This window comes from Nocardia kruczakiae NBRC 101016 (assembly GCF_001612965.1).
Classification (GTDB): domain Bacteria; phylum Actinomycetota; class Actinomycetes; order Mycobacteriales; family Mycobacteriaceae; genus Nocardia; species Nocardia kruczakiae.
In genome coordinates, this window is the sequence record NZ_BDBL01000007.1 from 1 (window position 1) to 57,671 (window position 57,671).

47 protein-coding genes (1 of these 47 running past the window's edge) are annotated in these 57,671 nt (G+C 68.7%); 35 read left to right on the forward strand and 12 right to left on the reverse strand.

The window, feature by feature from the left end:
- The first annotated feature begins 204 nt into the window (after positions 1 to 204).
- The 12 genes from murG (at position 205) to NK1_RS07165 (ending at position 14,504) form a co-directional block, all read left to right on the forward strand.
- The gene (murG, locus tag NK1_RS07110; protein ID WP_063007780.1) at positions 205 to 1,380 is read left to right on the forward strand and encodes an undecaprenyldiphospho-muramoylpentapeptide beta-N-acetylglucosaminyltransferase; all 1,176 of its coding nucleotides are present in this window, start codon (positions 205 to 207) and stop codon (positions 1,378 to 1,380) included.
- A 98-nt stretch (positions 1,381 to 1,478) separates the two neighbouring features.
- A complete protein-coding gene (gene murC, locus NK1_RS07115; protein WP_063007897.1) occupies positions 1,479 to 2,924 on the forward strand; it encodes a UDP-N-acetylmuramate--L-alanine ligase in 1,446 nt (481 codons plus the stop codon).
- A 46-nt stretch (positions 2,925 to 2,970) separates the two neighbouring features.
- On the forward strand, positions 2,971 to 3,756 hold the full coding sequence (locus tag NK1_RS07120) for a cell division protein FtsQ/DivIB (protein WP_084460679.1): 786 nt from the start codon (positions 2,971 to 2,973) through the stop codon (positions 3,754 to 3,756).
- Positions 3,757 to 4,180: 424 nt separating this feature from the next.
- Positions 4,181 to 5,401 carry a cell division protein FtsZ gene (gene ftsZ, locus NK1_RS07125; protein WP_062999062.1) on the forward strand — a complete coding sequence of 407 codons (1,221 nt, stop codon included), beginning with the start codon at positions 4,181 to 4,183 and terminating at the stop codon, positions 5,399 to 5,401.
- A 383-nt stretch (positions 5,402 to 5,784) separates the two neighbouring features.
- A complete protein-coding gene (pgeF, locus tag NK1_RS07130; RefSeq protein ID WP_036500366.1) occupies positions 5,785 to 6,510 on the forward strand; it encodes a peptidoglycan editing factor PgeF in 726 nt (241 codons plus the stop codon).
- Entirely contained in the window at positions 6,507 to 7,277 is a 771-nt protein-coding gene (locus tag NK1_RS07135) for a YggS family pyridoxal phosphate-dependent enzyme (RefSeq protein WP_084460660.1), read from the forward strand. Before pgeF ends, NK1_RS07135 begins: the two co-directional genes overlap by 4 nt.
- Positions 7,278 to 7,464: 187 nt before the next feature.
- Entirely contained in the window at positions 7,465 to 8,268 is an 804-nt protein-coding gene (locus tag NK1_RS07140; protein ID WP_036500371.1) for a cell division protein SepF, read from the forward strand.
- 122 nt (positions 8,269 to 8,390) lie between these two features.
- Positions 8,391 to 8,693 carry a YggT family protein gene (locus tag NK1_RS07145; RefSeq protein WP_025348651.1) on the forward strand — a complete coding sequence of 101 codons (303 nt, stop codon included), beginning with the start codon at positions 8,391 to 8,393 and terminating at the stop codon, positions 8,691 to 8,693.
- A gap of 75 nt (positions 8,694 to 8,768) precedes the next feature.
- Complete coding sequence (gene wag31 / locus NK1_RS07150; RefSeq protein WP_039777427.1) at positions 8,769 to 9,602, forward strand: DivIVA-like cell division protein Wag31; 834 nt, start codon at positions 8,769 to 8,771, stop codon at positions 9,600 to 9,602.
- A gap of 134 nt (positions 9,603 to 9,736) precedes the next feature.
- Positions 9,737 to 9,937 carry a hypothetical protein gene (locus NK1_RS07155; protein WP_036500385.1) on the forward strand — a complete coding sequence of 67 codons (201 nt, stop codon included), beginning with the start codon at positions 9,737 to 9,739 and terminating at the stop codon, positions 9,935 to 9,937.
- Between the two features lie 309 nt (positions 9,938 to 10,246).
- The gene (gene ileS / locus NK1_RS07160; RefSeq protein ID WP_063007781.1) at positions 10,247 to 13,474 is read left to right on the forward strand and encodes an isoleucine--tRNA ligase; all 3,228 of its coding nucleotides are present in this window, start codon (positions 10,247 to 10,249) and stop codon (positions 13,472 to 13,474) included.
- Between the two features lie 454 nt (positions 13,475 to 13,928).
- Complete coding sequence (locus NK1_RS07165) at positions 13,929 to 14,504, forward strand: C40 family peptidase (protein ID WP_084460680.1); 576 nt, start codon at positions 13,929 to 13,931, stop codon at positions 14,502 to 14,504.
- A gap of 113 nt (positions 14,505 to 14,617) precedes the next feature.
- Here the strand turns inward: NK1_RS07165 and NK1_RS07170 are convergent, their stop codons facing one another.
- A complete protein-coding gene (locus NK1_RS07170) occupies positions 14,618 to 15,778 on the reverse strand; it encodes an ABC transporter permease (RefSeq protein ID WP_063007901.1) in 1,161 nt (386 codons plus the stop codon).
- Between the two features lie 55 nt (positions 15,779 to 15,833).
- On the opposite strand from NK1_RS07170, the gene NK1_RS07175 reads away from it, so the two are divergent.
- Positions 15,834 to 16,280 carry a MarR family winged helix-turn-helix transcriptional regulator gene (locus NK1_RS07175; protein ID WP_051024506.1) on the forward strand — a complete coding sequence of 149 codons (447 nt, stop codon included), beginning with the start codon at positions 15,834 to 15,836 and terminating at the stop codon, positions 16,278 to 16,280.
- Between the two features lie 81 nt (positions 16,281 to 16,361).
- Here the strand turns inward: NK1_RS07175 and NK1_RS07180 are convergent, their stop codons facing one another.
- A complete protein-coding gene (locus NK1_RS07180; protein ID WP_063007782.1) occupies positions 16,362 to 17,240 on the reverse strand; it encodes a UTP--glucose-1-phosphate uridylyltransferase in 879 nt (292 codons plus the stop codon).
- Between the two features lie 203 nt (positions 17,241 to 17,443).
- On the opposite strand from NK1_RS07180, the gene NK1_RS07185 reads away from it, so the two are divergent.
- From NK1_RS07185 to NK1_RS07195, 3 genes are all read left to right on the forward strand, one after another.
- Positions 17,444 to 18,805, forward strand: coding sequence for a DNA polymerase IV (locus tag NK1_RS07185; protein ID WP_063007902.1), 1,362 nt, complete (start codon positions 17,444 to 17,446; stop codon positions 18,803 to 18,805).
- A gap of 112 nt (positions 18,806 to 18,917) precedes the next feature.
- Positions 18,918 to 19,415, forward strand: a complete 498-nt coding sequence (locus NK1_RS07190; RefSeq protein WP_104363133.1) for a WKL family lipoprotein — start codon at positions 18,918 to 18,920, stop codon at positions 19,413 to 19,415.
- Positions 19,416 to 19,612: 197 nt separating this feature from the next.
- Positions 19,613 to 22,882 carry an arabinosyltransferase domain-containing protein gene (locus NK1_RS07195; RefSeq protein WP_063007903.1) on the forward strand — a complete coding sequence of 1,090 codons (3,270 nt, stop codon included), beginning with the start codon at positions 19,613 to 19,615 and terminating at the stop codon, positions 22,880 to 22,882.
- Between the two features lie 26 nt (positions 22,883 to 22,908).
- On the opposite strand, the gene NK1_RS07200 is transcribed toward NK1_RS07195, so the two are convergent.
- Both NK1_RS07200 and NK1_RS07205 read right to left on the reverse strand, forming a co-directional pair.
- A complete protein-coding gene (locus tag NK1_RS07200) occupies positions 22,909 to 23,607 on the reverse strand; it encodes a sensor domain-containing protein (RefSeq protein WP_063007783.1) in 699 nt (232 codons plus the stop codon).
- Entirely contained in the window at positions 23,604 to 24,599 is a 996-nt protein-coding gene (locus tag NK1_RS07205) for a hypothetical protein (RefSeq protein WP_245660380.1), read from the reverse strand. Before NK1_RS07205 ends, NK1_RS07200 begins: the two co-directional genes overlap by 4 nt.
- 112 nt (positions 24,600 to 24,711) lie before the next feature.
- Here NK1_RS07205 and lspA point away from each other — a divergent pair, with 112 nt between their 5' ends.
- From lspA to NK1_RS07245, 8 genes are all read left to right on the forward strand, one after another.
- On the forward strand, positions 24,712 to 25,485 hold the full coding sequence (lspA, locus tag NK1_RS07210; RefSeq protein WP_084460661.1) for a signal peptidase II: 774 nt from the start codon (positions 24,712 to 24,714) through the stop codon (positions 25,483 to 25,485).
- Entirely contained in the window at positions 25,482 to 26,408 is a 927-nt protein-coding gene (locus tag NK1_RS07215) for an RluA family pseudouridine synthase (protein WP_063007784.1), read from the forward strand. Before lspA ends, NK1_RS07215 begins: the two co-directional genes overlap by 4 nt.
- A 12-nt stretch (positions 26,409 to 26,420) precedes the next feature.
- Positions 26,421 to 27,080: a hypothetical protein gene (locus NK1_RS07220; RefSeq protein WP_245660381.1), complete on the forward strand. Its 660-nt coding sequence runs from the start codon at positions 26,421 to 26,423 to the stop codon at positions 27,078 to 27,080.
- A 65-nt stretch (positions 27,081 to 27,145) separates the two neighbouring features.
- Positions 27,146 to 28,057 carry an ADP-ribosylglycohydrolase family protein gene (locus tag NK1_RS07225; RefSeq protein WP_063007906.1) on the forward strand — a complete coding sequence of 304 codons (912 nt, stop codon included), beginning with the start codon at positions 27,146 to 27,148 and terminating at the stop codon, positions 28,055 to 28,057.
- Positions 28,058 to 28,155: 98 nt separating this feature from the next.
- Complete coding sequence (locus tag NK1_RS07230) at positions 28,156 to 30,603, forward strand: cation-translocating P-type ATPase (protein WP_063007786.1); 2,448 nt, start codon at positions 28,156 to 28,158, stop codon at positions 30,601 to 30,603.
- A 93-nt stretch (positions 30,604 to 30,696) separates the two neighbouring features.
- Positions 30,697 to 31,536: a PhzF family phenazine biosynthesis protein gene (locus NK1_RS07235; RefSeq protein ID WP_063007787.1), complete on the forward strand. Its 840-nt coding sequence runs from the start codon at positions 30,697 to 30,699 to the stop codon at positions 31,534 to 31,536.
- A 142-nt stretch (positions 31,537 to 31,678) separates the two neighbouring features.
- Complete coding sequence (gene rarD, locus NK1_RS07240) at positions 31,679 to 32,650, forward strand: EamA family transporter RarD (RefSeq protein ID WP_245660382.1); 972 nt, start codon at positions 31,679 to 31,681, stop codon at positions 32,648 to 32,650.
- 79 nt (positions 32,651 to 32,729) lie between these two features.
- A complete protein-coding gene (locus tag NK1_RS07245; protein ID WP_063007788.1) occupies positions 32,730 to 33,143 on the forward strand; it encodes a VOC family protein in 414 nt (137 codons plus the stop codon).
- A gap of 55 nt (positions 33,144 to 33,198) precedes the next feature.
- Here NK1_RS07245 and NK1_RS07250 read toward each other — a convergent pair whose 3' ends face one another.
- Both NK1_RS07250 and NK1_RS07255 read right to left on the reverse strand, forming a co-directional pair.
- On the reverse strand, positions 33,199 to 33,816 hold the full coding sequence (locus NK1_RS07250) for a class I SAM-dependent methyltransferase (protein ID WP_063007789.1): 618 nt from the start codon (positions 33,814 to 33,816) through the stop codon (positions 33,199 to 33,201).
- A 39-nt stretch (positions 33,817 to 33,855) separates the two neighbouring features.
- Positions 33,856 to 35,232, reverse strand: a complete 1,377-nt coding sequence (locus NK1_RS07255) for an alpha/beta hydrolase family protein (protein WP_063007790.1) — start codon at positions 35,230 to 35,232, stop codon at positions 33,856 to 33,858.
- A gap of 285 nt (positions 35,233 to 35,517) precedes the next feature.
- On the opposite strand from NK1_RS07255, the gene NK1_RS07260 reads away from it, so the two are divergent.
- Positions 35,518 to 36,768: a serine hydrolase domain-containing protein gene (locus NK1_RS07260; protein ID WP_063007791.1), complete on the forward strand. Its 1,251-nt coding sequence runs from the start codon at positions 35,518 to 35,520 to the stop codon at positions 36,766 to 36,768.
- 61 nt (positions 36,769 to 36,829) lie between these two features.
- Here the strand turns inward: NK1_RS07260 and ilvA are convergent, their stop codons facing one another.
- On the reverse strand, positions 36,830 to 38,185 hold the full coding sequence (gene ilvA / locus NK1_RS07265) for a threonine ammonia-lyase IlvA (protein WP_063007792.1): 1,356 nt from the start codon (positions 38,183 to 38,185) through the stop codon (positions 36,830 to 36,832).
- A gap of 126 nt (positions 38,186 to 38,311) precedes the next feature.
- Entirely contained in the window at positions 38,312 to 38,755 is a 444-nt protein-coding gene (locus NK1_RS07270) for a nitroreductase family deazaflavin-dependent oxidoreductase (protein ID WP_063007908.1), read from the reverse strand.
- Positions 38,756 to 38,863: 108 nt separating this feature from the next.
- On the opposite strand from NK1_RS07270, the gene NK1_RS07275 reads away from it, so the two are divergent.
- Positions 38,864 to 39,100, forward strand: coding sequence for a hypothetical protein (locus tag NK1_RS07275; protein ID WP_063007793.1), 237 nt, complete (start codon positions 38,864 to 38,866; stop codon positions 39,098 to 39,100).
- A 105-nt stretch (positions 39,101 to 39,205) separates the two neighbouring features.
- Here NK1_RS07275 and dnaE read toward each other — a convergent pair whose 3' ends face one another.
- Positions 39,206 to 42,751, reverse strand: a complete 3,546-nt coding sequence (dnaE, locus tag NK1_RS07280; protein WP_063007794.1) for a DNA polymerase III subunit alpha — start codon at positions 42,749 to 42,751, stop codon at positions 39,206 to 39,208.
- A 451-nt stretch (positions 42,752 to 43,202) separates the two neighbouring features.
- On the opposite strand from dnaE, the gene NK1_RS07285 reads away from it, so the two are divergent.
- Positions 43,203 to 44,465 carry a T6SS phospholipase effector Tle1-like catalytic domain-containing protein gene (locus NK1_RS07285; RefSeq protein WP_084460664.1) on the forward strand — a complete coding sequence of 421 codons (1,263 nt, stop codon included), beginning with the start codon at positions 43,203 to 43,205 and terminating at the stop codon, positions 44,463 to 44,465.
- Positions 44,466 to 44,850: 385 nt separating this feature from the next.
- Complete coding sequence (locus tag NK1_RS07290) at positions 44,851 to 45,414, forward strand: transglycosylase SLT domain-containing protein (RefSeq protein ID WP_218023077.1); 564 nt, start codon at positions 44,851 to 44,853, stop codon at positions 45,412 to 45,414.
- An 18-nt stretch (positions 45,415 to 45,432) separates the two neighbouring features.
- Here the strand turns inward: NK1_RS07290 and treY are convergent, their stop codons facing one another.
- Positions 45,433 to 47,859, reverse strand: coding sequence for a malto-oligosyltrehalose synthase (gene treY, locus NK1_RS07295; protein WP_063007795.1), 2,427 nt, complete (start codon positions 47,857 to 47,859; stop codon positions 45,433 to 45,435).
- Positions 47,856 to 49,991: a glycogen debranching protein GlgX gene (glgX, locus tag NK1_RS07300; protein ID WP_084460665.1), complete on the reverse strand. Its 2,136-nt coding sequence runs from the start codon at positions 49,989 to 49,991 to the stop codon at positions 47,856 to 47,858. The genes treY and glgX overlap by 4 nt, the downstream gene beginning before the upstream one ends.
- Before the next feature lie 283 nt (positions 49,992 to 50,274).
- Here glgX and NK1_RS07310 point away from each other — a divergent pair, with 283 nt between their 5' ends.
- From NK1_RS07310 to NK1_RS07340, 7 genes are all read left to right on the forward strand, one after another.
- On the forward strand, positions 50,275 to 51,546 hold the full coding sequence (locus NK1_RS07310; RefSeq protein ID WP_063007798.1) for an adenosylmethionine--8-amino-7-oxononanoate transaminase: 1,272 nt from the start codon (positions 50,275 to 50,277) through the stop codon (positions 51,544 to 51,546).
- 148 nt (positions 51,547 to 51,694) lie between these two features.
- The gene (locus NK1_RS07315; RefSeq protein WP_218023078.1) at positions 51,695 to 52,540 is read left to right on the forward strand and encodes a class I SAM-dependent methyltransferase; all 846 of its coding nucleotides are present in this window, start codon (positions 51,695 to 51,697) and stop codon (positions 52,538 to 52,540) included.
- 63 nt (positions 52,541 to 52,603) lie between these two features.
- Positions 52,604 to 53,743: an FAD-dependent monooxygenase gene (locus tag NK1_RS07320; RefSeq protein WP_063007799.1), complete on the forward strand. Its 1,140-nt coding sequence runs from the start codon at positions 52,604 to 52,606 to the stop codon at positions 53,741 to 53,743.
- Between the two features lie 80 nt (positions 53,744 to 53,823).
- On the forward strand, positions 53,824 to 54,972 hold the full coding sequence (locus NK1_RS07325) for an 8-amino-7-oxononanoate synthase (RefSeq protein WP_063007800.1): 1,149 nt from the start codon (positions 53,824 to 53,826) through the stop codon (positions 54,970 to 54,972).
- 30 nt (positions 54,973 to 55,002) lie between these two features.
- Positions 55,003 to 55,683 carry a dethiobiotin synthase gene (gene bioD / locus NK1_RS07330; protein WP_063007801.1) on the forward strand — a complete coding sequence of 227 codons (681 nt, stop codon included), beginning with the start codon at positions 55,003 to 55,005 and terminating at the stop codon, positions 55,681 to 55,683.
- Positions 55,684 to 55,828: 145 nt separating this feature from the next.
- On the forward strand, positions 55,829 to 56,167 hold the full coding sequence (locus NK1_RS07335; protein WP_063007910.1) for an MmcQ/YjbR family DNA-binding protein: 339 nt from the start codon (positions 55,829 to 55,831) through the stop codon (positions 56,165 to 56,167).
- 73 nt (positions 56,168 to 56,240) lie between these two features.
- The gene (locus NK1_RS07340) at positions 56,241 to 57,386 is read left to right on the forward strand and encodes an alpha/beta fold hydrolase (protein WP_063007802.1); all 1,146 of its coding nucleotides are present in this window, start codon (positions 56,241 to 56,243) and stop codon (positions 57,384 to 57,386) included.
- A 13-nt stretch (positions 57,387 to 57,399) separates the two neighbouring features.
- On the opposite strand, the gene NK1_RS07345 is transcribed toward NK1_RS07340, so the two are convergent.
- A protein-coding gene (locus NK1_RS07345) for an ABC transporter substrate-binding protein (protein WP_063007803.1) crosses the window boundary here: on the reverse strand, positions 57,400 to 57,671 show its final stretch. Its footprint extends 751 nt past the window's final position; 272 of the gene's 1,023 nt are visible here — the last part of the coding sequence; its start codon lies beyond the right edge, outside the window; the stop codon is at positions 57,400 to 57,402.

Below are 57,671 nucleotides of genomic sequence, written 5' to 3' on the forward strand. Positions count from 1 at the left end.
CGGCGCGGGCGCGTCCCGCGGGGCCGCTGCGACGCGGGGTGGGAGTGCGGCGATCCCGCGGCGGTCGATAGATTCGGATTCGGCACGACGACGCAGCGCCGACGCCGGACGGCGGGAGGCACGCGGAGCGTCGTCGTGGCGCACCACCCGGGCCTGGGAGCCCAGCTATCCGATGACACATGCGAGAGAACGAGGTAATTCGAGGTGACAACCGGCGAGAGCGGCGGCACGACGGGTTCCGGGCAACGGACGCTCTCGGTGATCGTCGCCGGCGGGGGCACGGCCGGGCATATCGAACCCGCGATGGCGGTCGCGGACGCGCTGCGCCGGCTGGATCCCTCGATCCGGATCACCGCACTGGGCACCCAGCGCGGGCTGGAGACGACGCTGATTCCCGAACGCGGCTATCCGCTGGAGCTGATTCCGCCGGTCCCGCTGCCGCGTAAACCCACCGCCGATCTGCTGCGCCTGCCCGGCCGGGTCCGCGCCGCGGTGGCGCGGACACGCGCGGTGATCGACGCGGTCGAGGCCGATGTGATCATCGGTTTCGGCGGCTACGTCTCGGTGCCCGCCTACCTCGCGGCCGGCGGGGGAGTGCTGCGGCGCGCGCGCCGGGTGCCGCTGGTGGTGCACGAGGCCAATGTGAAGGCGGGGATCGCGAACAAGGTCGGCGCCCGGCGTGCGGCGCGAGTGCTCGCCGCCGTGCCGAATTCGGGTGTGCACGCTCGCGGGCGCGCCGATGCCGAGGTAGTCGGGATTCCGGTGCGCGCCTCGATCGCCACCCTGGACCGGGCCGGACTGCGGGAGCGGGCGCGGGAGCACTTCGGTCTGCCGCAGCAGGGTCCGGTTCTGCTGGTCTTCGGCGGCTCCCAGGGCGCGCGCCGGTTGAACGAGGCGGTGTCCGGCGCGGCCGCGCAACTGCTGGCGGCGGGTATCTCGGTGCTGCACGCGCACGGACCCAAGAACACGCTCGATCTGGACGGCATCGACACAGAATCCGGCCGCGACGGCGCGAAATACGTTGCGGTGCCGTATCTGTCGCGGATGGATCTGGCCTATGCCGCCGCCGATGCCACGGTGTGCCGCTCGGGCGCGATGACCGTGGCCGAGGTTTCGGCGGTCGGTCTGCCGGCGTTCTACGTGCCGCTGCCGCACGGCAACGGCGAACAGGAGTTCAACGCCCGCCCGATCGTCGCGCAGGGCGGTGGCAGAATCGTCGCCGATGCGGAGATGACGCCGAAGTATGTGATGGACGAGGTGATCGCGCTGCTCACCGACCCCGCCGCGCTGACGAACATGTCGGTCGCCGCCGCCGGTGCCGGACATCGCGACGCCGCGGACACGGTGGCGCGAATCGTGCTGGAGGTGACCGGACGGTGACCGGAGGAAACGAGACGGCCGAAGTGGGAGCCGCGGACCCGGTGAACCACACCGGGCAGGCCCCCGCCGAACTGCCGGAGTTGTTGCGACGGGTCCACATGGTCGGCATCGGTGGTGCCGGCATGTCGGGCATCGCGCGGATTCTGCTCGCTCGCGGCGGCGAGGTGTCGGGCTCGGACGCCAAGGAGAGCCGCGGCGTGCTGGCGTTGCGGGCGCGCGGGGCCCAGGTCCGCATCGGCCACGACGCGAGTGCGCTGGATCTGCTGGAGGGCGGCCCGAGCGCGGTCGTGACCACCTACGCCGCCATCCCGAAGACGAATCCCGAACTGGTCGAGGCGAATCGGCGCGGCGTGCCGGTGCTGATGCGGCCCACGGTCCTCGCCGAACTGATGCGCGGTCACCACACCCTGCTGGTGTCGGGCACCCACGGCAAGACCTCCACCACCTCGATGCTGGTCGTGGCGTTACAGCACTGCGGCTTCGATCCCTCGTTCGCCGTCGGCGGTGAGCTGAACGAGGCCGGGACGAACGCGCATCACGGCACCGGCGGTTATTTCGTGGCCGAGGCCGACGAGTCGGACGGCTCACTGCTGCAATACGATCCGGACGTCGCGGTGGTCACCAACATCGAGTCCGATCATCTGGATTTCTTCGGCTCCGATGAGGCCTACGTCCAGGTGTTCGACGACTTCGTGGCGCGGCTGGTCTCCGGCGGACTGCTCGTGGTCTGCCTGGACGATCCCGGCTCGCTGGCGCTGGCTCGCCGGGTCGCCGACCGAGTCGCGGCCGGGGAACTCGACATCCGGGTGGCCGGTTACGGCTCGACGGAGACGGCCGACGCGCCGGTGCCGATGCAGGCGCGGCTGGTGAGCTGGGAACCGCGCGACGTGGGCGGTGTCGCCACGGTGCAACTGGGCGACGAACCCGCCCCGCGCACGCTGCGCCTGTCGGTGCCCGGCCGCCATATGGCCCTCAACGCCCTCGCCGCGCTGCTCGCCGCCCGCGATGCCGGGGCCGATGTGGACGAAATCCTGCAGGGCCTGGAGGGATTCGGTGGCGTGCACCGCCGCTTCCAGTTCGTGGGCCGCGAGAACGGGGTGCGCGTCTTCGACGACTACGCCCACCACCCGACCGAGGTGCGTGCGGTACTGGGGGCGGCGGCCGAACTGGTCCGCCAGGAGGCGGCCGACGGCGCTCGCTTCCGGCAGGGCCGGGTGATCGTGGTGTTCCAGCCGCATTTGTACAGCCGCACGGCGACCTTCGCCGAGGAGTTCGGCGCGGCGCTGTCGCTGGCCGACGAGGTCGTGGTCCTCGACGTTTACGGCGCGCGCGAGAAGCCGCTGCCTGGGGTCAACGGCGCGCTGGTGGCGCAGGCGGTCACCAAACCCGTGCACTACCAACCTGATATGTCGCGGGTGGGCCGGCAGGCCGCGAGCCTGGCCCGCGCGGGCGATGTGGTGATCACCATGGGCGCCGGCGACGTGACGATGCTCGGCGGGCAGATTCTGGACGGACTGCGGGTGCGCCCGTCGACGGGTCGGTGAGCACGGCGCCCCCGTCCGGCGGTGCCGGCCGGAGAGGGAGGTGGAGATGACACGCCGCGGGACGATCGAGGACATCGATCCGGACGCCGAGGCCGAATCCGCTGCGGACGGCGACGACGGCGACGATCGCATCCACCGGGGCGGGGCCCGCGCGCGGCTGCCCTTCGACGGCGGGTGGCGGCGGATTCTGTTGTGGGGCGCGCCGATCGTGGTCGTGGCGATCGTGCTGCTGGTGGTCGCCTACTTCACCCCCGCGCTGTCGGTGCGCACCGTGCAGGTCGAGGGCGTGTCGACGGTGCCCGAACAGGATGTGCGCGCGGTGCTGCAGATCCCCGACGGCCGCTCGATGCTGCGCATCGATACCGACGCGATCGCGCGCCGGGTGGCGTCGCTGCCGAAGGTGCGGTCGGCACGGGTGCAGCGGGTGTTTCCGTCCACGGTGCGGGTCACGGTGGACGAGCGCTCCGCCGTCGTGTTCTTCGACAGTCCGCAGGGGCCGCATCTGCTCGACGCCGACAGCGTCGAATTCGCGATCGAACCGCCGCCGCCCGGCGTCGCGAAACTGGTCACCGACCATCCCGGTAGCGCCGACCCGGTGACCCGGGCCGCGGTCGCGGTCCTCGACGCCGCGCCGCCGGCGCTTCGCGCCCAGGTGGGAGAGGTTGTGGCGCGGACGGTTTCGGATATCGAACTGAAGCTGCGCGACGACCGTACGGTGGTCTGGGGCGGTCCGGACGACTCGGAACGCAAAGCCGCGGTGGTCCTTCCGGTGCTGACGCGCCCGGGAACGGTATTCGACGTTTCGAGTCCCGATCTGGTAACGGTAAGATAGTGACACTCGTTGTGCCGTTGTGGTTTTCGACCGGCGGCCGGGAGTCGATGGCCGTGCGTGATGGCCGTGGCACCTGGGCCCGTCCGGGTGCCGCGGTCGCGGGCGGGGCCGGTGAATCCGCGGTCCCGCGGAGATCGAGACTCGATCTCGATGTCTGTGGCGGCCGTTCGCGGTACCATGCCCGACGGGCTCGGACGAGACGGATCACACAAGATTCTGACCCTCGTGTCGGCGCGCCTGCGCACGGATCGCGACGGGTGCGAATAGCGTTCCGCACCAGTCGGATACTTGACATAACGCCAACCCTATGGTTCAGCTTTAGGGTTTGTTCGAGCGAAAACCCGGGCGGACCGGGGACCTCGAATCGGCGCTCTGCCGAGACTCCGAAAACGACAGGCTTTGGATCGAAGGAAGGCGAGAGCCCATGACGCCCCCGCACAACTACCTTGCAGTGATCAAGGTCGTCGGTATCGGCGGCGGCGGCGTGAACGCCGTCAACCGAATGATCGAACAGGGACTCAAGGGAGTCGAGTTCATCGCCGTCAACACCGACGCCCAGGCACTGCTGATGAGTGATGCGGACGTCAAGCTCGACGTCGGCCGCGAACTCACCCGCGGTCTGGGCGCCGGCGCGGATCCCGAGGTGGGCCGCAAGGCCGCCGAGGACCACAAGGACGAGATCGAAGAGGTGCTCAAGGGCGCCGACATGGTCTTCGTGACGGCCGGTGAGGGCGGCGGCACCGGTACTGGTGGTGCGCCCGTGGTCGCCTCGATCGCCCGTAAGCTGGGCGCCCTGACCATAGGTGTGGTGACGCGGCCGTTCTCGTTCGAGGGCAAGCGCCGCAGCAACCAGGCCGAAGCCGGTATCCAGGCGCTGCGCGAATCCTGCGACACCCTCATCGTCATCCCGAACGACCGGCTGCTGCAGCTCGGCGATGCGGCGGTGAGCCTGATGGACGCCTTCCGCTCCGCCGACGAGGTGCTGCTCAACGGTGTTCAGGGCATCACCGACCTGATCACCACCCCGGGTCTGATCAACGTCGACTTCGCCGACGTCAAGAGCGTCATGTCCGGCGCCGGTTCGGCGTTGATGGGCATCGGCTCCTCGCGCGGCGAGGGACGATCCGTGAAAGCCGCGGAGGCGGCGATCAATTCGCCGCTGCTGGAGGCGTCGATGGACGGTGCGCACGGTGTGCTGCTGTCGATCGCCGGTGGATCGGATCTCGGTCTGTTCGAGATCAACGAGGCCGCCTCGCTGGTGCAGGAGGCCGCGCACATCGAGGCCAACATCATCTTCGGCACGGTGATCGACGATTCGCTCGGCGACGAGGTCCGGGTCACGGTGATCGCCGCCGGCTTCGACGGTGGCACCCCGGCCCGGCGCATCGAACCGGCGGGCAGAACGAATATCGGTGCCGGCCGGGCCGGTGACATCGGCCAGTCCACCACTCGCCGTGATTTCGGCAGCACCCGTCAGTCCGAGCCCGAGCGCCCGGCCGATCCGACGCCGGCCCGCGGCCCGGCCCCGTCCTACGAACCGCGCCCGGCCACCGAGCCGACCATCGCGCACAACAGCCGCTCGCACATTCAGATGCCGGACGAGGACACCGACGACGTCGACGTCCCCGATTTCATGCGCCGGTAAGCACGCCGATCTCGCTGCCCCCTCCGACGTTTCGGAGGGGGCAGCGACGTGTGCGGTGGGGGCGATCGAAACCCTGTGTGCCACCGGAATTCCGGTGGACCTGTGCCGGGCGGCTCGTGTGATGTCGATCTCCGGGGCGTCGCCGCCGGTCTCCGGCGCAGCGGCGTGTGAGAACGAACACCGCGAGCGGAGGCGCCGGGCCCGGCAGTGGCGAACACGGCACCGTGGGTGGCGGCAATCTCGGGTGCATGAACACGCACGCCGTGGGTACTTCGCGGGGCATGCTCGCGCTGTGCCCCGTTCCGCCACCCCGCCACCTACGTTCCGGATCACTCGGCGGCACGCTCGACTCCGGACCGGCACAGCCTATTAATCTCGGAGATATGACACAGGCTTCGGTTCGGACGCGACGGGTGACGACCACGCGGGCCGGTGGGTTCTCGGCGGCGCCCTACGACTCGTTCAACCTGGGCGACCACGTCGGCGACGATCCGGAAGCGGTGCGGCGCAACAGGATACGTCTCGCCGAAGGCATCGGCCTGCCGCCCGGCCGCCTGGTCTGGATGGAACAGGTGCACAGCCGCAACGTCGAGATCGTCGACGGTCCGCGCGCCGAACCGGTGCCGGTGACCGACGCGCTCGTCACCACCGTGCCGAATCTCGCGCTGGTGGTGCTCACCGCCGATTGCGTCCCCCTGCTGATGTCCGACGACGAGGCCGGGGTCATCGCGGCGGTGCACGCCGGCCGCGTCGGCGCCCGCATCGGAATCGTGCCGAAGGTCCTCGAGGCGATGATCTCGGTCGGCGCCCAGCCGCATCGCATCGGCGCCTTCCTCGGTCCGGCCGCCGGTGGCGAGGATTACGAGGTGCCCGCCGCCATGCGCGACGACGTCGAGGCCCATCTGCCCGGCAGCGCCACCACGACCCGGCGCGGTACGCCCGGGCTGGATCTGCGAGCCGGAATCCGCCGTCAACTGGAAGCGGCCGGGGTCGGCGCGGTCGCGGTCGATCCGCGCTCCACCATCTCCGACGCCACCCTGTTCAGCCACCGCCGCGGCGCGCCCACCGGCCGCATCGCCGGAGTGATCTGGATGGAGGAGAACCGGTGAACCACCCCGAATCCGGACTCGGCACAACCGAATCCGCGCCGGGCCCGCCGCAGTCCCGCGAGGCCGGACTCGCCGCCGCGCTCACCCGCCTGGAAGACCGCATCGACGCCGCGTGCCGCGCCGCCGGGCGCGATCGTGCCACCGTCCGGTTGCTGCCGGTGACCAAATACTTCCCGGCCTCCGACGTGGAGATCCTGTATCGGCTCGGGCGCCGGGAATTCGGTGAATCGCGGGAACAGGAGGCCTCCGCCAAGGTGGCCTCATTAGGACATCTGGCGCAGATGCGCTGGCACATGATCGGCCGATTGCAGCGCAACAAGGCGAAATCGGTTGTGCGCTGGGCCGATACGGTGCACTCGGTGGATTCGGAGCGTCTGGTGAGGGCCCTTGACACCGCCACGGCGGCCGCACGCGAGGAGGGAGCGCGCGCGGATCCGCTGCGCGTGCTACTGCAGGTGAGCCTGGATCGCGATCCGGCGCGCGGTGGCGTCGTCCCGGACGATCTCCCGATGCTGGCCGATCAGGTCGCGAAATCCGAGAATCTGCAGCTCGCGGGCCTGATGGCGATTCCGCCGCTGGGCGCGGAGCCGGATGCGGCGTTCGCCGAACTGGCCGGTCTGCATCGCACGCTGCTGGCCGCGCATCCGGGTGCGAGCGAATTGTCGGCGGGCATGTCGGGCGACCTCGAGGTCGCCATTCGACACGGGTCTACCTGCGTGCGTGTCGGTACTGCTCTCATGGGCGACCGACCGATAACCTCGCAGTAGCAAAGAAACCTCATCAGTCACATTCGAAACATATGCTTGGGGCTGACGAGGACTGAGCAGGACTTCAACACCCCAGGTCAGTCGGGGCCGTAGGAAGGTCGACCAGGATGAGCGAGCGTAGCGAGCGAGACATCAGCGCAGCCACGAGCATGCTCGTGCTGGAGCCCAGCGTTAGTGAGGTGGGAGCATGAGTACGCTGCACAGGTTCAAGGCCTACTTCGGCATGGTCCCGCTCGAGGAATACGAGGACGACTACGTCGACGACCGTGGCCCTCGGGGTATCGACGACCGCGGCCCGCTGGGTGCGGACGACCGCGGCGTGCGCCGCTCGCGTTTCGACGACGATCCGTACGACGCCGGGCGCTCGCGTTTCGGCGACGACCGCTTCGCCGACGATCCGGGCTACCCGGAGCCGGCGTACAAGGCGCCCTATCAGCCCGGCTACACGGTGCCGCGCCGCTCGGAGTTCGCCGACGAGTCCTACTCCGACGACCGCTACGAGCCCCTGCGCCGCCCGACCCGGATCGAATCCGCACCGTCGGGCCGCTCGCGCGGACTCGGCGGCGGCACTCCGATGGTGCGTGGCACCACGCACGGTGCGCTGGCGGTCGATCCCGAGGCCGAACGCCGGATGGAAGAGCGGCGGATGGAGGAGCGCGCCCGGTTCGAGCCGGCTCCGCGCCGCACCCCCGTCTTCGAGGACGGAGGTCCGTTGTCCAAGATCACGACACTGCGTCCGCGCACCTATGCCGAGGCCGCGATCATCGGCGAGCGTTTCCGTGACGGTACGCCCGTGATCATGGACCTGGTCGAGATGAGCAACGCCGACGCGCGCCGCCTGGTCGATTTCGCCGCCGGACTGGCGTTCGCGCTGCGTGGTTCGTTCGACAAGGTGGCCACCAAGGTGTTCCTGCTCTCACCGTCGGATGTCGATGTATCGGCCGAGGAGCGCCGGCGCATCGCCGAAAACGGCTTCTACAACCAGAAATAACCCCGAACCGGGTGCCGCGCGCGGCGGCGGCCCCGGTCGGGTGAGCCGCGACGGGGGGAAACGACGCCGAATGCACGGCGCGGGGAGTTTGCAGGACACCGAATCTGAGGCAAAGTGGACAGGTGGCCTTGTTTCAGGTGCTGTATGTACTCCTGTTCCTCTTCTGGCTGTTGCTGATCAGCCGAGTGATCGTCGAGTTCATCCGCAGCTTTGCGCGCGACTGGCATCCGCGGGGGTTCGTCGCCGTCGTTCTGGAGGCGATCTTCACGATCACCGATCCGCCGGTGAAACTGTTGAGGCGCCTGATACCTCCCGTGAACTTGGGAGGAATTCGACTGGATCTGTCGATTATGGTCCTGCTTTTCATCGTGTTCATTCTGATGTCCATCGTCAGCAGGCTCGGGCAGCCGATAGCTCCGGTGTGACAGAATGGGCCGAGAAGAAGAGCTTGCTAGAAGATCTACGCTAGATCTCCGTACGAAGCGCGAAGGGATCCTTCCATGCCGCTGACTCCAGCCGATGTGCACAACGTCGCGTTCAGCAAACCGCCGATCGGGAAGCGCGGCTACAACGAGGATGAAGTCGACGCCTTCCTCGACTTGGTCGAACAGGAGCTCTCGCGCCTCATCGAGGAGAATGCGGACCTGCGCCAGCGGGTTGCTGAGCTGGATGCCGAATTGGCGGATGCCAAGAAGTCGCGTCCCGCGCCGCAGGCGGTGAAACCCGCTCCGCCGCAACCGGAACCGCCGAAGCCCGCGCCCGTGGCGCCGCCGGTGCCGGTGCCGGCCCCCGCGCCGGTGGCGCCCAAGGACAACTCCGCCGCGGATGCGAACCTGCAGGCCGCGAAGGTGCTGAGCCTGGCGCAGGAGATGGCCGACCGGCTCACCACCGACGCCAAGGCCGAGGCCGAACAGCTGCTGTCCAACGCCCGGGCGAATTCCGAGCGAATGGTCAGCGAAGCGCAGACCCGCTCGGACGCGATGGTCGGCGAGGCGCGGCAGAAGGCCGACTCGCTGCTCTCGGACGCCCAGACCCGTTCCGACAGCCAGCTTCGCCAGGCCAAGGAGAAGGCCGACGCCCTGCAGGCCGACGCCGAGCGCAAGCACACCGAGATCATGGCCACCATCACCCAGCAGCGCAGCGTGCTGGAGAGCCGCATCGAGCAGCTGAAGACCTTCGAGCGCGAGTACCGGGTGCGGCTGAAGTCCTACCTGGAATCGCAGCTCGAGGAGCTGGAGAACCGCGGTTCGGCCGTGCCGGTCGACGGTGGCGAGGCCTTCGAGGCGGTATCGAACAGCCATGGTCCGGCGTCGTTCGCCAAGGGTGGCAAGTAGCTCGTCCCGGGTGCCCGCCACCCCGCCGATACGATGGGGTCAGGCGTCGCATACCGCTGTGTGGTCGTAGTTCTGCCGAGCCGCCCGGCCCCTCCGGGGCGATGCGGCCCGCCCTGCCCGCCTAGGGGGTGACCATGCTCGTTCTGACGCTCGTCCTTGCCGCGATCGGCTTCGCCCTGCTGGTGACGGCGTTGACCACCGGATCGGTGATCTGGGCGTGGGGTTGCATCGTCGTCTGCGTGATCGGTGCAGTCCTGCTGCTGGTCAGCGCGCTGGCCATGCGTGAACCCGAGGAAGGCCCGCAATCACGTCCCGGCCGCCACGCCAAACGCTGAGCGGGCGGTGAGCAGGGCGGCAACAGGGCACGGAAATAACGTTGCCCGCACTGGCTACAATCAAACCTGTAGATCGGCAGTGATCCGGCCATCACCGGGGAGCCTTCGGAAGAACGGCGCCGCAGGCGCCCAGTAGAACCGAACGGGTGAGCCCGTCACAGCTCGCAACGAGAGGTCCGCACCGCCGGAACATCCGGCCCCGGACAAGCGGGGTGGTACCGCGGCAGCGGCGCACAGGCGCCGAGGTCGTCCCCGTGCCCACCGACTGCGCCGAATGCGCGCACTGGCACGAGGGAGACCACAGCCGCCATGGCGGACGAGACATCCACCCGCAACGCCTATCCCCGCGTCGACTTCACCGATGCGGATGCCGGCTCGCGGCAGGGCACGAGCGTGTCGTTCCCGGAGCTCGAGCGCCGGGTGCTGGACTACTGGGCCGCCGACGACACCTTCCGTGCCAGCATCGACAACCGTGCCGAGGGGTGCGACGAGTTCGTCTTCTACGACGGCCCGCCGTTCGCCAACGGTTTGCCACATTACGGACATCTGCTCACCGGATATGTGAAGGATTTGGTTCCGCGGTTCCAGACGATGCGCGGTAAGCGCGTGGAACGGCGCTTCGGTTGGGACACACACGGATTGCCCGCGGAAATCGAAGCGGAGAAGCAACTCGGTATCACGGACAAATCACAGATCGACGCGATGGGCCTCGCGGAATTCAATGCCGCGTGTAAATCCTCTGTGCTTCGTTACACCAATGAGTGGCGCGACTATGTGACACGCCAAGCACGGTGGGTCGACTTCGACAACGACTACAAGACCCTCGATCTCGACTTCATGGAGTCGGTGATGTGGGCGTTCAAGTCGCTGCACGACAAAGGGCTTGTCTACCAAGGCTTCCGGGTGCTGCCCTACAGCTGGTACGAGCAGACGCCGCTGTCGAATCAGGAGGCGCGCCTCGACGACGCCTATCGGATGCGCCAGGATCCGGCGGTCACCGTCGACATGCTGCTCGAGGTCGCCCCCGATCATCCGCTGCGCGAACTCGACGGCGCCAACGCGTTGATCTGGACCACCACGCCGTGGACGCTGCCGTCGAACCTGGCGATCGCGGTTCACCCGGACATCACCTATGCCCACGTGCGCGGCAAGGACGGCAAGCGGTACGTGCTGGCCGCCGAGCGGGTCTCGCACTATGCCCGCGAACTCGGCACCGCCGACGACGGACTCGAGGTGCTCTCGGAGCATGCGGGCGCGGCGCTCGCGGGGCTGCGCTATCGGCCGCCGTTCGACTTCTTCCTCGGCCACCCGAACGCGCATCGGGTGCTGAACGCCGACTACGTGACCACCGACTCCGGAACCGGCGTGGTGCATCTGGCGCCCGCGTTCGGTGAGGAGGACATGGATGTCGCCTCCGCCAACGGCATCGAGGTAGTGCAACCGCTCGACGCCGGCGGCAAGTTCACCTCGATGGTGCCGCCGTACGAGGGCCTGATGGTCTTCGACGCCAATCCGGTCATCATCAAGGACCTCAAGGCCGCCGGAAAGCTGTTGCGGCACGAGACGATCGAGCACTCCTACCCGCACAGCTGGCGTTCCGGTCAGCCGCTGATCTACATGGCGGTGCCCTCGTGGTTCGTGGCGGTCACGAAGTTCCGCGACCGCATGGTGGAGCTGAACCAGCAGATCACCTGGGTGCCCGAGCACATCCGCGACGGCCAGTTCGGCAAGTGGCTGGAGAACGCGCGCGACTGGAACATCAGCCGCAACCGGTACTGGGGTGCGCCGATCCCGGTGTGGATCTCCGACGATCCGGCCTACCCGCGCGTCGACGTGTACGGCTCGCTGGACGAGCTGGAACGCGACTTCGGCGTGCGCCCGGCGGATCTGCACCGCCCGGGCATCGACGAGCTGGTGCGCCCGAATCCCGACGACCCCACCGGGAAGTCGACGATGCGGCGTACCCCCGAGGTGCTCGACTGCTGGTTCGAGTCGGGGTCGATGCCGTACGCGCAGGTGCACTACCCGTTCGAGAACAAGGAATGGTTCGACGGCGGAGCCGTCACATCGAACACTGCGGGTACGTCCGTTGCTCGAGCGCACAGTCCCGGCGATTTCATCGTCGAGTACAACGGGCAGACGCGGGGGTGGTTCTACAACCTGCACGTCCTCTCGACCGCACTGTTCGACCGGCCGGCGTTCAAATCCGTGGTGGCGCACGGCATCGTGCTCGGCGACGACGGATTGAAGATGTCGAAGTCCAAGGGCAACTACCCCGACGTCAACGAGGTGTTCGACCGCGACGGCTCCGATGCCATGCGCTGGTTCCTCATGGCGTCGCCGGTGCTGCGCGGCGGCAACCTGATCGTCACCGAACGCGGGATCCGCGAAGGGGTGAGCCACGCGCTGCGGCCGCTGTGGAACGCGTGGACGTTCCTGCAGCTCTACGCCTCGAAACCCGGTGTGTGGCGGACGGATTCGGCCAATGTGCTGGATCGCTACATCCTCGCCAAACTGGCCGCGGCCCGCGATGTGATGACCGAGGCGCTCGAGGTCTACGACATCGCCACCGCCTGCGACGAACTGCGTTCGTTCGCCGACGCGCTCACCAATTGGTATGTGCGCCGGTCGCGTTCGCGGTTCTGGGAGGAGGACCGCGACGCGATCGACACCCTGCACACCGTGCTGGAGGTCACCTGCCGGCTGGCCGCCCCGCTGCTGCCGCTGATCACCGAGGTGATCTGGCGCGGGCTGACGGGGGAGCGGTCGGTGCATCTGACCGACTGGCCGGGCGAGACCGAACTGCCCCGTGATCCGGAGCTGGTGTCGGCGATGGACGAGGTGCGGTCGGTGTGCTCGACGGTGCTGAGCCTGCGCAAGGCGCAGAATCTGCGGGTGCGGCTGCCGCTGTCCGAGGTCACCATCGCCGCGCCCGATGCGGAGCGGCTGCGTCCGTTCGCCGATCTCGTCGCCGACGAGGTCAACGTCAAGAAGGTGGACCTGACCACCGAAGTGGCCGCGCACGGCCGGTTCGAATTGGTCGTCAACGCCCGCGCCGCCGGTCCGCGGCTGGGCAAGGACGTCCAGGGCGTGATCAAGGCGGTGAAGGCCGGCCAGTGGCGCGAGGACGACGGCGTGGTCACGGCGCTGGTGGCCGGCCACGACGACGGCATCGCACTGCTGCCCGAGGAGTACACCCAGCGTCTGGTGGCGGCCGAACCCGAGTCCACCGCAGCCCTGCCCGGCAATGCCGGCCTGGTGGTGCTGAATTCGGAGGTCACCGAGGAACTCGAGGCCGAGGGCTGGGCCCGCGACCTGATCCGCGATCTGCAGGAGACCCGCAAGTCGCTGGGCCTCGACGTCTCCGACCGCATCACCGTGGTGCTGGAGGTGCCGCAGGAGCGCGCGGAGTGGGCACGCACGCACCGCGACCTCATCGCCGGGGAAATCCTCGCCACCGAGCTCAGCTTCGCGCCCGCGGGCGCCGAGGCGGCCGATGTGGTCGGCGGTGTGCGCGCCGCGATCACCAAGGCCTGAGCACGCGAATCCCGAAACGAGCCCGGTCCGCTCGGTCGGACCGGGCTCGTTCGGCATTGTCCGATCCTTGTCCGGTCGGGCGCGCGTATACCCAGGTAGACGGGGGTTACACGCCGCCCTCGGGTGTGGCGGCAGGCGCGAGCGCGGCGTGTGGCACGGCGATTCCCGGCATGACCTGGGGTGTGTCCCGTGGGGCCGGAACGGATCACGGTTGCGGATTGGTACTTGTGGTGTGCGTGTGACTTGCGCTAAAACAGCTATGTCACAGCAACCGTCACTCTTTAGTTGAGCTTAGGTGTTTTTCCCGGATCGACCCCCGTTGAAACTGCACTACCAGGTAGTTGACCGGCTGAGATGCCCGTGGGGAAGCGGCCATCCCAAGTCCATGCTGTGTGCTGTGTAATCGCCGGTCGGTATGCCGTGGTGGATGCATGTCATACCGAAGGGCGAGCACATGGCACCGTCATCCGTGCGCGGATCCTCGCGCCGCAGATACACCCGCTATCTTCTGGCCGCGATCGCCGCGGCCGTCTCCGTATCGATATGGGCCGGTCCGGCCACCGCCGCACCGGCCGACACCGGCAGTTCCTCCGGATCCCTCGACTCGGGCAGCAGCTCCGGATCGGGTAGCGGATCGGCCTCCGGCAGCGCCAGCGGTTCGGCGGCGCTACCGCTGCCCAGCCCGCGGGCGTCGATCGCCCTCAGTGTTGCCGGCTCACAGGCGGGCAAGCCCTATGAATGGGGCGGGACCGGGCCCAACGCCTACGACTGCTCCGGACTCGTGCAGTGGGCGTTCCGGCAGGTCGGCATCATGCTGCCGCGCACCACCTGGGAACAGGCCACCGCGGGCAGCGCCGTGCCGTTCGGCGCCATGATGCCCGGCGATGTGGTCGTCGTGAATACCGACGGCTCGCACGAGGGCATCTACGCCGGCGGCGGCATGCTGCTCAACGCCTACGGACCGGGCGTGCCGATCGGATTGACACCGCTGAGCGAATTCGACATCTACGCGATCCGGCGCTTCTTCTGAGCCGACTGCCCGGGCTGGGAGTTCTCGTACCAGCCCGGGCGTCGACTACTGCGCGACGTCAGTGCGTCCCGCATCGCGATCTGCCGCGGCCCTGCTCGCACGGCGACCCGAGCTCAGACGCCCACCGCCTGTTCGATCTCCTCCTCGGCGTCGGCGTCCTCGTCGACATCTGCGCCGACTGCGGCGTTCTCGGGCGGGCGGGGTGTTTCGACCGGGATTCCGCTGGCTGCCTGAGCGGCGGGTGCGTGTGCCACGGAGTGCGCGGCGCCGGGTATGGCCGCGTGCGCCGGAACATGTGCCGTGGACTGCGCGGCGGCGCGGCGGCGTTCGTAGGCGCCGCCCACCAGCACCAGCACCACACCGGCCGCGAACCACAGGGCCAGGCCGGTGATCCGGCTGCCGAGGCCGCCGTTGCCGTCGAAGTAGAGCAGGCTGCGGGCGCCCTCGACGAAGCCCGCGCCGTTCCAGAACGAGTGCAGGGCGCCGAAGAAGCCGTTCTGCAGTTCGGGGCGGTAGATGCCGCCGGAGGTGGTGAAGTTCAGCATCACGAACAGCACCATCACAGCGAGTGTGGTCCAGCGCTTCAGGAATGGGTGCAGGCCGATACCGATGAACAGGATGCCCGCGGCGTACAACCAGCCCATCGCCCAGATCGAGGCGTAGTCGTGGTCGACGACGTGGAAGACCGGTCCGGCCAGCACGATGCCGATCACACTCACGACGAACGAGGTGGCCACCGCGGTCAGCGCCCGCACGGCCATGCGGGTTCCCGCGCCGGCGACGCTGATCGCGGCGACGCTGCCGTAGGCACCGATGCTGAGCGCGACGAGGACGAAGAACAGGCCCTGCCCGGTCGGGTCGCCCGAGGCGGTGGGCGCGATATCGGTCGTGTGCAGCGGCAGATTCTGCTGGGCGGTCACGGCACCGAACACCGTCTCGACGGCCATGGCGGTGGTATCCGAATTCGCCTCGGCGACAAGCAGTTCGGGCGATTGCGCGTCGGGGACGAAGGCGCCGGCCAGATCGCGGTGGCGCAACCGGTCCACGGCGTCGGCGCGGTCGGTGATCGTGACGACGTCGAGCGCGTCACCGGCCCGGTCCTTCAGCGTCTGTGCCATCACCTTGACCTCGGGGCTGTCGCCGACGATCGCGACCTGCACATGGTTGGGTTCGGGCTGGTGGAAGGCGCCCAGGTAGGCCAGGCCCATGCCCAGGCACATCAGCAATGGGGTCAGCAGATGTCCGGCCATGTGCCGAAGCTGGTGCAGGGACATGATCGTCACTCCAAAGGTTGGTAAATACAACTATCGTTTGTTGTACTATACAACCATGAAGGGGTCGCAGCCATACCCGTCCCGCAGTGTGGCGATTCAGACAATCCAGCGCGAGCTCACGGCGTTCGCCCGCCGGGCCCGCGGACGTGCCGCCGAACTACATCCGGAACTCCCGCTGGTGGCCTACAGCATTCTCGATCTGGTGATCGCGCGCGACGGCTGCCTCGCCGCCGAACTGGCCGAGTATTTCGTGCTCGACAAGTCCACGATGAGCAGACAGGTAGCGGCGCTGGAGAAGCAGGGCTACCTCGTCAAGGAGGTCGACCCGGCCAACCGCCGCAACCACGTCCTGCACGCCACGCCGGAGGGCCGGCGCGTCGCGGCCGACTCGGAGCGGGCGCGCAGTGCCGCGGTGAACGAACGCTTCCGCGACTGGGACGACCATGACGTCGCCCGGCTCGCCGCCTATCTGGAGCGCTACAACGCGGCCGACGGCGGCTGAACGCCGCACTTCACCGACGCCCGTCCCCGGAGGCGGCGGGTGCGGTTCCACGCCGCGAGAATCGTTGCGGCGCTCAGGGCCTCACTCGTTGCACAGATCGCGCAGCAGCGGCCCGTACTGGGGGTGGCTGAGCGCGGAGGCGAACTGCGCGACCAGGTAATCCGCCGGATTGCCCGTGTCGTACCAGCGGCCGCGGATCACCTGTCCGTAGACCGGGTTCGAGGCGGCGAACACGTTGATGGCGTCCGTCAGATACACCTCGCCGGTGCGGTGGGTGTACCACTGGTCGACCTGCTTGCGCAGCTCGTCGACGATGCCGGGGGTGACGACGTATCCGCCGATCGCGGCATAGGCCGAGGGTGCGTCCTCCGGCTTCGGCTTCTCCCGCAGCCCGCTGATGCGCATGAGGCCGGGCTCGTAGGAATCCTCGACCACCGGCACGCCGTAGCGCTGGGAGTCGGCGGGATCCATCGGCATCAACGCCAGCACCGGCGAGCCGGTCTTGTTGTAGGCGTCGATGAGCTGCTGCGCCCGCGGCACCTCGGCGACGAAGACGTCGTCGGGCCACAGCACCAGCATCGGCTCGTCGCCCAGCGCGCGGGCGGCGTTGAGCACCGGCGTGCCGTTGCCGTAGGGGCCGTGCTGGTCCAGATAGGTGATGTGGCCGAGCCGGCCGAGTTCGCCGACCTCTTCCACGGCGTCGGCATAGGCGGCTTTACCGTCGGCGCGCAGCTGCGCCACCAATGCCGGATTGGGACGGAAATGGTCCTGGATCAGGGACTTCCCGCCGCTCACCACGATCGTGATATCGGTGATGCCGGACGCTACCAGCTCCCGCACGGTGTGCTCGATCACCGGTTTGTCGCCGACCGGCAGCATCTCCTTGGGGATGGCCTTGGTCAGCGGCAGCAGGCGGGAGCCGATGCCGGCGGCTGGGATCACTGCCTTGCGGATGGTCATGAACCGATCATCACACACTTCCGCTGCCGGATATGTCGGTCCCCGCGCGTAGATTTCCGGGTATGCACTCTGTCCCCGACGCGGCTACCGGCGGTCTCGTGCCTGGTCAGCGGGCATCCACCGGGGTCGATGCGGGTGCCGGGGGCGGGTCGGCAGTGCATCTGCACGCACAGGAACCCGACAGCAATTTCGGAGCCGACACGATGGCGGCGCGGCGCTGGGTGCTGCACATCGATATGGACGCCTTCTTCGCCTCGGTCGAACAGCTGACCCGTCCGACCTTGCGCGGCCGGCCCGTACTCGTCGGCGGGATGGGCGGCCGGGGCGTGGTCGCCGGGGCCAGCTACGAGGCGCGGGTCTTCGGCGCCCGGTCGGCGATGCCCATGCATCAGGCGCGCCGGCTGGTCGGCGTCAGCGCGGTGGTGATCCCGCCGCGCGGGGTGGTCTACGGCGAAGTCAGCGGGCAGGTGTTCGAGACCCTGCGGTCGTGGATTCCGGTGCTCGAGACGCTGTCGTTCGACGAGGCGTTCGGTGAGCCCGCCGAACTCGCCGGCGCGAACGCGGCGCAGGTGCGCGAATTCTGCGAGCAACTGCGGCAATCGGTGCGGGAGCGCACCGGGCTGGTGGCCTCCGTCGGCGCCGGCACCGGCAAACAATTGGCCAAGATCGCATCGGGACTCGCGAAACCCGATGGGGTGCGGGTGATTTCACCGGCCGAACAGCAGGCGCTTCTGGCCGGGCTGCCGGTGCGCAAACTGTGGGGGATCGGGCCGGTGGCCGAACACCGGCTGCGTTCGGTCGGCATCGAAACCGTCGGCGCGTTCGCGGCCCTGCCCGAACCGGAGGCGGCGTCGCTGCTGGGTGGCAGTGTCGGCGCGGCGCTGCACCGGCTCGCCCGCGGTATCGACGAACGACCCGTCGCCGAGCGAGCCGAGGCCAAACAGATCAGCGCCGAAACCACCTACGAGACCGACATCGTCACGCTGGCGCAGCTGCGTCCGGCGATCGAGGCGATGGCGGAGGCCGCGCACCGGCGGCTGCTGCGCGACGGCCGCGCGGCCCGCACGGTGGTCCTGAAATTGAAGAAGAGCGATATGAGCATCGTGACGCGCTCGCTCACCCTGCCCTACGCCACCACCGATCCGGCCACGCTCACCGCGGCGGCCCAGCGCTCGGCCATCGATCCCGTCGAATTGGGCTCGATTCGGCTGGTGGGCGTGGGATTCGGCGGTTTGTCGGCGGTGCGGCAGGAATCGCTGTTCCCCGAACTGGATCGCGACACCGGTGCGGTGGGCGACGCGGTCTTCGAGGAACCGATCGCCGGGCCGGTGCCGGCGGATGAGCCGGTCGTACCGCCGCCGACCCGCTCCTACACCACCGAGTTCTGGTATCCCGGACGCGATGTCGGCCATCCCCGGTATGGCCACGGCTGGGTACAGGGCAGCGGGCACGGGCGGGTCACCGTCCGATTCGAGACCCGCTCGACAGGGCCGGGCCCGGCGTATACGTTCGCTGCCGACGATGACGATCTCACCCCGGCCGATCCGCTCCTTAGTCTTCGTTGAAATTTGGCGGGTAGCGTGAGGCCACTCGTGCACTGCCGCCGGTCGGGTGGGAGCTGTCACGTGAACGGAACCAGACCAACTCGAACGCAAAGGACGAGCATTGAAGCTTCAGATGACTGGACGCATCGCGGTCGCCACCCTGGCTGTCGTGGCTGCGCTCGGCATGTCTGCCTGCGGCAGCGGTGACAAGCACTCGAGCCACAAGTCCACCACGACCAAGGCCGCCGCCACCTCGGCCGCCAACGTGCCGCCGGTGCCCACGGTCGCCGATCTGAACTCGGAGTTGGCGCAGGCGCTGGACCCGGGCGTGCCGGCCGCGCAGAAGGCCCAGTGGCTCGAGGACGGTCAGGACGCCCTGGCCAAGGATCCCGAGATGATGCAGAAGCTGACCGACGCGTACCAGCAGAACAACGCCAAGATCAACGTCACCGATGTGGCGTATCTCGGCGGCGACACGCTGACCGCGAAGGTGGACTTCTCCGTCAACGGCGGTGCGCCGACCAAGGCCGACGTGCCGTTCGTCGCCCAGGACAACAGCTGGAAGCTGCAGAAGAGCTGGGCCTGCGCCGGCCTGAAGAACCTGGGCCAGCAGTCGCCCGCGTGTGAGTAGTTCTCGTCGTACCGGTCCGGGCCGGCGTTCCGCGCGGAACGCCGGCCCGAGTCGTTCCCAGAGCGATGACCAGGCGCGATGACGGGGCGCTGTGCCGGGACGGATGCATAACGAAACTAAACAAAGACTGAGAAAGGTCGGACGACTTCGTTCGTTCCGGAGACCCCGCGCTAGCATCTGCCTCCGTGACCGACACGATGGTGAGGGCGGACGACACGCCCGCGGCAGGACAGGGACACCGGATCGACCGGTCACCACTCGCTCGCTGGGCCCAGCCGATCGCGCTGATCGCCGGACTCCTGGGCGCCCTGTGCGCCATCGCGGTACCGCTGTTGCCGGTGCAGGTCGACCACACCACCCTGTCGTGGCCGCAACAGGGCTCGACCCGCGGCATCGACGCGCCGCTGGTCTCGTACGCCCCGCTGACCTTCGACGCCACCGTTCCGTGCGCGGCGCTCGCGCAGTTGCCGGCAGACGGCTCCACACTGACGGCGACGATGCCGTCCGGCGCCCCGGACCTGGAGCGATACGGTTTCGTCGCGCGGGTCCGGCCCGGAACCGACGGTAAACCCGGCCAGTTCGAAGCGGTGCTGCGCAATCAGTCCCTGGCCAGTGTGCCGGTGGACCGGCTCGGCGGCGACTGCGCCTTCACCGTGCATTCCGAAATCTCGCACACCACAGCCACTTTCACCGGCGCCGACGTGAAACCGGTGACGCTGCAGGGGGATTGGCGTCCGCAGCTGGTGGGTGTGTACAGCGATCTGACCCGGGCCGCCGGAACCAGTGTCACCGCCCAGGTCGACAGCCGATTCTCGGTGGTGCCCACCGTGCTCAAGCGGATCGCGACCGTGCTGGCGGTGGCGTTCACCCTCATCGCGCTGGCCGCGCTGTTCCGCCTGGACCGGCTCGACGGCCGCCGCATCCGGCGCTGGCTGCCGCAGCGGTGGTGGAGCTTCGGCCCGGTCGACGCCGTGGTCCTCGGCGGACTGGTGATCTGGCATTTCATCGGCTCGACCACCTCCGACGACGGCTATCAGTTCGGCATGGCGCGCGCGTCGCTCGTGTCGGGATATATGGCGAACTACTTCCGGTTCTTCGGCGTGCCCGAAAACCCGGTCGGCACACCGCCGTACGACATCATCGCGCATATGACCGAGATCAGTACCGCGAGTCCGTGGATGCGGATTCCGACGTTGCTGGCCGGTGTGGTGACCTGGCTGGCGCTGAGCCGGGAGGTGATTCCGCGTCTCGGTGTGGCGGTGCGTCACGACCGGGTGGCGGTGTGGACCGGCGCGCTGATCTTCCTGGCGGTCTGGCTGCCCTACAACAACGGTCTGCGACCGGAACCCGTGATCGCGGTCTGTGTGCTGCTCACCTGGTGTTTCGTCGAACGCGCCATCGCGACCCGGCGCCTGCTGCCCTATGCGATCGCGATCCTGGTGGCGGCGTTCAGTTTCACCGCGGCGCCCTCGGGCGTGATCTGCGTGGCGCCGCTGCTGGCCGGTATGCGATCGGTGGTCCGCTTCGGCAGTGCCCGGGCGCGCGAGTTGGCCGTCGACCCGCAGACGGGGGAACATCGCTCCCGCTGGGCCGTGCTGTACGGCTACGGTGCCCTGCTCGCGCCGCTGGCGGCGGCCGGGGCCCTCGTGCTGGCCTTCGCGTTCTCGGTGCAGCCGCTCTCGGCGATGTTCGAGATGCGCCGCGTGCACACCGCGGTCGGCCCGTCCGACCCCTGGTACAACGACTACCTGAACTATCAGTGGCTGTTCATGCCGACCGCCGACGGGTCGATCGGGCGCCGCTTCGGCATGGTGGCGATGTGGCTGGGCCTGCTGGTCTGCGTGTTCGTCCTGCTGCGCAAGGGCGGGCGCATCCCGTTCACCGCGGGCGGGCCGGCGCGCCGGCTGCTCGGCATCACCTTCGCGTCGATGCTGCTGATGGCCACCACACCCACCAAATTCACCCACCACAACGGCGTGTACGCCGGTCTGGCGGGTGCGGTGGCGGTGCTGACCGCGGTCGCGGTCGGCCCCCGGGTGATGCGCTCGCCGCGCAACCGGGCGTTGTTCGGCGCCGTGGTCGCCTTGGTGATGGCGCAGATCTTCACCAGCGTCAACGAATGGTGGTACGTGTCCAGCTACGGCATTCCGTGGTGGGACAAGCCGCCCTCGATCCACGGCTTCGGGCTGAGCAAGCTCTTCCTCGCCGTGGCCGTGGTACTGCTGGCACTGGCCGGCTGGTGGCATGTGCGCGCGCCGGAACCCGGTACGCCACACCGGATTTCGCGCCCGGCGTGGCGATGGGCGAAGATTCCGCCGCTGACCGTGGCCGCGGCGCTGCTGGTGGTGTTCGAGATGGCCTCGTTCGCCAAGGGCGCGGTCGCCCAGTATCCGGCGTTCTCGCTGGCTCGTTCGAATGTGGATGCGGTACTGGGCAAACCGTGCGGACTGGCCGACGACGTCCTCGTCGAAACCGATCCCAACGCCTCGATGCTGGCGCCGCTGACCGGCGACCCGCAGACGACGTTCACCGCCGGCGCCACCGGATTCGTGCCCAACGGGGTCGGTGATCTGACCCCCGAGGGGGAGCCGACCAACAGCAGCAGTATCTCCAGCGCCTTCGACAGCGGGAAGAACCAGGGCGAGGCCGGCACCCAAACCGCCGGTGCGCCACTGCCGTACGGTCTGGACTCGGCCACCACCCCGGAACTGGGCACCGCCGGCCAGCAGGATCCGGCCGAACTCACCACCGGCTGGTACCGGCTGCCCCCGGCCGCCGAGCGCACCGGGATCGTGGCGATCACCGCGGCCGGTCGCATCCGCTCGATCGACAAGGACGGTGTGGTCACCCCCGGCCAGCGCGTCGAGATCGAATACGGCGCCAGCGATTCACCGACCGAGGCGCATCCGCTGGGCTCGGTGATCCCGGTCGATATCGGGCCGACGCCGTCGTGGCGCAACCTGCGGGTCCCGTTCGGCCAGATCCCGCCGCAGGCCGATGTGATCCGCGTCGTCGCCCAGGACAGCAGCCGCGATCCCAACCAGTGGCTGGCGCTGACACCGCCACGCGTCCCGCGCACCACGACCCTGCAGGACATGGTGGGGTCGCACAGTCCGGTACTGCTGGACTGGGCGGTGGGACTGCAGTTCCCGTGCCAGCGGCCCTACGACCACCGCGACGGGATCGCGCAGGTTCCGAACTGGCGCATCCTGCCCGACCGCACCGCCGCACACGACACCACACTGTGGGAGAGCCACGAGGGCGGCGGCCCGCTGGGCTGGAGCCAGCAGTTGCTGAGCTCACAGACCCTGGCCACCTATCTGAAGGACGACTGGCGCCGGGACTGGGGTGAGCTGCAGCGGCTGACCCCGCGCGACACCTCCGCGACCGCCGCGGTTCCCACGGTGACCCGGGAGACCCACGGCGGCATGTGGAATCCGGGCCACATCAACACCGCCTGGGGCTGAGGCGACACCGCCCGAGGCTGAGGCCGCTAGGGTCCGGCGGCGCCTTCCAGTCGCCGGACCTGTTTGGCCGTGAGGTCCTGCAGCGAGGCCGGATCGACTTGCGCCGGTGAGGTTTCCGCGATCTGCACCACACTGCTGCCGACGACGGCGATCGTGGCCGCGGAATACAGCGACATACCGCCGCTGGTGGTGCGGATCTGGAACGAGGTCGACGCCGAACCGGCCTTGGGCTGATCGAGCCCGCCCAGCCGGTAGTCGACGGAGGTGCCGTCGGCATCGGTGCCGGAATAGCTGCGACAGTCGCGCAGCAGCTTCTGCGCCGCCGCGAACGCCTGCGCCGCACGGCCGTCGGCATAGCTGGCTGTATCGATATCGATACTGGCGAAATTCGGCGACAAGTAGTGCACCGCGCCGCGGGCAGACGGTCCGCTGTACAGATCACCCACGGGCGCGAGCACTTTCGCGCATTCGGCCGGATCGGTGCGGGAGCGGTCCGGCGGTGTCTGCCCGTTACCCGGTGCGGCGTCCTCGAGCTGGGTGAAACCCGGGGGAAGGTCGGCAGGGGTGAGCAACCGCGCCCGCAGCGCATCGGAATCGGTGACGGCCGGGGCGGTGATGGGCGGCACGGTCGCCGTCGCGGGCAGCGCCGGTAGCGAATCGTCGTGATGTCCGCACGCGCTCACCCCGAAGACGACGCCCGCGAGGACGACCGCGGCGCGATTCACTCGCCCCATTGCACCTGCGTCCGGACATCCTGGCGCAGCAGCACATCGGTGTGCGGATCGCGGTAGCACTGATTGCCGCCGATGGTGATCGCGCCCGACACCGGAAGCGGCAGGCCGAGATCCACGGTGATGGTGCCCGCGCCGTGCATCAGGTAGTCGATGATGTCGAGGTCACCGGAGTTGTTGGGCAACTGCCAGGTGGCCGATTTGGGCGTCTGCGTGATGTCGAGGGCGATGGTCAGCAGATTGCCGTCGCGCTTGGTGAGCGTCGCGGTCGTCATCTGGTCCAGCGGAACCACACCCGAGACGCGTTGATGGACCGTCCACACCGCGCCCTCGCCGACCGCGTCGGCGGGGAAGGCGATCGCCTCGTACACCGCCTGGTAGAAGGCCTGTTCGATCGCGGCGCGGGCGGGGTCGGGCGTCGACGGAGCGGGCGCCATCCGCAGCGCGGTGACGGCGCCGAGATCGGTGAACTCGATGCCGGCGTGGGATCCGTCGGCCGCCAGCAGTTGCTGATCCAGGGCCGGGTCCGGTGACGTGGCCGTGCCGAGGACGAGGTCCACGCCGTCGGCCTTCGCGTCCGCGGTCAGCGGAATCGTCACCGCCGGCGGCGAGAAGTCCCGCACCGCCTGATCGTTGATCTGTTGTTCGACGTGGTGGTCGGTGCGCAGGGTCACCTGCTGGGAGGTGCCGGGCCGGACGGCCGGGCGCAGCTGAGCGTGCGGTTCCTCGCCCGGAGTGACCAGGGTGGCGACCGCGGCGGAGATCGGCAGGGTGACCTCCTTGCCGAAACCCGAGGGCTCGACCTCGGCGTCGCTGGTGGTTTCGGTCCCGTCGCTGCAACCGACACCGAGCGCGGACAGGGTCACGGCCAGTACCATCAACAGCACTCCCGAGCGCGCCGTACGCGGATTCGGGCCCCGGCCGGACGCACCCGCGGGGCGCAGACCGGTTACCGAGGCGCAGGAGTGGGAAGACAACACCGTCACGCCGATCAGGGTACGACCGGTTCCTGAAAAACAGCTTTGACTCCCGCCCGGCCACGTGCCGGGTGACGGCACCGCGAACCGGTGGTGACGTGATAAGGAATGATGGCTAGCTGTGAATACGGACCGGCCGCGTGAGCAGCACCTCGACGATCCCGACGAACCCCCGAGCGAGTCCGCGGCGGATCGGGGCGCCGATCGCGACGACGAATCCGCCGCGCGCGACAGCGGTGCGGATTCCGCTCCGGCAGCCAGCGGCTCGGACTCGGCTCAGGACGGGACCGCGTCGGACCGCAGGGGCAGGGACGAGACCGTCAGCGCCGCTGGAACCGGTGCGGATTCGGCGGCCGTGCGGATGTCCGGGGCCGCGGCGGCCTTCCCGCGCCGCCTGCCGTGGCTGCTGCTGATCGCGGCCGTCGTGCTGGCCGTGGATCTGGGCACCAAGGCCCTGGTGGTGGCGAAGATGACGCCCGGCGAACCGATTTCGATCATCGGCGACGTGGTGCGGCTGACCCTGATCCGCAATTCCGGCGCGGCGTTCTCGATGGCGACGGGCATGACCTGGCTGCTGACCCTGATCGCGGTCGCCGTCGTGATCGGGGTGATCCGTATCGGCCGCACCCTGCGCTCGCTGAGCTGGGCCATCGGTCTCGGCCTGGTTCTCGGTGGTGCGCTGGGCAATCTGGTGGACCGGCTGTTCCGTTCGCCCGGTCCGCTCCAGGGGCATGTGATCGACTTCATCGCCGTCACCAAATGGTGGCCGGTGTTCAACGTCGCCGATTCCTCGATCGTGTGCGGCGCGATTCTGCTGGTGGTGCTGACGGTGTTCGGTTTCGAACCCGACGGCACCCGCGCCGGCCACGACGACGACGGGAAGGCGGGCGAATGAGAGAGACACGAGCCATGCCGGTCCCCGACGGTCTGGACGGCATGCGGGTCGACGCCGGACTCTCGCGGCTGCTCGGCCTGTCGCGGACCGCGGTCGCCGCATTGGCCGAGGACGGTTCGGTGCAGATCGACGGCACCGCGGCCGGGAAGTCCGATCGGCTCGTGGCCGGAGCCTGGCTGGAAGTGGAGTTCCCCGAACCGAAACGAGAACTCACCGTCGAGGCCACTCCGGTCGAGGGCATGAAGATCCTCTACGCCGACGACGACATCGTCGCGGTCGACAAACCGGTCGGCGTCGCCGCGCACACCGGAGTCGGCTGGTCGGGTCCCACCGTGGTGGGCGGGCTGGCCGCGATGGGCTACCGCATCTCGACCTCCGGCGCGCACGAACGCCAGGGCATCGTGCACCGCCTCGACGTGGGCACCTCCGGGGTCATGGTGGTGGCGCAGTCCGAGCACGCCTACACGGTGTTGAAGCGGGCCTTCAAACAGCGCACGGTCGACAAGCGGTATCACGCGCTGGTGCAGGGGCATCCGGATCCGTCCAGCGGCACCATCGACGCCCCGATCGGGCGAGCCCGTGGCAACGACTGGAAATTCGCGGTTACCGCCGACGGCCGGCCCAGTGTCACCCACTACGACACCGTCGAGGCGTTCCAGGCCGCGAGCCTGCTCGACATCCACCTGGAAACCGGGCGCACCCATCAGATCCGCGTGCACTTCTCCGCGATCCGCCACCCCTGCTGCGGTGATCTCACCTACGGCGCCGATCCGCGGCTGGCCGAGCGGCTGGGTCTGCAGCGGCAGTGGTTGCACGCGCGCAGTCTCGGCTTCGCCCATCCCGCCGACGGCCGCTGGATCGAGATCACCAGCGACTATCCCGACGATCTGGAACATGCCCTGGCTGTGCTGCGCGCGGTGTGACGGATGCGGCCGGTGAGTGAGAAGTGGCGCGCCGCAGCCGGTTTCGTGGTCGTGGTGGTGCTGCTGATCGCCGTGGTCGCGTTGGGCTGGGCGCGGCCGCCGCGTGCGTCGATCCTCGGCACCGACCGGCTCGGGCCGGACTCCGGCGAACGCGTCGCCGACTATCTCGAGCGCGCGCACGAGTCGCTGTCCGGCGCCGATACCGCACCCCGCTGGGCCCTGGCGACCGCGAGCACCGGGCTGACCACCGACGCCGTCGTCGACATCGGTGCGGGACTGCGTATTTCGCAGGTTCTCTACCACGTTCCGATCGACCGCGTGTACACCCCGGTGATCACGGTGCCGGTGCCGGCCGGGGCCGACGCGCTGCGAGCCGCGCAGCCGGCGGCCGCGGGCGCGATGGATCACGTGCGGGCCGACGACGACCGCACCCGGCGCCTCGCGGCGGTGCTGGCCGCGCGCCTGCACTCCGGTTGCGCCTGCGCGGTGAATCTGGTGGTCCGCGGCACCCTCGCCCAGTTGCGAGGGTTGGCCTCCCGCAGCGAGATTCGCAGTGTGCAGGCGCTGCCGCCGGATGCCTCCGCGGGTGCGTTCGCGGTCCTGCCGCTCCTGCCCGAACAGGCCGACGTCGTCGCGCCGGGACCCGACGACGGCCCGATCCCCGACCATTGACTCGGACCGGCGCTGTCGGTGCCACCCGGCATAATCGGGGACAGGCGAGGGGAGAGGATGTGCCGGTGGATCGAGACGCGGGGCTGCGGGACAGGGCGCAGGGGGTGCTGCTGGGGACCGCCGCCGGTGACGCACTGGGCGCCGGCTACGAATTCACCCATCCGGCAGCGGATTCGGTGATCGAGATGCGCGGCGGCGGCTCACTGCGGTGGGAGCCGGGGGAGTGGACCGACGACACCGCGATGGCGGTGGGTGTCGCGCTCGCGGCGGCCGAACACGGTGCGCTGCACCACCCGGCGGGTTTGGACGCCGTCGCCCGCCAGTTCGTGCGCTGGTGGGACAGCCGCCCCAAGGACGTCGGCTATCAGACCAGTCAGGTATTGCAGTGGCGAAGTGCGGACGCGGCCGATATGCGCCGCCGCTCCTTCGAACTCGACGGGCTCACCGGCGGCAACGGATCGCTGATGCGCACCGCGCCGGTGGCCCTGTGCTATTTAGACGATCCGGACAACTGCGCCCGCGCCGCCCGGGCGGTGAGTGAACTCACCCACAGCGATGTGCGGGCCGGTGAGGCGTGCGTGCTGTGGTCGTGGGCGATCCGGCATGCCGTGCTCTACGGCGACTACGAGGGCGTGCGCGGCGGCCTGGCCTTCGTGGACGCCGATTTCTGGGCCGCGCTGCTCGACGAGGCCGAATCCGGCGACCCCTCGGACTTTCCGAAGAACGGCTGGGTGGTGCACGCGCTGCAGACGGCGTGGTGGGCGATCACCCATACCGAATCCCTGCCGGCCGCGCTGGAAGCGGCCGTGCGCGCGGGCGGCGATACCGATACCACCGCCGCCATCGCGGGCGGATTACTGGGCGCCCGTTGGGGCGCCTCGGCGATCCCGCCGCAGTGGGTCGCGCTGCTGCACGGATATCCGCGGCTGCGCGGTGACGATCTGGTCGCTCTCACTCGCCGCATCGTCGATCGCTGAACCGCGCAGCGCACCCGGATGGATGCCAGACGATTGCCCGTCTCGGAGCCGGGTACCGGATGACGTCCGATTCGCCGGAAACGCTCTAGGCTGTCGACATGTCGATCACCGAGCAGCAAGCGCGCGCACCGGGTCTGACCGCGTCCGAGGTCGCCCAGCGCGTTCGTGACGGGCAGACCAACGACGTGCCGGATCGGGCGAGCCGATCGGTTGCCGACATCGTCCGGGCCAATGTGTTCACCCGGATCAACGCCATCCTCGGCGTCCTGTTCGTGCTGGTCCTGGCCACCGGATCGATCATCGACGGCATGTTCGGCCTGCTGATCGTGGCCAACAGCGTGGTCGGCATCGTGCAGGAGCTGCGCGCCAAGCAGACCCTGGACAAACTCGCCATCGTCGGCCAGGCCAAGCCGGTGGTGCGCCGCGACGGCGCCGCCACCGAGGTCGGCCCGAAGGATGTGGTGCTCGACGACCTGATCGAGCTGGGTCCCGGTGACCAGATCGTGGTCGACGGCGAGGTCGTCGAATGCGAACTGCTCGAGGTCGACGAATCCCTGCTCACCGGTGAGGCCGATCCGATCGACAAAACGGTCGGCGCGAAGGTGATGTCCGGCAGTTACGTGGTCGCCGGATCGGGCGCCTACCGGGCCACCAAGGTCGGCAAGGACGCCTATGCGGCACAACTGGCCGACGAGGCGTCGAAATTCACCCTGGTCGATTCGGAGCTGCGCAGCGGTATCGACACCATCCTCAGGGTGATCACCTACCTGCTGATTCCGGCGGGATTGGTCACCATCTACAACCAGCTGTTCTCCAGCCACCAGAGCTGGCGGCACGCGCTCAACGGTATGGTCGCCGCGCTCGTCCCGATGGTGCCGGAGGGCCTGGTGCTGATGACCTCGATCGCGTTCGCGGTCGGCGTCGTGCGGCTGGGCCAGCGCAAATGCCTGGTTCAGGAGCTGCCGGCGATCGAGGGCCTGGCCCGGGTCGACGTGGTGTGCGCGGACAAGACCGGCACCCTCACCGAGAACGGGATGCGGCTGTCGGAGCTGCGGGTCGTCGGCGATGTTGCCGAACAGCGGTTGCGCTCGGTACTGGCCGCGCTCGCCCACGACGATCCGCGTCCCAACGCCAGCGTGCTGGCCATCGCCGAGGCCATGACGGAGGATCCGGGCTGGTCGTCCACCGCGGTCGCACCGTTCAGCTCGGCCAAGAAGTGGAGCGGCCTCTCCTACGGCGAGCACGGGAACTGGCTGCTCGGCGCCCCGGACGTGCTGCTCGATCCCGATTCCGGCATCGCCGCCACCGCGCAGGACATCGGCGCGCAGGGCCTGCGGGTGCTGCTGCTGGCCTCCTCGGATCGGCCCGTCGACGATCCGGACGCGCCGGGCACGGTGACGCCGCAGGCGCTGGTGGTGCTGGAACAGAAGGTGCGCCCGGATGCGCGCGAGACACTGGATTACTTTGCCGGCCAGGATGTCTCGATCAAGGTGATCTCCGGCGACAACGCGGTGTCGGTGGGTGCGGTGGCGTCCTCCCTCGGCCTGCCCGGCGGTGACCATGCCGTCGACGCGCGCCGATTGCCCACCGCCCAGGGCGAATTGGCCGACGTACTGGACCGCGAAACCACCTTCGGCCGCGTCCGCCCCGATCAGAAGCGGGCCATGGTGGGGGCGTTGCAGTCGCGCGGGCACACCGTCGCGATGACCGGCGACGGCGTCAACGACGTGCTGGCGCTCAAGGACGCCGATATCGGTGTCGCGATGGGTTCGGGCAGTCCGGCCACCCGCGCGGTCGCGCAGATCGTGTTGCTGGACAACCGTTTCGCCACCCTGCCGTACGTGGTGGGGGAGGGCCGGCGGGTGATCGGCAACATCGAGCGCGTCTCCAACCTGTTCCTCACCAAGACCGTGTACTCGGTCCTGCTGGCCTTCCTGGTGGGCGTGGCCGGCATCGGATCGCAGATCTTCGATTACGCCCCGCTGTCGTATCCGTTCCTGCCGCGCCACGTCACCATCGCCGCCTGGTTCACCATCGGCATCCCGGCCTTCATCCTCTCGCTGGCCCCCAACAACGAAAGGGCGCGAACGGGTTTCGTGCCGCGGGTGCTGCGGCTGGCGATCCCCTCCGGCACGGTGATCGGCGTGATGACCTTCATCGCCTACCTGATCGCGTATTGGAGCGCGGACCAGAGCCTGCCGACCGAGGCGCGCGAGGTGCAGATCGGCACGACGGCGCTGATCACGCTGCTGGTGATCGCGGTGTGGGTGCTGGCGATCGTGGCGCGGCCGTGGAACTGGTGGAAGATCGCGCTCATCGCCGGTTCGGTGGCGGGCTATCTGATCCTGTTCACGGTGCCGTTCACCCGCCACTTCTTCAAACTCGATCCGTCGAACGCGGAGCTGACCGGGGTGGCATTCGCCTGCGGCGCCGTCGGCATCGTGCTGGTGGAGGTGGCGTGGTGGGTCACCGCGATGGTGACCGGCGAACAGCGGCACCTGTTCCCGGATCCGCCGGGCCGCAAGCCCCTCAGGCACAAGGACTGAGCCGCGACGGCGCGTCAACTGGTCGCATGGTATGGCGCGCCGTGAACGTCCTTGTGCCACGCATCGATTCGCAACGCGGGTACCTTCGGCAGTATGGAGGTCCTGCTGCATCAGATCGATGCGTTCGCGGATGCGCCCTTCACGGGTAATCCGGCGGCGGTGATGCCGCTGCTGGGCTGGTTGCCCGACGAGCTGTTGCAGCGGCTGGCCGAGGAGAATCGGCTGTCGGAGACGGCCTTCTACACTTCGGCGCTGCCGGTGGAGGCCGGCTTGCCGCCCGGTGACGGCCCGGCGTTCTGGCTGCGCTGGTTCACTCCGGCCACCGAGGTCGACCTGTGCGGGCACGCCACCCTCGCGACCGCGGCGCAGATCTTCGACGATATGCATCCCACCGCCGACCGGCTGCACTTCTTCACTCGCAGCGGCTGGCTCGGCGTCGAACGCGACGGCGCGGAGCTCGAGCTCGACCTGCCGCTGGTGGAATCGGTGGACACCGTCCCGGATCCGGATCTGATCGCGGCGCTCGGGGTGCGGCCGGTGCGGGTGCTGACCGGCCAGGACGAGGTGGTCGTGGTCGCCACCGAAGCCGAAGTGCGCCAGGCTCGCCCCCGTTTCGCCGCCTTCCCGGCGCTGCGGCGCGGGGTGATCCTCACCGCACCCGGCGACCGCTGCGATTTCGTGTCCCGCTTCTTCGCTCCCGGCGTCGGCGTCGACGAGGACCCGGTCACCGGCTCGGCGCATGCCCAGCTGGCGCCGTTGTGGGCCCGCGATCTCGGCCGCGGCGATCTGTCGGCTCGTCAGTTGTCCGCCCGCACCGGCCGCCTGCGCTGCACGGTCAGCGGCTCGCGTGTGCTGCTCACCGGCCGCTGCCACCGTTACCTCGACGGGGTGGTCCGCCTCCCGCAGGCGGAAATCCTGCCGACCTCGCCCTGAACGAATCCGCTCCCGGCGCCGGATCGGGCCGGCGACAGCCGGGCACCCGTGACCGCGTCGGTCCGCGACCCGTACCGACGAATCAGCGCGTGGTCCGAAACCCGCTCGACAGGCGTTACCGGACGGAAGTAGCGTGCGGCTGGTGCGGGTGCGTGGAGCGATGAACGACGTGGAGGAGGCGACCGGCGCCGGAGGTGGCGCCGGAGGCCGAGGACGATGGGGGCGCTCGCTCACCGGTGGCGGGGTGGCGGTCGGCGCGGGGGCGTATCTGATCTGGGGAATGTTTCCCGCCTTCTTCGGATTGCTCGACTTCGCGGGGCCGGTGGAGATCCTGGCGCAGCGGATTCTGTGGACTCTGGTCGTGGTGCTGGTGTTGCTGCTGGCGGCCGGGCGGTTGGGCGAACTGGGGGCGATCGACGGCCGCACCTGGCGGTTGGCGGCGGTCGCCGCGGCGGCGATCTCGATCAACTGGGGCACCTACGTCTACGGCGTGACCTCGGGGCACGTGGTGGAATGCGCGCTCGGATATTTCATCAATCCGCTGGTCACGGTCCTGTTCGCGGTCGTGTTGTTCCGGGAGCGGCTGGTGTGGCCGCAGTGGGTCGCGCTCGGGCTGGGCGGGGCCGCGGTGGTGGTGCTGACCGTCGACTACGGCAAGCCGCCGGTGATCGCGCTCGTCCTGGCCTGTTCGTTCGCCACCTACGGGCTGGTGAAGAAGGTGATCCGGCTCGACCCGATGCGCAGCGTCGCCGCCGAGGGCGTGGTGTCCGCGCCGTTCGCGCTGGCGGTCGTCATCGCGCTGGGTGTGCGCGGGGACGCCGAGTTCGGGCACGGCGCCGGCCACACCGCCCTGATGGTCGCCACCGGACCGGTGACGCTGATCCCGCTGTTGTTGTTCGCCTTCGCGGCGTCGCGGGTGCCGCTGTCGACCATGGGGATTCTGCAATATCTCACTCCCGCACTGCAATTGGCGTGGGGTGTGCTGGTGGGCCACGAACCGATGCCGGCCTCGCGCTGGATCGGATTCGGGCTGATCTGGACGGCGCTGGCGGTCTTCACCGGGGACGCGTTGCGGCGATCCCGGCGCTTGGCACGGCGGGACGCGCTGGGTTAATCTCGGATTCGTGGCGATGCTCCCGTAGGCCGACGAGTACCGGTCCGGGGTCGGGATCGTCACTATCAGAGGAGAAATCCTGTCCATCCAGTTCAACCACACCATTGTCGGCTGTCGTGACAATCGGGAATCGGCGCAATTCTGGGCCGATATTCTGGGGTTGAGTGTGGGAACGCCGTGGGGGCCGTTCATTCCGGTCACCGTGCACAACGGCGTCACCTTCGACTTCGCCCGAGTTCCGCCGCATATCACCGAGATTCAGCCGCAGCATTACGCCCTGCTGGTCTCCGAACCCGAATTCGACGCGGCCTACGCGAAGATCCGGGAACGCGAGCTGCTGTTCTGGGCCGATCCGCAGCAGAGCCGGGAAGGCGAGATCAACCACAACGACGGCGGTCGCGGAATCTATTTCCTCGACCCCAGCGGTCACTATATGGAATTGCTGACCGTACCGTACGGCGGTTGGCCCGCGGCGACCGGCGAACACCGGTAGTGCGCGACCGGCGGCCGAATTCGCTTCGGCCGCCGGCTTTTTCGATATCGAATTGTCAGGGCGAGACGGCGATACCCAGCGACAGTGCGGCGAACGTCTTCGGCGCCGGAGAATCGTAGAACCGATCCAGCTCGGTGATCTCGAAGCCGGCCTCCTCCAGTAATCCGCGAATATCGCGGTTCAGGTGGCAGCCACCCGCGATCACCTGCTGGATCGGATCCAGCCGATGCTGCCAGCCGCGCACGTTCGCATCCGGCGCCAAGCCGTGCTCGACGAAGTGGAAAGTGGCGCCGGGTACCAGAACTCGCCGCACCTCCCGCAGCGCGACGGCGACATCCGGAATCGTGCACAGCGTCCACGTCGACAGTGCGCAGTCGAAACTGTTGTCCGCGAACGGCAATGCCTGTCCGTCCAGCCCGGCCCGCTCCACCGGCACCGGTGAGTCCGCGACCCGTTTCGCCGCCAGCCGCCACCCCAGATCCGCCGGTTCCACAGCGCTGACCCGACTCACCCCTGCGGGATAGAACGGCACGTTGCGTCCCGATCCGAAGCCGATCTCCACCACCCTGCCGCGCAACCCGGCGCACACCCGCCGGCGCAACCGGTCGTTGGCCGTCACTCCGCACACCCGATCGATCAACCGCGGCAGCACCCGCTCGCTGTAGATTCCCACCCCCTCACTGTGTCAAGTCGCCCCGCGCGCCGCTACCGGTCACGGCACCGGTGTGACGTATTTGCCGAGCCACGTGGTGATGTAGTTCAGCACCTCGGGCGCGATCGTCGTTTCGATGGTCGGATATTCCTTCGGGCTGCCGGTGTCGGCGGGTTGCATCAGATGGTTGAGTCCGTCGAAGACGTGGACCTCCGCATTCGGGTCGCCCGCCAGGTTCGCCCGGGCGGCGGGGGCGCTCTGGGCGGCGGGAACCTGCATGTCCTTGGTTCCGTAGAAGGCCAGCACCGGAATTCGCAGCGCCTGCAGGGCCGGTGCCGGGTCGTAGTCGACCAGGGCCTGGAAGTACGGCGCGGTCAGCTGATCGATCGCCGATTGTGGCTGTCGCTGCTCCGGCGGTAGCGAGTCGTCGTGTTCGGTGGCGAAGCGGCGGACCTGCTCGTCGTCACCGGTGCGGATCAACGTCGTCAGCGTGGTGATGTAGCCGACCTGTTTGCGGACGGCGTCGGCGTCGGCGTGCTCGCTGCGCAGCAGCAACTGGTTCTGTGCGAGCAGCACCTCCGAGCCGGACACCGCGGGCCCGGCCATCATGATCACGAAGGCGAGCCGGCTGTCGGGGCGGGTGGCGGCCAGCGGTGCGAGATAGCCGCCCTCGCTGTGGCCGAGCAGACCGATGTGGTTGCCGTCGATATCCGCACGGCTGCGCAGATAGCCCAGCCCGGCCATGATGTCGTCGGTGAGGTCGGTGTAGCTGCAGGTGTCGAGCTGTCCGCCGGTGCCGCCCACACCTCGGTCGTCGGTGCGCAGGACGGCGTATCCGGCGCGTGTGAGCGTATCGGCGAGCAGCAGGAACGGTTTGTGCCCGGCGATCTCCTCGTTGCGATCCTGAGGTCCGCTGCCGGATACCAGGACGACCGCCGGATACGGTCCCGGCCCTCGTGGCCGGGTGAGCGTTCCGGCGATGGTGGTGCCGTCGCTGCTGCGATAGCTCACGTCCTCGGAAATATACGGCCACGGCGGACGCGGCTCCTGCGGGCGCGGCGGGGCCTGCACTTTCCCGCGGTGCAGGGTCAGCGCCAGATCGTGACCCGACTGGGTGAAGGTGCCGGTGACGGCATCGGTGCGACGGTCGTAGCGGCCGTTGAAGTGCGGATCGCCCGGCAGTCCGGGGATCGTGAAGGCGATCGCATCCGGCGCGATATCGACCTGTTCGAGGGGCAGATCGAAGACGCCCTGCGCCGGAACCGTCACGCTCCCACCGTCTTCGGTGAAGCTCACCCCGATCGGCAGCTGCTGATCCGGCAGCGGCAGCACCCCGTTCCAGTCGCCGGTCACCGGTGCGGGGCGCGGGGTCGCGGTCACCGTGTCGGAGCTCGAGCAGGCCGCCACGAGGGCCATGGCGAGCAGCGTGGCGACCATCGCGATCAGGCCCCGACGCCGCCGCGATCCCGGCGGTGTCCCCGCCCGGCTGCGGGATCCCGGCGAATCGGAGCTCTCAGACCGCAACGATCGCATGTCTCAACCATGACACACCGTCGCGGGCGCAGGACTGTTTCGGCAGGTCACGACATGGGAGGTCGAAGCGACCGGGGAATCACAGACCGGATCCGTACCGCGTGCGGTGCGCGTCGAACCGGTCTCGGGGGTATCACCGTGCGGACAACGCCGTTGCCCGCACAACGGTACGCCCGTACCGTAGGCTGTGTGAGCAACGACGCTTTACCCGCAGGTTCTGCGGCTCTGCCCGCAGGTGTGCGTGGCTCGGCCGCGGTCGAGTTCGAACCCTTGGTGCGTAATTTCGCACGGATCGTCGGGGGCCGTGCCGGAGCCGGAGGCGGTCTGACCGTGCTTCGGCACGGTGAGCCGGTGGTCGATGTGTGGACCGGCTACTCCGATCTCACCACGCCCTGGACCCGCGAGACGGGCAGCGTCGCGTTCTCCGCGACCAAGGGCATCGCCTCCACCGTCATCCATCGCCTGGCCGACCGCGGCCTGATCGACTACTCCGCTCCGGTGGCCGAGTACTGGCCCGAATTCGGCGCGGCCGGCAAATCGCGAATCACGGTGGCGCAGTTGCTCACTCACCGCGCCGGACTGTCCTCGCTCCCGCCCGTCGCCGGGGGACTCGACGAGGTGCTCGACCACGAACTCATGGAACACCGCCTGGCCGCCGCCGCGCCGGACCGGTTGCTGGGGGTGCCCGCATACCACGCCCTCACCTACGGCTGGCTGCTGGCGGGGCTGGCCCGGGCGGTCACCGGCACGAATATGCGCGAGCTGTTCCGCACCGAGGTCTCCGAGCCGCTGGGCATCGACGGCCTCCATCTCGGTCGTCCGGCGCCGGATTCGGACACCACCGTCGCCGCGCTCGCCGGTTCCCGGCTGGCGATGGCCGGAACCGCGCTGGGTGCCCTGGTCCTCGGGCAGGCCGGACGTTTCCCGGGTCCGGCCGGTGCCGCGACTCGCGCGCTGTTCCTGCCGGGCTTGCATGCCCTGTTCGACGGTGACGAACCGTCCATCCTCGCGACCGAGATGCCCGCCGGCAACGGCGTGTTCACCGCGAACGCACTGGCGTCGGTCTACGGGGTGCTCGCCGACGGCGGCATGATCGCCGGTCGCCGGTATCTGTCGGCGCAGACCATGCGCGAGATCCGGCGCGTGCAGACCCACCGGCTCGATCACGCCCTGTTCTACTTCCCGATGATGTGGCATCTGGGCTATCACACGTTCCCGATCCCGGGGGCTTCCTCCGGGTTCGGCCATATCGGGCTGGCCGGTTCGTTCGGCTGGGCGGAACCGCGCCTGGGTCTGTCGGTCGGCTTCGTGCACAACCGGTTCACGCCCCAGTCGTTCGTCTGGGATCAGCTGGCCGCGGCCTGGGTGTTGCCGCTGGTGATGCGCGGTGCCCGGGCCATGCGCGACGGCCGCCGCACGTCGCAGCGACGCGCCGCGTGAACGTCGAACCGCCCTGTGCCGCAGGAGATTCCGCGGCACAGGGCAAGTTCGGCGGGGGAGATCAGGTGAGGTACCGGTAGGTGGGGGAGTCGGGATCGAGCTGCTGGCATTGGATCGGCGAGTCGTCCATGCGCGCCAGCAGTGCCGCCAGGCCGGAGGGTGCGCCCAGTTCGATGCCGACCAGCGCGGCCCCGGTCTCCCGGTTGTTGCGCTTGACGTATTCGAACAGGGTGATGTCGTCGTCGGGGCCGAGCACCTCGTCGAGGAAGCGGCGCAGCGCGCCGGGTTCCTGCGGGAAGTTCACCAGGAAATAGTGTTTGAGGCCCCGGTGCACCAGCGAGCGCTCGATGATCTCGCCGTAGCGCGAGATGTCGTTGTTGCCGCCCGACAGCAGGCATACCACCGTCGACCCCGGCTCGATATCGATCTCGGCCAGCGCGGCCACCGCCAGCGCACCCGCCGGTTCGGCGATCACACCCTCGTTCTGATACAGCTCGAGCATGGCGGTGCAGATGGCGCCCTCGTCGACCTGCATCATCCGGAAAGAGCCTGCGCCCCGGGGCGATTCGGTGCCGATGAGCAGCGGCAGCGACGCATGCGACACCACGCGCCCACCGAACTTCGACACCGTGGCGTAGGGCAGGTCGCCCACCCGCCGCACGGCGGCGCCGTCGACGAACGGATCGATCTGCGGCAGCGTGACCGGGCCACCCGCGATGAGCGCGGCGGTCATGGAGGCCGCGCCCGCCGGTTCGACGCCCAGGATGGCGGTGGTATGCGAGCGGTCGCGCAGATAGGTGCCGATGCCGGCCAGGCAACCGCCGCCGCCGACGGGGATGATCACCAGATCGGGGGCGGTCGGCAGCTGTTCGAGGATCTCCACCGCCACGGTGCCCTGCCCGGCCGCGGTGCGAGCGTCGTCGAACGGCGGGACCATGGTGGCGCCGGTGCGGGATACGTCGTCGGCGGCCGCCGCGGCCGCCGCGTCGAAGGTGTCGCCGACGGCGATCAATTCCACGAATTCGCCGCCGTGGGCGCGAATGCGATCGCGTTTCTGCTTGGGTGTGGTGGTCGGCACGTAGATGCGGCCCTGGATCCCCATCGCGCGGCAGGCGAAGGCCACCCCCTGGGCGTGGTTGCCGGCGCTGGCGGTGACGACGCCTGCCGCACGTTCGCCGGCATCGAGTTGCACGATCAGGTTGTAGGCGCCGCGCAGCTTGTAGGAGCGGACCGCGGTGAGGTCCTCACGCTTGAGGTAGACGTTCGCGCCGGTGGCCGCCGACAACCGCTCGATTCGCTGCAGCGGCGTCGGCTCGACGATGTCGGAAATTCGCTTGGCGGCCGCGTCGATCTCGTCCGCGCTCAGTTCGGGCGGCGGAGCGGATACTTTCTCTACGACATCCAGCGGTTCAGACACCCGAACATGCTATCGGTCGCGGTAGGTGCGGCGCGCGGCAGTTTCCCCAGCGGTCCGGTACGCCCGGAAACCGGCGACGCCCGGACCGAGGGCCGGGCGTCGCACCGGTGATCGCGGACCGGTGAATCAGGACTTCGGGGTCAGGACGAAAACCGGGATCTCGCGGTCGGTCTTCTTCTGATAGTCGGCGTAGTCCGGGTAGGCCTCGACCGCGCGCTCCCACCATACGGCCTTCTCCTCGCCGGTCACCTCGCGCGCGGTGTAGTCCTTGACCACATCGCCGTCGCGCAATTCGACGGTCGGATTGGCCTTGAGGTTGTAGTACCAGACGGGATGCTTGGGGGCGCCGCCGAGGGAGGCCACCGCCGCGTACTCGCCGTTGTGCTCCACGCGCATCAGCGGAGTCTTGCGCAGTTTGCCGGTCTTGGCGCCGACACTGGTGACCAGGACGATCGGAATTCCGCGGTCGAGCAGGGTGTTGGCTTGTGTCCCGTTGGAGGCTTCGTACTTCTCGGCCTGCTCGCGGGACCAGTCGGACGGGCTGGGTGCGTATTCTCCGGTGAGTGGCATGCCGGGCATAACAATCGAGGCCGGCGGATGTGTTCCCGGCGTCGTTCGTGACCGGATCGCCGCAAATGTTCGGTGGACCGAACTTCGTGATACGTGTAGCCTGACGATATGACAGCGGTCAGCCCCATCGTTCGCCCGGTCCGCCGTGCCACGCATACGGTGCGGCTCGCCGGTGTGCCGTGGCCGGTGTACAAACTCGAGGCCGTCGCGCTGGGTCTGCTGCTCGCGCTGATGCTGGGCCTGATCACCGGGTCGGCGCAGCTCGCCGTACTGGTCGGCGCCGGATTCGCGGCTCTGCGCTGGATCGTGGGAGTCGCGGCGGATCGCTCCCACCACGCCGACTGACCCCACGGGCTATCGGCGCCCATCCTTACGTCGAACATCGGCGACGCTCTGTCGTGGTAGCGGACTGCGGCGCGACGCCCGGTCGGTACGCGGCGCCGCACGTCCTCAGCTCGCCAGGCAGCCCGGGCCGAGCAGCGCCTTCAGATCACCCATCAGCGCCGAGGACGGCGACACCCGCAGGTTGTCGGCGACCTTGAGCAGGGTGGTCTTCTCCCGTGATCCGACATGGCGGATGTGCACATCGGCGGTGCCGGGGTGGCTGGACAGGACGCGCTTGAGCGCGCTCACCTTGTCGGGTGTGCACAGCCGGGTCGGGATCGTCACCGCCAGCGGCTTCTCCATGCCGATCGACGACAGATCCGGCACCACCAGGTCGTTGGCGATCAGGGAGATCCGGTCGTCGCGCACCGAGACGCGCGCCTTCACCAGCACGACGGCGTCCTCGGCGATGTCCATCCCGTACACCGAATAGGCCTGCGGGAAGAACAGCACCTCGATACCACCGGTGAGGTCCTCCAATTGCGCTGAGGCCCAGGGCATTCCGTTCTTGTTGACGCGCCTGGTCACCGAGGCGAGGATGCCGCCGATGGTCACCTGCGCGCCGTCCTTGACGTCGCCCTGCAGAATCGCCGGGATCGGCGTATCCGCCTGGGCGGCGAGCACATGCTCCACCCCGTTGAGCGGATGGCCGGACACGTAGAGTCCCAGCATCTCGCGTTCCAGGGCCAGCTTGTGCTTGGCCTCCCACTCCTCGTCGGGCACCTTGACATCGAAGACCGACGAGATCGAATCGTCACCGTCGTCGAGGCCGCCGAACAGGTCGAACTGTCCGATCGCCTCGGCCTTCTTGGTGGCCATCACCGCGTCGATGGCGTCGGAATGCACCAGCAGCAGGCCCTTGCGCGGATGCCCGAGCGAGTCGAAAGCGCCTGCCTTGATGAGGGATTCGGTGACCTTCTTGGTGCAGGCGACGGTGTCGATCTTGTTCAGGTAGTCGGAGAAATCGGTGAACTTCGACTTCTCCGTGCGGGCGGCGATGATCGAGGACACCACGTTGGTGCCGACGTTGCGCACCGCGCCCAGACCGAAACGGATGTCGGTGCCGACCGGCGCGAAGTTCTGTTCGGACTCGTTGACGTCGGGCGGCAGCACCGTGATGCCCAGGCGGCGGCAGTCCGACAGGTAGACCGCGGCCTTGTCCTTGTCGTCGCCGACGCTGGTGAGCAGGGCGGCCATGTACTCGGCCGGATAGTTGGCCTTGAAGTAGGCGGTCCAGTAGGAGACCAGGCCGTACGCGGCGGCATGCGATTTGTTGAACGCGTAACCGGCGAACGGGAGGATGGTGTCCCACAGCGCCTTGATCGCGGCCTTGGAGAAACCGTTCTCCAGCATGCCCTTCTCGAAGCCCTCGAACTCCGCGGCCAGTACCTCGGCCTTCTTCTTACCCATCGCGCGGCGCAGGATGTCGGCTCGTCCGAGCGAGTACCCGGCCACCTTCTGCGCGACGTGCATGATCTGCTCTTGGTAGACGATCAGGCCGTAGGTCTCGCCGAGGATGTCCTTGAGCGGTTCCTCCAGCTCCGGATGGATCGGCTTGACCTCTTGGCGCCCGTTCTTGCGGTCGGCGTAGTCGTTGTGCGCGTTCATGCCCATCGGGCCGGGGCGATACAGCGCGCCGACGGCCACGATGTCCTCGAAGGCGGTGGGCTGCATGCGTCGCAGCAGATCGCGCATGGGCCCGCCGTCGAGCTGGAACACACCGAGGGTGTCACCGCGGGCGAGCAGTTCGAAGGTCTTCGGATCGTCCAGCGGCAGCGCGTCCAGGTCGACGTCGACACCGCGGTTGGCCTTGGCGTTGTCGATCGCGTCACCGAGCACGGTGAGGTTGCGCAGCCCGAGGAAGTCCATCTTCAGCAGGCCGATGGCCTCACACGACGGATAGTCCCAGCCGGTGATGATGGCGCCGTCCTGGGCTCGCTTCCACACCGGGATCGCGTCGGTCAGCGGCTCCGAGGACATGATCACCGCGCAGGCGTGCACGCCTGCGTTGCGGATCAGGCCTTCCAGTCCCTTCGCCGTGTCGTAGATCTTGGCGATGTCGGGGTTGGATTCGATGAGGGTGCGGACCTCGGCGGCCTCCTTGTACCGCTCGTGCTCGGGATCGGTGATACCCGACACCGAGATGTCCTTGGCCATGATCGGCGGCGGCAGCGCCTTGGTGATCTGGTCGGCGATCGCGAAGCCGGGCTGGCCGAACAGCACGCGGGCCGAATCCTTCAGCGCCGCCTTGGTTTTGATGGTGCCGAAGGTGATGACCTGGGCGACCCGGTCGGTGCCCCACTTCTCGGTGGCGTAGCGGACCATCTCACCGCGGCGGCGATCGTCGAAGTCGATATCGATATCGGGCATCGACACGCGCTCGGGGTTGAGGAATCGCTCGAACAGCAGACCGTGCGGCAGCGGGTCGATGTTGGTGATCTTCAGCGCGTAGGCGACCAGCGAGCCGGCGGCCGAACCACGACCGGGACCGACCCGGATCCCTACCTCGCGGGCGTGGTTGATCAGGTCGCCGACGACCAGGAAGTAGGCCGGGAAGCCCATCTCGAGAATGACGTTGATCTCGTATTCGGCCTGGTCGAGGTACTTCTGCGGGACACCGTCGGGGAAGCGGTACTCGAGGCCGCGCGCGACCTCCTTGCGCAGCCACGACGCCTCGGTCTCACCCTCGGGCACCGGGAATTTCGGCATCCGGTCGCGATGGGTCCACACGTCCTCGTAGGACTGCACCCGCTCGCCGATCAGCACGGTGTTGTCGCAGGCGCCGGGGACCTCGCCGTCCCAGATCTCGCGCATCTCCGCGGCCGACTTCAGGTAGTAGCCGCTGCCGTCGAATTTGAAGCGGGTCGGGTCCGAGAGCGTCTTACCGGTCTGAATGCACAGCAGCGCTTCGTGATTCGTGGAGTCGGATTCGTGCACGTAGTGGCAGTCGTTGGTGGCCAGCGGCGGGATGCCCAGCTTCTTGCCGACCTCGATCAGGCCCTCGCGCACCCGGCGCTCGATGGACAGTCCGTGGTCCATGAGCTCGAGGAAGAAGTTGTCCTTGCCGAAGATCTCCTGCCACTTGGCCGCGGCCTCCAGCGCCTCGCGGTCGTGGCCCAGTCGCAGCCGGGTCTGCACCTCGCCGGACGGGCAGCCGGTGGTCGCGATGATCCCTTCGGCGTACTGGGCGATGATCTCGGCGTCCATACGCGCCCACTTGCCGAGCTGTCCCTCGATGGAGGCCAGGCTCGACAGCTTGAACAGATTCCGCAGACCGGTCGCGTTCTCGGCGACCATCGTCATATGCGTGTAGGCGCCGGAACCGGAGACGTCGTCGCTCTTCTGGCTCGGGTCACCCCACTGCACGCGCTTGGTGTTGAACCGCGACTCGGGCGCGATGTACGCCTCGATGCCGATGATCGGCTTGATGCCTTGTTTCTTGGCCGAGTTGTAGAACTCCGAGGCGCCGTACATGTTGCCGTGGTCGGTCATCCCGACCGCGGTCATCCCGAGCCGCTCCGCCTCCTTGAACAGGGGCGTGATCTTGGCGGCGCCATCGAGCATCGAGTACTCGGTGTGGTTGTGCAGATGTACGAATCCCGAGTCGGCCACGCGAGGAATCCTAGTCGACCGGACCGACACCCTGCGCCAGGGAACTACATGCGTGCAATTCGCGGCTGGGCGAGTCCGCCGGAATCGCCGCGAACCTCCCGCATCACGGTGGCGAATCTCACCGCCGCGACCGCGGTCGCGGACGATCGCCGGGAGGGATCCGAGTGGCCCCGGTAACGCCGCGCGGGCCCGGCGGCGATAACCCGGCTGCGAGAGACGAACGGTCCACAAGGGCAGATCGGTGCGTCGCGGCGGTCGGCGGTCTTCGGGCCGCTCCCCGTCTCGCCGATGACGGTCGACCGAGACGAGGGCGGTCGGCCGTCATCATTCCACTACTCGCATCCCCGACATCCGATGCGCGCGAGCATTAACGTAATCACTCGCGCTGCGCGATGATTCGAGTAGTTCGCTACTCGCGAGCGACACGGTACGGGGCGGGAGGATTACCGGTATGAAGCGTTTGGTTGTGTGCTGTGACGGCACGTGGGGATCGGAGAGCAATCCGACGGTCTCCAATGTTGTGAAGATCGCCGAGTCGGTGCGGTCGAGTGCCGTAACCGACGCGGGCGACCATGTGGGACAACGGGTTTTCTATGTCGACGGCCCCGGCTCCCGCGGCTATCTGGCCGATAAACTGCTCGGCGGCGCGTTCGGGCTCGGACTCGACGCCAATCTGTCCACGATGTACTGGCAGCTCGCCCTGAACTGGGAGCCGGGGGACGAGATCTACGTCTTCGGCTTCAGTCGCGGGGCCTATACCGCCCGCAGCCTGGTCGGGATGGTCAACCGGCTCGGGCTGCTCACCGCCGACGCGATGATCGAGCGGACGTATCCGGAGGCGTTGGCGATCTACCGTCAGCGCAAAGTGGATCCCGACGGCCCGGATCGGCCGGAGTGGATCGAATTCCGCGAGCGGCATTGCGTCTATCCGGTGCCGATCCACTTCGTCGGCGTCTTCGACACCGTCGGCGCGCTCGGGGTGCCGCTGCTGACCTCGTGGCGCTACCGCTTCCACGATGTGCGGCTGTCGCGCAATGTGCGCTACGCGCGGCAAGCGCTGGCGATCGACGAGCGCCGCCGGATGTACGCACCCTGCCTGTGGGAGGTCACCGACGACCCCGAGGGCGGCCCGGCCGGTGCCGACCGGGTACAGCAGGTGTGGTTCGAGGGAGTGCACACCGATATCGGCGGCGGCTACGCCGACAGCCGGCTCTCCGACATCACGCTGCGCTGGATGGTCGACCAGGCTCGCCGGGCGGGATTGAGTTTCGACGACGAGCGCATCGAACAACTCCTGAGCCGCGGTACCCCGGCGCAGTCGGCCGCCGCGCCGGATTCGACTGTCGCCGCGCCGGATTCGACGCCGAATTCGCCTCCGCGGGCGCATGATTCGCTGACCGTCTTCTACCGCGTCCTCAATCGCGTGGGCTGGGCATTGCATCCGCGCAACCCCCGCTTCTACGCCGATTCCTGGCGTCGTCTGTCCGCACCCGGTGATCGGCGCATCTACCTCGCCGACTGCGCCGCGCCGTGCGCGACCTACCGCCCGCCGAACGTCGTCCGCTGGGCCGAGGAACTGGCCGGACCGCTGCCCACTCTGCCGGTCGGCGAGCACGACGAGGGCGTCGTCACTCATCACCCGGTAGCAGAACAGCATGTGCCGGGCGGAGAGCATCCGGCGGGCAGCGGCTCGGTAGCCGGCACCGCCGCCTGATCGTCACCGCGAGCCCCCGGCGTTCGCCCAGCGCGTTCGCCGGCGGCGCGGTGCCGCGGCTCAGGTGAGCCGGCCGCTGAAAGCTGTCACCGGGCGCTTCCGGTAGGCGCCCGGGTTCGCTTGTGTCTCAGTGGCTTAAGGGTGCGGAGCGATCTCGGCTCGGCCTGCGGCTGGGTGCGTGATCTGATCGAGATAAAACCGACGTGTGATCCGCTGCACACATCACCGCAGGTCCAGCGGATTTTTCTCAGCGTAATAACATCTGTTGTTCACTTGACGTTATGTTTACGTTAACTTGCCGCAATCATTCTGTGACTCGCCAGGAAGCAGACCAACGGTCTGTTTTCACCGCGGCGAGCGGGCTTTTGTTCTGCGGATCGTCGCGATGGTCCCACCACCGTTCGACGTACCCGGAGTTCGTATCGCCATGCAGATCAGAAGACTGTTACCTCTCGCCGTCCTCGCCGCCGTCGTCACCGTGCCCGTCGCGGCCCACGCCGATGCCCCCGCCGCGCCGCCACAACTGCAGCAGTTGGTGCAGGGGTTGCCGCAGCCGCAGCAGGATCAGGCTCAGCAATTCCTGCAGAACCTGCCGCAGCCGCTGCAACAGGTGGTCCCGCAGACCTATCCCGACAACCTCGACGGCTGGATCAAGCACGCGCTCTTCGTGATGGGGCAGCACGGCATTCCGGGCAGCTACGACGGCATCTACCGCAACGTCATGCGCGAGTCGGGTGGCAACCCGCGTGCCATCAACCTCTACGACTCCAACGCCGCGGCAGGCATCCCGTCCAAGGGCCTGATGCAGGTCATCGACCCCACCTTCGCCGCCTACCACGTCGACGGCACCTCGGGTGACATCTACGACCCGGTCGCCAACATCGCCGCCGCCTGCAACTACGCCGCGCACCGCTACGGCACGATCGACAGCGTGTTCTCGGCGTACTGATCCGGGCTCGCTCCGGTCTCAGCGCACCAGCAGCGCCACCGGCAGGCGGGCGAACAGCTTCTCCAGCCGGGTGCGGCCGGTGAACGTATGGCCGGTGAGGCGGTCGGTCCAGGTGCCCGAGGGCAGGTCGAGGACGGTATCGGCCCACCCGCCCTCGGCCAGGGCCACGCTGTAGCGGGTCGCGGCCACGATCACCTGCGGCGCCTCCCCGATGCGGCCGCGCGCGTACCCCACCAGGTGTTCGCTGCGGTCGCCGCTGCCGAACAGCGGTGTGTAGGAGCCGCCGACGAAGCAGTCCGGCCGCTCCCGCCGCAACCACAGGGCGTAGGCGACGATCCACATCTTCGCCGCCCCGGAGTTGTCCAATTCCGGTGTGCCCGTGAGTGATTGCAGCATCGCCAGGCGATGACCGAAGTCGACCGGCCGCCGGTTGTCCGGATCGACCAGCGAGTCCTCCCACAACTCACACCCCTGATACACGTCGGGGATGCCGGGGCCGCACAGCTGAAGCAGCTTCTGCCCCAGCGAATCCGACCATGCGTGCGGCGCGAGCCGGGTCGCCAGTTCACCCAGTTCGGCGCCGACCGGCCCGTCGATCACGGTGTCCAGCCAGCGATGCACGTCCGCCTCGAAGTCGACGTCGGGTTCCTCCCACGAGGACCGCAGTCCCGCCTCGCGCACCGCCTTCTCGGCGAACAGGTGCAGGCGTTCGCGAAACCGCGGCACCGTGGCGGGGCGGCGTCCGTCGACGGGCCACACGCCGAACATGTTCTGCAGCAGGAAGATCGCGGTCTGCCCGTCCGGTGCGGGCGCCAGTTCCAGCCACGCGCCCACCGCCTTCGCCCAGCTGTCGGCCACCTGCGAGAGCACCGTGATGCGGGCCCGCACATCCTCACCGCGCTTGGTGTCGTGCGTCGACAGCGTCGTCATCGTGGTCGGGCGGCGCACCGCGCGTTCGGCATTGGCCAGATGGAATTCCAGCACCGACCGGCCGAACCGGCTCGGATCACCGCCCATGTCCTGCAGCGACACCAGACGCGCCGCCTGATAGAACATGGTGTCGTCGACCGCCTTGGCCGCGACCGCGCCGCCGACCTGATGCATCCGCCGCGCCGCTTCTCCGCCGGCGGCCAGCGCCCGCACCAGAACCGACAGCGGCGCGGTCAGCTCCCGGTTGCGTTGCTGCACCTCGGCCACGACGGTGCTGAGCACACCGGACAGGGGTGCGTAGTCGGTGCGGTACACCGGCATATAGGACAGCACCTCGATGGTGGCATTGGTCAGCGCCATATCGCTGATCGCCGCCGAATCGAATCCGTTCACCGCGGCATCGCGCTTCACCGCGCCGACCAATCGCCGGACCTCGGGAACGAGCAGCCGTTCGGCGACCGCGCGTTTGATGCGGTGTTCGGTGTCGGCGATCCAGGCGGCATCGCTGCCGTGCCCCGATATCCGCCGCGACAGTTCGGTGAGCGCCTGCTCCCCGGCCGGATCGACGAAGAGGCCGCCGACCTCCGCGAGCGCTTCGTATCCGGTGGTGCCGTCCACGGGCAGCGTGGCGTCGAGCGGTTCGTTCCGGCCGAGCACCTTCTCCACGATCAGCAGCCGCTGCGGACCGATCAACCTCCGCAGTTTCGCCAGATAGGCGGCCGGATACGACAATCCGTCGGGATGATCGACACGCACCCCGTCGATCAGATCGTGTTCGCACCAGGCGGCCAGTTCGCGATGGGTCAGGTCGAACACCGCCGGCTCCTCCTGCCGGATGGCCGCCAGTTCGGAGACCGCCAGGAACCGGCGATAGCTGCAGATCCCGGCCTTCCAGCTGACGAGGCGATAGTGCTGGCGGTCGTGGATGCGCAGCGCGTTCTCCCCGTCGGTGCCCGGGGCGATCGGGAAGCGCAGATCACGCAGGGCCAGGACGGGTTCGGGGCCCGAGCGATCGACGGTCAGCGCCGCCGGATCGTTCTCACTGTGCAGGACCGGTAGCGCGAGCCGCCCGCCGGCGCCGTTGCCCGGACTCCAGTCGATGTCGAAGAAATGCGCGAACTTCGAATTCTTGCCGTTACGCAGCACATCCCACCACCACGGATTGCGCCGCGGATCACCGACGCCGACGTGATTGGGCACCAGATCGACGATCAGTCCCATGCCGCGGGCGCGGACCTCGTCGGCGAGAGCCTTCAGCCCGCCCGGCCCGCCCAGTGCCGCCGACACGGTGGTCGGATCGGTGACGTCGTAGCCGTGCGCGGAGCCCGGCATCGCGGTCATCACCGGAGACAGATACAAATGCGAAATGCCCAGCTGCTGCAGATATTCGGCGATCGCGCGGGCATCGGCGAAGGTCAGGGCGTCCGGGCGCAGTTGCAGTCGGTACGTACTGCGCACGGGGGTCCGGCGGGCGATCGGGCCGGTGCGGTGTTCAGGGGAAGGGGTGTCTGTCATCTCGATATCGGTGTGGATTCGGAACGGCGGAGAACGAGCAGGCAGCGAGCGGGTACGGCGACCGTGGTCGCTGCGGAATAGGTGGCATCTGCGCGCCCGGTGGGTGTCGAGCAATCCAGCGCCACGGTCCAGTGCGCGCCGAATTCCGGTCCGGGTACGGCGAATTCGAGGGGTGCGTCGTGGGCATTGAAACACAGCAGGAACGAATCATCGCGCACTCGTTCCCCGCGCGGGCCCGGTTCGGCGATCGCCTCGCCGTTGAGGAACACCGCCAGCGAGCGGGCGAAGCCGGTGTTCCAGTCGGTGGTGGTCATCTCCGTGCCGCCGGGGGTGAACCACGCGATATCGCCGGGGAGTTCGCCGGGGGTGCCGGGGCGTCCGTCGAAGAAGCGCCGTCGCCGGAACACCGGATGGGCGCGGCGCAGCGCGAAGGCGGCGCGCGTGAACGTCAGCAGATCGGCGTATTTCTGGGCGGCGCCCCAATCCATCCAGGACACCGGCGAATCCTGGCAGTAGGCATTGTTGTTGCCCTGCTGCGTGCGCCCGATCTCGTCGCCGTGCAGCAGCATGGGTGTGCCCTGCGACAGCGCCAGGGTGGCGATCATGTTGCGGCTCTGGCGATCTCGCAGCGCACACACCTCCGGATCGTCGGTGGGACCTTCTATCCCGCAGTTCCAGGACCGGTTGTAGTCCTCGCCGTCGCGATTGTCCTCGCCGTTGGCGTGATTGTGTTTATCGTTGTAGGACACCAGATCACGCAGCGTGAAGCCGTCGTGGGCGGTGACGAAGTTGATACTCGCACCCGGTCGGCGGCCGGTGGCCTCGTACAGGTCGGAACTGCCGGTGAACCTCGAGGCGAATTCGCCCAGGGTCGCCGGTCGGCCGCGCCAGTAGTCGCGCACGGTGTCGCGGTATTTGCCGTTCCACTCGGTCCACAGGCCGGGGAAGTTCCCGACCTGGTAGCCGCCCTCGCCGACATCCCACGGCTCGGCGATCAGTTTGACCTGACTGACCACCGGATCCTGCTGCACCAGGTCGAAGAAGGTGGAAAGCCGGTCCACATCGTGCAATTCGCGCGCCAGCGTGGCCGCCAGATCGAAGCGGAAGCCGTCGACGTGCATATCGAGAATCCAGTACCGCAGCGAATCCATGATCAGCTGCAACGTGTGCGGGTGGCGCACGTTGAGGCTGTTGCCGGTACCGGTGTAGTCCATATAGTGCGCCGGATCGTCTTCGGCCAGACGGTAGTACGCCGCGTTGTCGATCCCGCGCAGGCCGATCGTCGGCCCGAGGTGATTACCCTCGCCGGTGTGGTTGTAGACCACGTCGAGGATCACCTCGATGCCGGCGCTGTGCAGTGCCCGGACCATCGCCTTGAATTCGGTGACCGCGGCCCCGGCGCGTGGGTCGGCGGCGTACTCGTGGTGCGGCGCCAGATAGCCGAAACTGTTGTATCCCCAGTAGTTTCGCAGGCCGCGGTCGAGCAGGATTCGATCGTGCAGGAACTGGTGGACCGGCATGAGCTCGATGGCGGTGACCCCGAGCGCCAGCAGGTGGTCGATGATCGCCGGATGCGCGATACCCGAGTAGGTGCCGCGCAGTCGCTGCGGAATCGCCGGATGCGTCATCGTCAGCCCCTTCACGTGGGCTTCGTAGATGACGGTTTCGTGATAGGGCCGCCGCGGCGGGCGGTCGCCGCCCCAGTCGAAGTACGGGTTGACCACCACACCGGTCATGGTGTGCCCCAGCGTATCCGCGCCGTAGGTGTGCAGGGTGGCGTCGGTGGCGAACCGGCCCGCGAAGGCCTTGCCGTAGGGGTCGAGCAGTAATTTACTACTGTCGCAGCGCAATCCGCGGGCGGGATCGTAGGGGCCGTGCACGCGGAACCCGTAGCGCTGGCCGGGGGCGACGGTGGGCAGATAGGCGTGCCAGACGTACCCGTCGACCTCGTCGAGCGGGATGCGGTGCTCACCGCCCGCGCGATCGATCAGGCACAGCTCGACCTGTTCGGCAACTTCGGAGAACACCGAGAAGTTGGTACCGGCCCCGTCGTAGGTCGCGCCCAGCGGATAGGCGGCGCCCGGCCAGACACCGAGAGGCGTCATCTCACCGGATGTATCGGGCCGAACCATGTATCGACAGTAACCGTCGCGCCGGAGTCGCCGGTGCGGGTGGGCCGGGTCGTGCCCGGCCGGTAATCCGGTGGCTATCGATGGCGCCGTTGTTACCGCAGGCCGCGCCGCCACGTCCGGCCGACGAGGTCGGCGCCGAAACTGTGGTGCGGCCCGAAATCGACGAGTTCGAATCCGGCGCGCTGGTAGATCGGTCGCGCCGTAGTCGCGGTCCCCGTGCCGACGTGATTCGTCGCGGTGCTAACTTGAACAGCGTTCAAGACCGTCTCGTGAAGGGATCCGCGTGGCCCTGACAGCCGACCAGATCACCGCCCTCGACGCCGCCCATGTGTGGCATCCCTACGGGGGCTTCCCCGCGAGCACCGAACCGCTGGTCGTCGCCTCGGCCGCGGGCACCCGCCTGACCCTCGCCGACGGCCGCGAACTGGTCGACGGGATGAGTTCGTGGTGGGCGGCGGTCCACGGGTATCGGCATCCGGTGCTGGACGCCGCGCTGGTCGAGCAGTCGCGGCGGATGAGTCATGTCATGTTCGGCGGGCTCACCCACGAGCCGGCGGTGCGACTGTCGCAGCTGCTCGTAGAGCTGACTCCCGACGGTCTGGACAAGGTGTTCCTCTGCGATTCGGGCTCGGTGTCGGTCGAGGTCGCCGCCAAGATGTGCCTGCAGTACTGGCGGGCGCTCGGACAGCCCGGCAAGCGGCGGCTGTTCACCTGGCGCGGTGGGTATCACGGTGACACCTTCACTCCGATGAGCGTGTGCGATCCCGAGGGCGGCATGCACTCGCTGTGGACAGATGTGCTGGCCGAGCAGATCTTCGCGCCCGTACCGCCGGTCGACTTCGATCCCGCCTACGTCGCGGAACTGGATCGGCTGCTGGCCGCACACGCGCACGAGACCGCGGCGGTGATCGTCGAGCCCGTCGTGCAGGGCGCGGGCGGGATGCGTTTTCATCATCCGCGCTACCTGAACGAGCTGCGCCGGTTGTGCGACGAGCACGGCGTACTGCTGGTCTTCGACGAGATCGCCACCGGATTCGGCCGCACCGGAACGCTTTTCGCCGCCGACGCCGCCGGGGTGGTGCCCGACGTGATGTGCGTGGGCAAGGCCATCACCGGCGGATATATGACCCTGGCCGCAGCACTGTGCACCACCCGCATCGCCGAGACCGTCAGCGCGGCGCACGGTGGGCTCATGCACGGGCCCACCTTCATGGGCAATCCGCTGGCCTGTGCGGTCGCGGTGGCCTCCGTCGAACTGCTGCTCTCGCGGGACTGGGCGGGCGAGGTCGCCGCGATCGAGGCGGGTCTGAAATCGGGACTCGCTGCCGCGCAGGACAATCCGCGTGTGGTGGATGTGCGGGTGCTCGGCGCGATCGGGGTGGTCGAACTCGACCATTCGATCGATATGGTCGCCGCGACCCGCGCCGCCGTCGAGGCCGGCGTGTGGCTGCGGCCGTTCCGCAATCTGGTGTACACCATGCCGCCGTTCATCAGCAGCGCCGACGATATCGCGCGCATCGCCGCCGGCGTCGTCGCCACCGCCGCGGCGGGGTGAGCCGAATTCCCTTCCTACCCGCCCTTTGTCGTATATCGGATATTTATTTTCGTGTGATATGGTAACGGCGAGCGCGAAAATTCCTGTCTATCATCGGCATTCGCCCGGTCATATCCACCGGGTCCGCAGGACGGTGAAAGGGAATTCGATGATCGGCACCGAACCCAGTCGCACGGCGATGATGGCGGCCGCGGCCCGCGCGGCCCACCTGCTGATCGACAGCGAGCCCTATCTGTTCCGCGACACCATGGCCTCCGCCCTGCTCGGCCCACATGCCGAAGAGCTCATCGGCTACCACCTGCACCACGGCGACCATCCGCTGCTCGCCGCGGTCCGGGCGCAGGCGACGGTGCGCAGCCACTGGGTCGAACAGCGCCTCGCCGAATCGGCCGCGGCGCAATATGTCGTTCTCGGTGCGGGACTCGACAGTTTCGGATATCGCGGTCCGGCCGAAGGCATCCGGATATTCGAGGTCGACCATCCCGGCACCCAGCGGTGGAAAAGGGAAATCCTCGCCATCGGCGATATCCAGCCGGTCGGCGAGGTGAGTTTCGTACCCGTCGATTTCGAACACGACGAATTGCCACGGCAATTGACGGATGCCGGATTCGACCGTGAACGTCCCGCGGTGGTCAGCTGGCTCGGAGTCAGCATGTATCTCACCGCCGAGGCGATCGGCGCCGCGCTGGCCGCCCTGGCCGGTCTGGCCCCGGGGTCGGAACTGGTGATGGAGTACATGCTCGATCCGGCACTGCGCGACGGCAACGGGCACGCCTACGCCGAATCCGTCCAGCCCGTCACCAGCGCACAGGGTGAACCGTGGCTGAGCACCTTCACCCCGGAAGCTCTCGACGACGTCCTGCGCCGGTACGGGTTCACCACGGTCGAGCACATCAGCCACCGAGCGGCCGTGCCGGCGGGCTGGTGGGAACGCACCGATGCGCTGCAACCGGTGGATCTGTGCCGGCTGGCACATGCGCGCATCGGCGGCTGACCTGCGGCGGTGTGCGCGGTGTGTTTGGCTGGACTCCGACGCCTAGGAGCCGAGGAGTGGGGAATGCGGGCACTGCGAGTGATCGTCGTCGGCGGGGGAATCGGCGGTATGGCCGCCGCGATCGCGTTGCATCGGCGCGGACACGACGTCCAGGTCTGGGAGCGAGCCGCCGCCGTCGGCGAGGTCGGGTCGGGACTGACCTTGTGGCCCAACGGGTTACGCGCGCTGGATGCGATCGGCGTGGGCGCGCAGGTGCGCTCGCGCGCGATGGCCGAGACCGAGGGTGGAATCCGCGACCGCTCCGGCCGCTGGCTGACCCGCACCGACACCGAGAAAGTGGCCGACCGGTACGGCCCGGTGGTGGCGGTCCATCGCGCGGACCTGTTCGACATCCTGTGTACGGCGCTCGGCGAGGACCGTCTGCGCCTGGGAGTCACCGTCACCGGGGTCGACATCGAAGACCCGCCGGTGCGCGTCCTGCACGCCGGGGGAGCGGAGACGGCGGATCTCGTGATCGGTGCCGACGGCCTGCGCAGCGTCGTGCGGACCGCGGTCTGCCCCCACGCCCGCCCACCCCGCTACGCCGGATACACCGCGTGGCGAATGATCACCGAACCGCTGCCCGGCCTTCGCCAGGGCGGCCAGATCTGGGGCAGCGGTGAGATTTTCGGCATCGTCCCGCTCGCCGACCAGCGGGTGTACATGTTCGGCGCGGTGAACGCGGCCGAAGGCGAGCGCGCACCCGACGGCGAATTCGCCGAAGTGCGACGGCGTTTCGGCGCGTGGCCCGATCCGGTTCCGCGACTGCTGGGCGCGGTGTCGCCGGATTCGGTGATGCGCCACGACATCTACCATCTGCCCGATCTGCCGACGTTCGTCCGCGGACGCGTCGCGCTGCTCGGCGACGCCGCACACGCCATGACGCCGAACATGGGCCAGGGCGCGAACCTCGCCCTCGAGGATGCGGTCACCCTGGCCGCGTTGCTCGACAACGGCGAGATCGACGACGCGCTGCGCCGCTACGACGCGCGGCGTCGCCCGCGCACCCGGGCCCTCGCCCATCGTTCCCGGCGGATCGGCACGGTCGCGCAATGGTCGTGGACACCCGCGGTGCGTGCCCGCGACACCGCGTTGCGGCTGATGCCCGGCTGGGCGATGCCGCGCGCCTTCGCACGCGCCCTCGACTGGACGCCACCGGCCTGACGGTTCGCCACCTGCGGCGGGAACGGTGGAACGCACCCGGCGCAGGCGTCCTGAACGGCGTTCAAGTATGCTTCCGAGCTGTGAACGAGGATCCGTTGAGCTGGTTGGACGAGCGTGCGGGTGACCGGGTGCGCGCCGGGCTGCGGCGGCAGTTGCGGGCGCGACCGGCGCACAGCGATCTCATCGACCTCGCCTCCAACGACTACCTGGGCCTGTCGCGCCACCCCGAGGTGATCGCGGGCGCGGTCGAGGCGGTCCGGACCTGGGGCGCCGGCGCGACCGGATCGCGGCTGGTCACCGGCACCACCGTCGCGCACGAGGAATTCGAGTCCGACCTGGCCGACTTCGTGGGAGCGCAGGCGGGCCTGGTCTTCGCCTCCGGGTATGCCGCCAACCTCGGTGTCGTCACCGCACTGGCCGGTCGCGGCGCGCTGGTGGTCTCCGACGCCGGCAGTCATGCCTCGCTGGTCGACGCCTGCCGGCTCTCGCGGGCGCGGGTGGAGATCGCGCCGCATCGCGATGTCGAGGCCGTCGACCGGCTGCTGTCGCAGCGGACGGAGGAGCGGGCGCTGGTGCTCACCGATTCGGTGTTCAGCGCCGACGGCGACCTGGCGCCGCTGACCGACCTGCATCGGGTGGTGCGCGCGAACGGTGCGGTGCTGATCGTCGACGAGGCACACGGCATCGGCGTGCGCGGCGACGGTGGACGCGGCCTGGTGCAGGAACTCGGCCTGGCCGGGCAACCGGATCTGATCGTCACCGCCACTCTGTCGAAAGCGCTTGCGGCGCAAGGCGGAATCGTGCTCTGCGACGAGCGGGTACGCGCCCACCTCATCGATACCGCGCGCACCTTCATCTTCGACACCGGATTGGCGCCCGCCGCGGTGGGCGCCGCCCACGCGGCGTTGCGGTTGCTGCGCAAGGAACCGGAGCTGGGCGGGCGAGTGCTCACCCGGGCCGCCGATATCGCCCGCATCGCCGGTGTGCCGCAACCGGATTCGGCGGTCGTCTCGGTGGTGCTGGGGCAGGCGCAGGTCGCCTACGACGCCGCGCAGCAGTGTCGGGCACGCGGTCTGAGCGTGGGTTGTTTCCGGCCGCCGTCGGTGCCGGAAGGCACCTCGCGGCTGCGGCTGACCGCGCGTGCCGACCTCACCGATGCCGAGATGGAGACCATCGCCACGGTGCTGGACGAGGTGCTGACCGCGGCGCGGGATCCGCGGGCCGCCTGAGTGATACGAGGAATGGAGGAGCGAGGCGCTATGAGCAGGTTGATCGTGACGGGCACCTCGACCGATGTCGGGAAGACCGTCGTCACGGCCGCGCTGGCCGCGGCGGCGCGTTCGGCCGGGCGCACGGTCGCGGTGTGCAAACCGGCACAGACCGGCGTGGCTCCGGGCGAAGCGGGCGACCTCGCGGTGATCGAGCGGCTGGCGGGTGTGACCCGCACGCTCGAACTGGCCCGCTATCCCGAACCGCTGGCCCCCGACACCGCCGCCCGCCGCTGCGGGCAACCGCTGCTCACCCTCGGTGAGACGGTGGCAGGCATCGACTCGCTGGCCGATGCCGACCTCACCCTGATCGAGGGCGCGGGCGGCCTGCTGGTCCGGGTCGGGGAGTTCACGCTGCTCGAGCTGGCACAGAAATTGGCCGCACCGGTGCTGGTGGTGGCGGCCGCGGGACTGGGCACACTCAACCACAGCGAACTCACCACCCGCGCCCTCGCCGCCGCCGGTGTGCGGTGTGCGGGACTGGTCATCGGATCCTGGCCGAGCGCACCGGATCTCGCCTCCGAATGCAACCGCACCGACTTGCCGGAGGTCACCGGTGTCGAGGTGGTCGGGGTGATTCCCGAGGGCGCCGGGCAGTGGTCGCCCGAGCGATTCACCGACACCGCGTCCGGATGGTTCCACGCGGACTGGAGTCGGCGCTACCTCGGCTGAGCCCTACCTCGCCGCCGGATCGGGCGCCGGGCGGCCTCGCGAATTCGGACCGTCCACCGCCTGCCGGGCAGGCGAATCGAGGGCCGGCGCGATATCCGTGGCCACACCCCGATTCCTGTCGGTGGTGCCTGGCAGGATGCTGGGCATGAGCGCAACCGGGGAGGATGCCCGCGACTATGCCTTGTCGCTGCCGGAGACGTCGGAGCAATTCGCCTGGGGGATGCCCACTTTCCGGGTCGCGGGCAAGCTGTTTCTGACCCTGCCCGAGGCCGAGACCTCGATGGCGGTGCGCTGCCCGATCGTCGACCGCGACGAACTGGTCGTGGCCGAACCCGGGAAATTCTGGATCGCCGCGCACGAGGCCGGTAACGCATGGGTGCGCGCCCGGCTGGCCGCGCTGGACGACCGGGCCGAATTGGAGGCGATCATCCTGGATTCGTGGCGTCAGGCCGCACCCCGCCATCTCCTCGACGACCAGGGGTAATCGATATCGGATATGACCGGGCCGCGTCGCGGGACGGATGCGCCGGTCGCGAAGGCCCTTACAGTGGGTAGGGATGTCCATGCGAGATCGGCACCCTTCCACGGTCGCGGATTACGACGATGCGCGACGGCGGGCCCGGCTGACCGAAACCCGTGCAGGGCACCGCTGGCGGACGCTGGGGCGGACGCGGCGCGTGCTGCTGCGGGCGGCGCTGGTCCCGATCGTCGTCCTCGTCGTGTTCGCGCAGTACTGGCACTACGACGTTTCCCCCGAGCAGGCACGGCTGGCGCGCACCGATCCCGCGGTGCTGCCCATCTCGGGCCCGGCCGCCGCGAGCGAACGCGATACCGCGGTCTTCGACCTCGTCGGCCTGGGTTCGCTCGATGCCTCCGACACCGCGCGCTCCTTGCCCTCACTGCGGCAGCTGGGTTCGGTGTGGGCGGTGCGCTATGACAACACCGGTATCGACACCAAGGTCATCAGCGACCTGATCATCCGCGTCACCGAGGCCGCCCGCATCCACAAGGTGGTGCTGGTCGGCCACAGCATGGGCGGGGTGATCGCACTCGAGATCGCCAAGCACATCCACACCCACAGCACGCGCACTCTGTCCGGGGTGATCCTGGATTGCACGCCGGTCAACCTGGCCGCGGTGCGGCCGGAAAGCCGCGACCAGGGTGAGGATCTGCTGCGCTGGTTCGGTTGGTTCCCCGGCACGCGGGAGAGCCGGGGGCTGCGGCTGCTGGCGGAAACCTATTCCCGCCGTGACCAGTTCATCGACTACGGCTCCGATCCGCCGGGAATCCGGACGGGGGCGCTGGGCCGAACGGTCACCGATGTGCTGCGCCAGAAGATCTTCAACACCGATGCCGCCAGCAACGGCCTCATCGAGGATCAATTCAAGGCCATCGTCGCCAGCGGCGCGATCGACGACCTGCACGCGCTGGCGAAACCCGCGTCCGGCAAGGCCCGCCCGGCCGTCGTCTTCATTCGCCCGCACGATCCGTACCGGGATTCCGTCGTGGACGACGAATACACCCATCGCACGCTGATCGACACCGTCGGCGGTGTCGACGGCACACTCCTGGTGGTGCTGACCCGCAGCACCGGGCATGCCGATCCGCGCCAGCATCCGCGCGAATACAACACGGTGATCGCGCAGCAGATCGTGCCGTTCATCGGGCTGGTGCACTCCGAGCAGACCATGGGTATGCCGTGATCCGGCGCGCGGTTCAACGCACGGCGTCGTCGAATGCCGGGCGAATATCCGAGGGCGGCAGCATGTTCCACCGTTCGAGTTGTGCCCGCACCTGCTCGGCGGCGTCGATGTTGAGCGGGCTCGACGTCCAGAGCACATAGGGCAGGTTGAGGAAGCGTTGCTCGGTCACCGCGCGCAGCCGGTTGATGCCGGGTTTGGCGCGCAGGGCCTCCACCTTCTGGGCGAAGCTCTGCCCCGGGTAGTCGACGAAGACGAGGGCGTCCGGGTCGGCGGCGGCCAGGCGTT

Excerpts from the sequence above, each read along its gene's own strand:
- murC (WP_063007897.1), top strand. The coding sequence starts at position 1,479 with ATGGTCGGCATCGGTGGTGCCGGCATGTCGGGCATCGCGCGGATTCTG.
- NK1_RS07120 (WP_084460679.1), top strand. The coding sequence starts at position 2,971 with ATGACACGCCGCGGGACGATCGAGGACATCGATCCGGACGCCGAGGCC.
- ftsZ (WP_062999062.1), top strand. The coding sequence starts at position 4,181 with ATGACGCCCCCGCACAACTACCTTGCAGTGATCAAGGTCGTCGGTATC.
- pgeF (WP_036500366.1), top strand. The coding sequence starts at position 5,785 with ATGACACAGGCTTCGGTTCGGACGCGACGGGTGACGACCACGCGGGCC.
- NK1_RS07140 (WP_036500371.1), top strand. The coding sequence starts at position 7,465 with ATGAGTACGCTGCACAGGTTCAAGGCCTACTTCGGCATGGTCCCGCTC.
- wag31 (WP_039777427.1), top strand. The coding sequence starts at position 8,769 with ATGCCGCTGACTCCAGCCGATGTGCACAACGTCGCGTTCAGCAAACCG.
- NK1_RS07155 (WP_036500385.1), top strand. The coding sequence starts at position 9,737 with ATGCTCGTTCTGACGCTCGTCCTTGCCGCGATCGGCTTCGCCCTGCTG.
- ileS (WP_063007781.1), top strand. The coding sequence starts at position 10,247 with ATGGCGGACGAGACATCCACCCGCAACGCCTATCCCCGCGTCGACTTC.
- NK1_RS07165 (WP_084460680.1), top strand. The coding sequence starts at position 13,929 with ATGGCACCGTCATCCGTGCGCGGATCCTCGCGCCGCAGATACACCCGC.
- NK1_RS07170 (WP_063007901.1), bottom strand. The coding sequence starts at position 15,778 with ATGTCCCTGCACCAGCTTCGGCACATGGCCGGACATCTGCTGACCCCA.
- NK1_RS07175 (WP_051024506.1), top strand. The coding sequence starts at position 15,834 with ATGAAGGGGTCGCAGCCATACCCGTCCCGCAGTGTGGCGATTCAGACA.
- NK1_RS07180 (WP_063007782.1), bottom strand. The coding sequence starts at position 17,240 with ATGACCATCCGCAAGGCAGTGATCCCAGCCGCCGGCATCGGCTCCCGC.
- NK1_RS07185 (WP_063007902.1), top strand. The coding sequence starts at position 17,444 with ATGGCGGCGCGGCGCTGGGTGCTGCACATCGATATGGACGCCTTCTTC.
- NK1_RS07190 (WP_104363133.1), top strand. The coding sequence starts at position 18,918 with ATGACTGGACGCATCGCGGTCGCCACCCTGGCTGTCGTGGCTGCGCTC.
- NK1_RS07195 (WP_063007903.1), top strand. The coding sequence starts at position 19,613 with ATGGTGAGGGCGGACGACACGCCCGCGGCAGGACAGGGACACCGGATC.
- NK1_RS07215 (WP_063007784.1), top strand. The coding sequence starts at position 25,482 with ATGAGAGAGACACGAGCCATGCCGGTCCCCGACGGTCTGGACGGCATG.
- NK1_RS07230 (WP_063007786.1), top strand. The coding sequence starts at position 28,156 with ATGTCGATCACCGAGCAGCAAGCGCGCGCACCGGGTCTGACCGCGTCC.
- NK1_RS07235 (WP_063007787.1), top strand. The coding sequence starts at position 30,697 with ATGGAGGTCCTGCTGCATCAGATCGATGCGTTCGCGGATGCGCCCTTC.
- NK1_RS07255 (WP_063007790.1), bottom strand. The coding sequence starts at position 35,232 with ATGGTCGCCACGCTGCTCGCCATGGCCCTCGTGGCGGCCTGCTCGAGC.
- NK1_RS07270 (WP_063007908.1), bottom strand. The coding sequence starts at position 38,755 with ATGCCACTCACCGGAGAATACGCACCCAGCCCGTCCGACTGGTCCCGC.
- NK1_RS07275 (WP_063007793.1), top strand. The coding sequence starts at position 38,864 with ATGACAGCGGTCAGCCCCATCGTTCGCCCGGTCCGCCGTGCCACGCAT.
- NK1_RS07285 (WP_084460664.1), top strand. The coding sequence starts at position 43,203 with ATGAAGCGTTTGGTTGTGTGCTGTGACGGCACGTGGGGATCGGAGAGC.
- NK1_RS07290 (WP_218023077.1), top strand. The coding sequence starts at position 44,851 with ATGGTCCCACCACCGTTCGACGTACCCGGAGTTCGTATCGCCATGCAG.
- treY (WP_063007795.1), bottom strand. The coding sequence starts at position 47,859 with ATGACAGACACCCCTTCCCCTGAACACCGCACCGGCCCGATCGCCCGC.
- glgX (WP_084460665.1), bottom strand. The coding sequence starts at position 49,991 with ATGGTTCGGCCCGATACATCCGGTGAGATGACGCCTCTCGGTGTCTGG.
- NK1_RS07315 (WP_218023078.1), top strand. The coding sequence starts at position 51,695 with ATGATCGGCACCGAACCCAGTCGCACGGCGATGATGGCGGCCGCGGCC.
- NK1_RS07320 (WP_063007799.1), top strand. The coding sequence starts at position 52,604 with ATGCGGGCACTGCGAGTGATCGTCGTCGGCGGGGGAATCGGCGGTATG.
- bioD (WP_063007801.1), top strand. The coding sequence starts at position 55,003 with ATGAGCAGGTTGATCGTGACGGGCACCTCGACCGATGTCGGGAAGACC.
- NK1_RS07335 (WP_063007910.1), top strand. The coding sequence starts at position 55,829 with ATGAGCGCAACCGGGGAGGATGCCCGCGACTATGCCTTGTCGCTGCCG.
- NK1_RS07340 (WP_063007802.1), top strand. The coding sequence starts at position 56,241 with ATGTCCATGCGAGATCGGCACCCTTCCACGGTCGCGGATTACGACGAT.